Source organism: Brevibacillus sp. HB1.3, assembly GCF_013186635.1.
GTDB lineage: Bacteria > Bacillota > Bacilli > Brevibacillales > Brevibacillaceae > Brevibacillus > Brevibacillus brevis_D.
On sequence record NZ_JABMIT010000006.1, the window covers coordinates 346,029 to 403,699 of the forward strand.

General features: G+C 47.6%; 55 protein-coding genes (2 of these 55 cut by a window edge). 6 read left to right on the forward strand and 49 right to left on the reverse strand.

Translation table 11 applies throughout. The features are described from left to right. The 5 genes from HPY31_RS16760 to rbsK form a co-directional block, all read right to left on the reverse strand. Positions 1 to 1,505 carry the 5' portion of an ATP-dependent Clp protease ATP-binding subunit gene (locus HPY31_RS16760; RefSeq protein WP_172141622.1) on the reverse strand. The gene continues 634 nt to the left of window position 1, outside the view, so the window shows 1,505 of its 2,139 coding nt (coding positions 1-1,505); it begins with the start codon at positions 1,503 to 1,505; its stop codon lies beyond the left edge, outside the window. Positions 1,506 to 1,623: 118 nt separating this feature from the next. After that, entirely contained in the window at positions 1,624 to 2,763 is a 1,140-nt protein-coding gene (locus tag HPY31_RS16765; protein WP_172141623.1) for an MFS transporter, read from the reverse strand. A gap of 57 nt (positions 2,764 to 2,820) precedes the next feature. Beyond that, a complete protein-coding gene (locus HPY31_RS16770; RefSeq protein WP_172141624.1) occupies positions 2,821 to 3,417 on the reverse strand; it encodes a TetR/AcrR family transcriptional regulator in 597 nt (198 codons plus the stop codon). A 152-nt stretch (positions 3,418 to 3,569) separates the two neighbouring features. After that, complete coding sequence (locus HPY31_RS16775; protein ID WP_216675686.1) at positions 3,570 to 3,932, reverse strand: cupin domain-containing protein; 363 nt, start codon at positions 3,930 to 3,932, stop codon at positions 3,570 to 3,572. A 10-nt stretch (positions 3,933 to 3,942) separates the two neighbouring features. Further along, positions 3,943 to 4,845 (reverse strand): ribokinase, encoded by a 903-nt coding sequence (rbsK, locus tag HPY31_RS16780; RefSeq protein WP_172141690.1) that lies wholly within the window; start codon positions 4,843 to 4,845, stop codon positions 3,943 to 3,945. A gap of 167 nt (positions 4,846 to 5,012) precedes the next feature. On the opposite strand from rbsK, the gene nfi reads away from it, so the two are divergent. Next, positions 5,013 to 5,690 carry a deoxyribonuclease V gene (nfi, locus tag HPY31_RS16785; RefSeq protein ID WP_172141625.1) on the forward strand — a complete coding sequence of 226 codons (678 nt, stop codon included), beginning with the start codon at positions 5,013 to 5,015 and terminating at the stop codon, positions 5,688 to 5,690. A gap of 6 nt (positions 5,691 to 5,696) precedes the next feature. Here the strand turns inward: nfi and HPY31_RS16790 are convergent, their stop codons facing one another. The 7 genes from HPY31_RS16790 to HPY31_RS16820 form a co-directional block, all read right to left on the reverse strand. Continuing rightward, complete coding sequence (locus HPY31_RS16790; RefSeq protein WP_172141626.1) at positions 5,697 to 6,335, reverse strand: immunity protein Imm33 domain-containing protein; 639 nt, start codon at positions 6,333 to 6,335, stop codon at positions 5,697 to 5,699. A gap of 143 nt (positions 6,336 to 6,478) precedes the next feature. Beyond that, positions 6,479 to 6,754, reverse strand: a complete 276-nt coding sequence (locus tag HPY31_RS16795) for a hypothetical protein (RefSeq protein WP_172141627.1) — start codon at positions 6,752 to 6,754, stop codon at positions 6,479 to 6,481. A gap of 39 nt (positions 6,755 to 6,793) precedes the next feature. Further along, positions 6,794 to 7,075, reverse strand: coding sequence for a hypothetical protein (locus HPY31_RS16800; protein WP_041749579.1), 282 nt, complete (start codon positions 7,073 to 7,075; stop codon positions 6,794 to 6,796). A 26-nt stretch (positions 7,076 to 7,101) separates the two neighbouring features. Then, entirely contained in the window at positions 7,102 to 7,731 is a 630-nt protein-coding gene (locus HPY31_RS16805; protein ID WP_172141628.1) for a hypothetical protein, read from the reverse strand. Then, the gene (locus HPY31_RS16810) at positions 7,728 to 8,249 is read right to left on the reverse strand and encodes an imm11 family protein (RefSeq protein WP_172141629.1); all 522 of its coding nucleotides are present in this window, start codon (positions 8,247 to 8,249) and stop codon (positions 7,728 to 7,730) included. Before HPY31_RS16810 ends, HPY31_RS16805 begins: the two co-directional genes overlap by 4 nt. 15 nt (positions 8,250 to 8,264) lie before the next feature. After that, positions 8,265 to 9,368 (reverse strand): pentapeptide repeat-containing protein, encoded by a 1,104-nt coding sequence (locus HPY31_RS16815; protein WP_172141630.1) that lies wholly within the window; start codon positions 9,366 to 9,368, stop codon positions 8,265 to 8,267. Between the two features lie 17 nt (positions 9,369 to 9,385). Beyond that, entirely contained in the window at positions 9,386 to 10,861 is a 1,476-nt protein-coding gene (locus HPY31_RS16820; RefSeq protein ID WP_172141631.1) for a contractile injection system protein, VgrG/Pvc8 family, read from the reverse strand. A gap of 301 nt (positions 10,862 to 11,162) precedes the next feature. Here HPY31_RS16820 and HPY31_RS16825 point away from each other — a divergent pair, with 301 nt between their 5' ends. Then, entirely contained in the window at positions 11,163 to 11,384 is a 222-nt protein-coding gene (locus tag HPY31_RS16825) for a hypothetical protein (protein WP_253901831.1), read from the forward strand. 24 nt (positions 11,385 to 11,408) lie between these two features. On the opposite strand, the gene HPY31_RS16830 is transcribed toward HPY31_RS16825, so the two are convergent. From HPY31_RS16830 to HPY31_RS16960, 27 genes are all read right to left on the reverse strand, one after another. Next, positions 11,409 to 11,648, reverse strand: coding sequence for a DUF7660 family protein (locus HPY31_RS16830; RefSeq protein ID WP_015892686.1), 240 nt, complete (start codon positions 11,646 to 11,648; stop codon positions 11,409 to 11,411). Between the two features lie 184 nt (positions 11,649 to 11,832). Beyond that, positions 11,833 to 12,528 (reverse strand): hypothetical protein, encoded by a 696-nt coding sequence (locus tag HPY31_RS16835; protein ID WP_172141633.1) that lies wholly within the window; start codon positions 12,526 to 12,528, stop codon positions 11,833 to 11,835. Between the two features lie 266 nt (positions 12,529 to 12,794). Beyond that, positions 12,795 to 13,262 (reverse strand): hypothetical protein, encoded by a 468-nt coding sequence (locus tag HPY31_RS16840; protein ID WP_172141634.1) that lies wholly within the window; start codon positions 13,260 to 13,262, stop codon positions 12,795 to 12,797. A gap of 280 nt (positions 13,263 to 13,542) precedes the next feature. Continuing rightward, positions 13,543 to 14,046: an SMI1/KNR4 family protein gene (locus HPY31_RS16845; RefSeq protein WP_172141635.1), complete on the reverse strand. Its 504-nt coding sequence runs from the start codon at positions 14,044 to 14,046 to the stop codon at positions 13,543 to 13,545. A 238-nt stretch (positions 14,047 to 14,284) separates the two neighbouring features. Next, a complete protein-coding gene (locus tag HPY31_RS16850; protein ID WP_172141636.1) occupies positions 14,285 to 14,875 on the reverse strand; it encodes a CbrC family protein in 591 nt (196 codons plus the stop codon). A gap of 399 nt (positions 14,876 to 15,274) precedes the next feature. Next, complete coding sequence (locus HPY31_RS16855) at positions 15,275 to 15,808, reverse strand: hypothetical protein (RefSeq protein WP_172141637.1); 534 nt, start codon at positions 15,806 to 15,808, stop codon at positions 15,275 to 15,277. A gap of 48 nt (positions 15,809 to 15,856) precedes the next feature. Continuing rightward, positions 15,857 to 16,057, reverse strand: coding sequence for an HNH endonuclease (locus tag HPY31_RS29200; RefSeq protein WP_483297065.1), 201 nt, complete (start codon positions 16,055 to 16,057; stop codon positions 15,857 to 15,859). 49 nt (positions 16,058 to 16,106) lie between these two features. After that, positions 16,107 to 16,610, reverse strand: coding sequence for a HEAT repeat domain-containing protein (locus tag HPY31_RS16865; protein WP_172141639.1), 504 nt, complete (start codon positions 16,608 to 16,610; stop codon positions 16,107 to 16,109). A gap of 403 nt (positions 16,611 to 17,013) precedes the next feature. After that, on the reverse strand, positions 17,014 to 17,235 hold the full coding sequence (locus tag HPY31_RS16870; protein WP_172141640.1) for a hypothetical protein: 222 nt from the start codon (positions 17,233 to 17,235) through the stop codon (positions 17,014 to 17,016). Positions 17,236 to 17,443: 208 nt separating this feature from the next. Next, positions 17,444 to 17,953: a hypothetical protein gene (locus HPY31_RS16875; protein ID WP_216675665.1), complete on the reverse strand. Its 510-nt coding sequence runs from the start codon at positions 17,951 to 17,953 to the stop codon at positions 17,444 to 17,446. Between the two features lie 30 nt (positions 17,954 to 17,983). Further along, complete coding sequence (locus HPY31_RS16880) at positions 17,984 to 23,797, reverse strand: RHS repeat-associated core domain-containing protein (protein WP_253901832.1); 5,814 nt, start codon at positions 23,795 to 23,797, stop codon at positions 17,984 to 17,986. 13 nt (positions 23,798 to 23,810) lie between these two features. Beyond that, positions 23,811 to 24,233 (reverse strand): DUF4280 domain-containing protein, encoded by a 423-nt coding sequence (locus HPY31_RS16885; RefSeq protein ID WP_048034243.1) that lies wholly within the window; start codon positions 24,231 to 24,233, stop codon positions 23,811 to 23,813. Then, positions 24,220 to 24,771, reverse strand: a complete 552-nt coding sequence (locus HPY31_RS16890; protein ID WP_172141642.1) for an imm11 family protein — start codon at positions 24,769 to 24,771, stop codon at positions 24,220 to 24,222. Before HPY31_RS16890 ends, HPY31_RS16885 begins: the two co-directional genes overlap by 14 nt. Beyond that, entirely contained in the window at positions 24,768 to 25,913 is a 1,146-nt protein-coding gene (locus HPY31_RS16895; protein WP_172141643.1) for a pentapeptide repeat-containing protein, read from the reverse strand. The genes HPY31_RS16890 and HPY31_RS16895 overlap by 4 nt, the downstream gene beginning before the upstream one ends. Positions 25,914 to 25,985: 72 nt before the next feature. After that, on the reverse strand, positions 25,986 to 27,410 hold the full coding sequence (locus tag HPY31_RS16900; RefSeq protein WP_172141644.1) for a contractile injection system protein, VgrG/Pvc8 family: 1,425 nt from the start codon (positions 27,408 to 27,410) through the stop codon (positions 25,986 to 25,988). Next, positions 27,407 to 28,075 carry a hypothetical protein gene (locus tag HPY31_RS16905; RefSeq protein ID WP_172141645.1) on the reverse strand — a complete coding sequence of 223 codons (669 nt, stop codon included), beginning with the start codon at positions 28,073 to 28,075 and terminating at the stop codon, positions 27,407 to 27,409. The genes HPY31_RS16900 and HPY31_RS16905 overlap by 4 nt, the downstream gene beginning before the upstream one ends. 14 nt (positions 28,076 to 28,089) lie before the next feature. Continuing rightward, positions 28,090 to 28,869 (reverse strand): DNA and RNA helicase, encoded by a 780-nt coding sequence (locus HPY31_RS16910; protein WP_172141646.1) that lies wholly within the window; start codon positions 28,867 to 28,869, stop codon positions 28,090 to 28,092. 44 nt (positions 28,870 to 28,913) lie between these two features. Further along, positions 28,914 to 31,589 carry an acetate and sugar kinases/Hsc70/actin family protein gene (locus tag HPY31_RS16915; RefSeq protein WP_172141647.1) on the reverse strand — a complete coding sequence of 892 codons (2,676 nt, stop codon included), beginning with the start codon at positions 31,587 to 31,589 and terminating at the stop codon, positions 28,914 to 28,916. A gap of 52 nt (positions 31,590 to 31,641) precedes the next feature. Beyond that, positions 31,642 to 32,337 (reverse strand): hypothetical protein, encoded by a 696-nt coding sequence (locus HPY31_RS16920; RefSeq protein WP_015892713.1) that lies wholly within the window; start codon positions 32,335 to 32,337, stop codon positions 31,642 to 31,644. Further along, complete coding sequence (locus tag HPY31_RS16925) at positions 32,328 to 33,605, reverse strand: hypothetical protein (protein WP_016743186.1); 1,278 nt, start codon at positions 33,603 to 33,605, stop codon at positions 32,328 to 32,330. The genes HPY31_RS16920 and HPY31_RS16925 overlap by 10 nt, the downstream gene beginning before the upstream one ends. Beyond that, positions 33,602 to 35,542 carry a PP2C family protein-serine/threonine phosphatase gene (locus tag HPY31_RS16930; RefSeq protein ID WP_172141648.1) on the reverse strand — a complete coding sequence of 647 codons (1,941 nt, stop codon included), beginning with the start codon at positions 35,540 to 35,542 and terminating at the stop codon, positions 33,602 to 33,604. The genes HPY31_RS16925 and HPY31_RS16930 overlap by 4 nt, the downstream gene beginning before the upstream one ends. 20 nt (positions 35,543 to 35,562) lie before the next feature. Next, complete coding sequence (locus HPY31_RS16935; RefSeq protein WP_016743187.1) at positions 35,563 to 36,402, reverse strand: PP2C family protein-serine/threonine phosphatase; 840 nt, start codon at positions 36,400 to 36,402, stop codon at positions 35,563 to 35,565. 5 nt (positions 36,403 to 36,407) lie between these two features. Beyond that, a complete protein-coding gene (locus HPY31_RS16940; protein ID WP_015892717.1) occupies positions 36,408 to 36,938 on the reverse strand; it encodes an FHA domain-containing protein in 531 nt (176 codons plus the stop codon). 68 nt (positions 36,939 to 37,006) lie between these two features. Beyond that, a complete protein-coding gene (locus HPY31_RS16945; RefSeq protein ID WP_172141649.1) occupies positions 37,007 to 37,561 on the reverse strand; it encodes an FHA domain-containing protein in 555 nt (184 codons plus the stop codon). Between the two features lie 331 nt (positions 37,562 to 37,892). Beyond that, positions 37,893 to 38,345, reverse strand: coding sequence for a J domain-containing protein (locus tag HPY31_RS16950; RefSeq protein WP_172141650.1), 453 nt, complete (start codon positions 38,343 to 38,345; stop codon positions 37,893 to 37,895). Positions 38,346 to 38,447: 102 nt separating this feature from the next. Further along, positions 38,448 to 38,873 carry a hypothetical protein gene (locus HPY31_RS16955; RefSeq protein ID WP_015892720.1) on the reverse strand — a complete coding sequence of 142 codons (426 nt, stop codon included), beginning with the start codon at positions 38,871 to 38,873 and terminating at the stop codon, positions 38,448 to 38,450. Between the two features lie 150 nt (positions 38,874 to 39,023). Beyond that, positions 39,024 to 41,192: a hypothetical protein gene (locus HPY31_RS16960; protein WP_056493719.1), complete on the reverse strand. Its 2,169-nt coding sequence runs from the start codon at positions 41,190 to 41,192 to the stop codon at positions 39,024 to 39,026. Between the two features lie 549 nt (positions 41,193 to 41,741). Between HPY31_RS16960 and HPY31_RS16965 the strand changes: the two genes are divergently transcribed. Next, positions 41,742 to 43,775: a VWA domain-containing protein gene (locus HPY31_RS16965; RefSeq protein ID WP_172141651.1), complete on the forward strand. Its 2,034-nt coding sequence runs from the start codon at positions 41,742 to 41,744 to the stop codon at positions 43,773 to 43,775. Here HPY31_RS16965 and HPY31_RS16970 read toward each other — a convergent pair. Then, entirely contained in the window at positions 43,756 to 44,682 is a 927-nt protein-coding gene (locus HPY31_RS16970; RefSeq protein WP_172141652.1) for a serine/threonine protein kinase, read from the reverse strand. The two genes, HPY31_RS16965 and HPY31_RS16970, sit on opposite strands and share 20 nt — an antisense overlap. Before the next feature lie 97 nt (positions 44,683 to 44,779). Here HPY31_RS16970 and HPY31_RS16975 point away from each other — a divergent pair, with 97 nt between their 5' ends. Further along, positions 44,780 to 45,151, forward strand: coding sequence for a VOC family protein (locus tag HPY31_RS16975; RefSeq protein ID WP_172141653.1), 372 nt, complete (start codon positions 44,780 to 44,782; stop codon positions 45,149 to 45,151). Here HPY31_RS16975 and HPY31_RS16980 read toward each other — a convergent pair. Then, the gene (locus HPY31_RS16980) at positions 45,148 to 46,383 is read right to left on the reverse strand and encodes an MDR family MFS transporter (RefSeq protein ID WP_172141691.1); all 1,236 of its coding nucleotides are present in this window, start codon (positions 46,381 to 46,383) and stop codon (positions 45,148 to 45,150) included. The genes HPY31_RS16975 and HPY31_RS16980 overlap by 4 nt on opposite strands. Positions 46,384 to 46,538: 155 nt before the next feature. Here HPY31_RS16980 and HPY31_RS16985 point away from each other — a divergent pair, with 155 nt between their 5' ends. After that, the gene (locus HPY31_RS16985) at positions 46,539 to 48,401 is read left to right on the forward strand and encodes an SgrR family transcriptional regulator (RefSeq protein WP_172141654.1); all 1,863 of its coding nucleotides are present in this window, start codon (positions 46,539 to 46,541) and stop codon (positions 48,399 to 48,401) included. Between the two features lie 521 nt (positions 48,402 to 48,922). Here HPY31_RS16985 and nagA read toward each other — a convergent pair. The 8 genes from nagA to HPY31_RS17025 all read right to left on the reverse strand — a co-directional run bounded on the left by nagA (position 48,923) and on the right by HPY31_RS17025 (position 57,585). Continuing rightward, on the reverse strand, positions 48,923 to 50,092 hold the full coding sequence (gene nagA, locus HPY31_RS16990; RefSeq protein ID WP_172141655.1) for an N-acetylglucosamine-6-phosphate deacetylase: 1,170 nt from the start codon (positions 50,090 to 50,092) through the stop codon (positions 48,923 to 48,925). A 33-nt stretch (positions 50,093 to 50,125) separates the two neighbouring features. Beyond that, positions 50,126 to 51,199: an NAD(P)H-dependent flavin oxidoreductase gene (locus HPY31_RS16995; protein ID WP_172141656.1), complete on the reverse strand. Its 1,074-nt coding sequence runs from the start codon at positions 51,197 to 51,199 to the stop codon at positions 50,126 to 50,128. A gap of 35 nt (positions 51,200 to 51,234) precedes the next feature. Continuing rightward, a complete protein-coding gene (locus HPY31_RS17000) occupies positions 51,235 to 52,269 on the reverse strand; it encodes a VOC family protein (RefSeq protein WP_172141657.1) in 1,035 nt (344 codons plus the stop codon). 205 nt (positions 52,270 to 52,474) lie between these two features. Then, complete coding sequence (locus HPY31_RS17005) at positions 52,475 to 53,506, reverse strand: FecCD family ABC transporter permease (protein ID WP_172141692.1); 1,032 nt, start codon at positions 53,504 to 53,506, stop codon at positions 52,475 to 52,477. 2 nt (positions 53,507 to 53,508) lie between these two features. Beyond that, positions 53,509 to 54,564, reverse strand: coding sequence for a FecCD family ABC transporter permease (locus HPY31_RS17010; protein WP_172141658.1), 1,056 nt, complete (start codon positions 54,562 to 54,564; stop codon positions 53,509 to 53,511). A 128-nt stretch (positions 54,565 to 54,692) separates the two neighbouring features. Then, positions 54,693 to 56,285: an AraC family transcriptional regulator gene (locus tag HPY31_RS17015; protein ID WP_172141659.1), complete on the reverse strand. Its 1,593-nt coding sequence runs from the start codon at positions 56,283 to 56,285 to the stop codon at positions 54,693 to 54,695. Between the two features lie 128 nt (positions 56,286 to 56,413). Continuing rightward, the gene (locus tag HPY31_RS17020) at positions 56,414 to 57,388 is read right to left on the reverse strand and encodes an ABC transporter substrate-binding protein (protein ID WP_172141693.1); all 975 of its coding nucleotides are present in this window, start codon (positions 57,386 to 57,388) and stop codon (positions 56,414 to 56,416) included. A gap of 20 nt (positions 57,389 to 57,408) precedes the next feature. Next, on the reverse strand, positions 57,409 to 57,585 hold the full coding sequence (locus HPY31_RS17025) for a hypothetical protein (RefSeq protein WP_172141660.1): 177 nt from the start codon (positions 57,583 to 57,585) through the stop codon (positions 57,409 to 57,411). 77 nt (positions 57,586 to 57,662) lie between these two features. Between HPY31_RS17025 and HPY31_RS17030 the strand changes: the two genes are divergently transcribed. Continuing rightward, positions 57,663 to 57,671: the 5' end (the start) of an ABC transporter substrate-binding protein gene (locus HPY31_RS17030; protein ID WP_172141661.1), read on the forward strand. 951 nt of this gene lie beyond the right edge of the window; the window shows 9 of its 960 coding nt (coding positions 1-9); it begins with the start codon at positions 57,663 to 57,665; its stop codon lies off the right edge, out of view.

Below are 57,671 nucleotides of genomic sequence, written 5' to 3' on the forward strand. Positions count from 1 at the left end.
AATTTGGATACCGAGTGCTTCTCCATGTACTCGCTCATATCGAGACGGATCATGGAATCGCGGGTACCAAACAGCTCCTCTGCCAGCGCTTTGGACAGCTCTGTTTTCCCTACGCCAGTCGGACCAACGAACAGGAAGGAAGCAATCGGTCTGTTTTTCGGTTTCAGACCTGCTCGACTGCGGCGAATCGCCTTCGCTACTTGTGTGACCGCCTCGGACTGACCAATGACTTTTGCTTCCAAATGAGCTGCCAGGTTTTTCATTTTCATCTGCTCATCACTTTGCAGCTTGGTAACAGGAATCCCGGTCTTTTGCTCGATCAAGGCTTGGATGTCTGTGACGTCAACCTTGACGCGTTGTTCCTTGCCTTCGATTTGATCCAGCTTCTCTAAAATGCCCGCTTCCTCGTCGCGCAGATGGGCAGCTCGTTCGTAAGCTTCTTGCTCCGTCGCTTCCTTTTTCTCCTGATTGATTTGCGCCAGACGCTCATGCAACTCTGACGTATCCACCACGGAGGATCTCAGGTTCAAACGCGAGCCCACTTCATCCATGAGATCAATCGCCTTGTCAGGCAAGAATCGATCCTGGATATAACGATGGGAATATTCCACGGAGGCACGGATGACTTCATCCGAGTAAGCGACTTGGTGGAAGGCTTCGTATTTCGGGCGCAATCCTTTTAAAATCTCGATGGCTTGTTCTATAGTTGGTTCCTTGACCATGACTGGCTGCAGGCGGCGCTCCAGAGCAGCGTCTTTTTCAATCACGCGATACTCTTTTAACGTAGTTGCCCCAATCAGCTGCAACTCACCGCGAGCCAGAGCTGGCTTCAGGATGTTCCCTGCATCCATGGATCCTTCCGCCGAGCCTGCTCCAACCAGTAGATGAATCTCATCCACAAACAGGATGACGTTTTTGCGTTTTTGCAGCTCGGCAATTACTTGCTTCATTTTTTCCTCGAACTGTCCGCGAATTCCCGTCCCTGCAACCAGAGAGGCGACATCTAAAATGTACACCTGCTTGTTTTTCAGTTTGGTCGGTACTTGCCCTTCCGTAATGCGCAAAGCGAGGCCCTCCGCAATCGCCGTCTTCCCGACCCCTGGCTCCCCGATCAGAACCGGATTGTTTTTGTTGCGTCGGTTCAAAATCTCGATGACACGCTCAATTTCTTGTTCGCGTCCAATCACTGGGTCAATCAGCCCGGCACGTGCCGCATCGTTTAGATTACGGCCCAGGTCATCGAGGATGCCCCCACCGCGTTCTGGCGCTTGTCGCTGTGGTTGACCGGAAGCTTTGCCCGGATTCATCTGACCTTGAGCAAAGCCTTGCAGAAACTCATCCAGTCCAGAGAAGGAGGAGAAAGGACTAAAGCCCATGCCCACTCCCATTTTGTTTGTCAGCTTTGTTTTGCAATCCTGGCACAGATCGTATTTTTGTTGCTGATTTTGTACACGTATATGAACAGTCACAGTTGCTTCTCGTTGTTTGCAGATTTCACAATGCATATTCAATCCCCCCAAAAGCGTTGTTTTGGAATTCAGAAGACCTTTGACCTTTTCTGACCTTCGTTGACTTTATTATAGTTTGACCTTCTTTGACTTTCAAGAGGGATTGTATGGTTTTTTACACTTTGCTCTTTTGCAGGTAAGGAACGATTGAAAGTAACCCGATAACGGCGAAACAAGCACCTACCCACAATGGTGAAACAAGTCCATAGCCACTGCTGATCCCGATCCCGCCTAAGAAAGAACCAATGGCAACACCCAATGTAATAAAAGAAGTATGCACCGTGTTTACCATCGTCCCACTGCCTGCTGTATTCATGACGCGTGCAATCATGGCCGGATTCATCGCTACACCCGTCAACCCAATCAGAACAATGGACAGCACCGCGATCCATTTATTTTCGGCACCTACCGCAAACAGAACCAATGCCCCTAGGAGGATGCTTAATCCCGTTACAAGGATTCGCATGGTAAAACGATCAGCAAGTCTGCCAATCACGATATTTCCGATCACGGTCGCGATGCCGTAAAGGGCAAGCAAATACGGGATGCTCGTATCCGAAAATGCCGTTACATCTGTAAGAATCGGCGTAAAATAACTAAACGCTGCGAAGGTACCGCCAATGATTAGCATACTCGTTGCATACGCGGCCCAAAGGTGCGGATTTTGAAAACTGGCAAGCTCATCCTTTGCGTTCATCCGATCTTTTTGTGTGGAGGAAGGGAGCAGCCATAGAATCAAAATCCCTGATAGCAATACGACGATAGCAACAGCCCAAAAGCTCATTCTCCAGCCGAAATATTGTGCAATCACGGTTGTCAGGGGGAGTCCTGCGACAGTAGCAATCATTAAGCCTGCCAAAACAATCGAAGCGGCCTTTCCCCGTGAATGAGGGGGAACCAAGCCGGCTGAAATACTGACAGAGATGCCAAACGCGGCTGATGAGGCAATACCCGTTAGGATACGCGCAAGCATCATTGACTCGTAATTCCAAGCTATTGCTCCTAACGTTTGACCAATAAAGAAGACGGCAATCAATGATAGCAACGCTTGTTTTCGGCGAATGTGCAGAAGCGTTGCCGTTAGTATCGGGCCCCCTATTACCATTGCACCCGCATACGCCGTAATGAAATACCCGATGGATGAGATCGATACACCGAAATCATCCGCAAGGTCCTTCATCATCCCTGCCACCATAAATTCAGAAGTCGTCATTGCAAAAATCGCTACCGCTAACAAATAAATCATCGACGGCATGAGGAAGCCCTCCTTATTGTAACAATCGGTACAAAAATCATTCAAAAAAAGAGCGCATTACGCGCCGAAGATAGATTCCATGGTCCCCTTCATAATTTGTTCAGCCAATTTCCGGTTCTGTGTGGAAGTATTCAATACACGAAAGCCGTAGTAACTGCTTAAAAATAGGCTTGCCAAATCCACCGCAGAACGTTTTTGAGAGATTTCACCCGTTCGCAAGCCTTCCTCCATCACTTTTTCCATGGTATCCTTCAGAAGTTCAACATGCCGGGAGACAATTTCTTCAATCTTGGGATCGTCTTTTGCCCGTTCCAATCCCGCATTGATCAGCAAGCATCCCTTTGGATTCGTTGATTCAAAGTCTTCCACGAATGCCCACGCTAAAAAATTTTGCAACCGTTCTTTCACCGAATCCGGACCTTCCAATAACGCCCGCTGTTCACGAATCCCGGTATCGTGATAGTGTTCCACCACTGCGAGATACAGGTCCTGTTTGCTGCCAAACGTATTGTACAAGCTGCCTTTCCCCAGGCCAGTATCACTGCATAAATCATGCGTAGAACAACCATTGTAGCCTTTTGACCAAAATGTTTTCATGGCCACATCTACGATGGACGTGTAATCAAAATCACGTGGTCTGCCGCGTTTGCTCACCGGAATCCTCCTTTCGTTTCCAACTGTTATGGAAAATCTTATACATTATGTACCGTTTGGTCAACAAATAAAATAGCTGCAACTGTACAAAACCATGCCTATAGAAAAAGCCCATTTTGAAAACCATCTCTCAAAATAGGCTCGATCATTGATTATATCGTCTCTAAATCTGTTACTGTTTTTTCGTTTACTTGATCTCCAGTATTCAGCGTCGTCTTTGGTTCAAGCAATAATACATGAACTTCTTCCTCTGCAACTGGCATATGCTCTACACCTTTTGGAACAATGAGAAATTCCCCTTCGTTTAACCAAACATCTTTATCGCGAAACTTAATAAGCAGTTTCCCTTTCACGACGAAAAACATCTCATCCTCATTTTCATGCTGATGCCAGACGAACTCTCCTTTCAATTTCGCCAGCTTTACATAGGAGTCATTGATTTCGCCAGCAATTTTGGGATTCCAATACTCATGGAATAACGTAAACTTTTCAGCTACATTGACCTTCTCCATCATTTTCCCCCCATTAAAAAGAGTATGCTTGTACTTCATCGAAAGTAGGCAGGGATGGTTGAGCTCCGTTCCTAGTAACGACAATCGCTGCTACTTTGCTAGCGAATGTGGCCGCTTCGGTTTCTGTCATTCCTTGTGTGATCCCAACCGCAAAAGCTGCTGTAAAGGAATCGCCTGCCGCAGTTGTATCCACCGGCTCTACGCGGAAAGCCGGGATATGGGTCGCTCCATCAGCGGTTATTAAGAGAGCGCCCTTTTCTCCCAACGTCACGATGACGCGCTTTGGTCCACCTGACAAAAGCTTTTTGGCTGCGGCATACACTTCGTCTATCGTGGATACAGGCATTCCTGTGAGAATAGAAAGCTCTGTTTCATTCGGGGTTAACGTATGTACATGGGTTAATAGCTCACTGGATAGCTCGCGTGCAGGTGCCGGATTTAAAATGACCAGCTTGCCGAGTCGAGCTGCCTCTTTGACTGTATATTCCACGACAGGCATCGGGATTTCCAGTTGGAGCAATACGACGTCACTGTCCTTTAAAATAGACAGATTGTCAGCAATATGCTCAGTGCTGACGAGTGCATTCGCTCCTGGAACAAGCACGATGTTGTTTTCCCCATCATCACTTACATTGATAAAAGCCATGCCTGTCGTACCTGAGCATTTGATCCCCTCTATGTGAACCTGCGCATCTGTTAGTCCTCCCAGCATGACCCGGCCGTTCTCATCTTCTCCTACCATTCCAATCATGGATACATGCGCACCCAGGCGAGACGCTGCTACTGCCTGATTCGCTCCCTTTCCACCCGGGATCAGCTCGAAGTGATGGCTTGCGATCGTTTCTCCTGCTTTGGGCAAATGTTGTACATGGGTTACGAGATCCATATTGATGCTTCCTACTACTGCGATTTTCACGACGAGCCCTCCTCGTTCCATCTCGAACATGATCATTCTGTCGGTTACAAAATAGTGCTTTTCATCCGAGAAGTCAACGTATTTTCTCGGGATTGTTCCTAAGACTTGGAGCATAGCACATCCATTGGATATAATGAACAAATCTTCTATCATCCGGAGGTAACCAGATGGAGCCAATTATCCAGCATCCTTGGAACATAAATGAGCAAGAGGCAATCAACTTACAGCGACAGCTAGCCCAGCAAGTAAAAAAAGAAGATCAACTAACGGACGTATGCTATATCGCCGGGGTAGATGTGGCCTATCATGCCGAGTCTGATTTGTTAGTCGCTGGTGTCGTGATCCTCGACGCCAATTCCCTGCATGTCGTCGAGTCTGTCGTCATTCAAGACACCGTCGAATTCCCGTATATTCCTGGCTTGTTCTCTTTTCGAGAGCTGCCTCCGTTGGTACGTGCATTCAAGGAGCTCAAAACAACACCGCAGCTCGTCGTCTGCGATGGGCAAGGTATCGCTCACCCGCGAAGATTCGGACTAGCCAGTCATTTGGGCGTCCTGTTTGACATTCCGACTATTGGCTGTGGAAAGACGAGACTACTAGGTGAATACGAAGAACCAGCACACGAAAGAGGTACGTATTCCCCGTTGATCGATCAGGGTGAGATCATCGGTGGAGTCTTGCGCACACAACCGAATATCAAACCAATCTTCGTCTCGATCGGACACGGAATCTCTTTGCCAACTGCATGCACGTGGATCACCAAGCTCTCACCCAAATACCGTTTGCCCGAAACGACGCGGCAAGCGGATCAGCTCGTGAATAAAGTATCGGCAAAAGTTAACTAGTAGCCGCTAGTGATGTGTCGGCCATACATTTACATCGTGCTCGTCCAAGACTGCTTTAATCTGATCTCCTTGGAAAACGACAAGGTAGCCTCGTGGCAGAGCCATAGCCTGCAAAAGAGACGGACGTAGCTTTAGCAGTTGGTAAACGTAGTATGACTCTAGCTGGTCACTGTCTACTTCGCCTTCCACAGGCCCAAGATACCATCCGGAGTCTCCTTTTCGAACATCTTCTGCACGCTGCAAATAGACGTGTTCTTCTTCAAATGCACCTTTTGCCACCACCATTTTATCTTGGAACAAGGCAGCTTCTCCTTCTGCTCGCACGGTTTGCAAGCAGTTGTTTTGTGCCATTTGCACGACCAAGGACACAGACAGGTCAGAAGTTGTTTCGGAAAAAGGATTCGCGTCGTAGTCGGGTGCCACGATCTCCATACACCCATCCCGTTCGAAAACCAGTAGAATGGTCCAGCCTACCTGAATTTTCGCACCGTTCTTGATAGGACCCATCTCGTCTTCTACATCAGAGAATACGTCCAGCAGAAAGTCTGCTTGTTTCACCAAAAACTCTTGGCAGGTCACGACAAACGTGCGGTTATGAATCTGTTTGGAGCGTTGGCAGAGTCGGTTCTCTTTCTCAGCTGACATGGACCTCTTCCTTTCTGGCTGATCGATTGCAACTATCTTCAGGATAACATGAATAGGGGAAAAGCTCCGTGTAAAAAACAAAGCATATTCCTCCTCGGTGATTCGAGTTGGAATATGCCTTGTAGCCATCTTAGTATCGTTCCTTATTGCCCTTCCATGCCGATTAATATAAACGTGATAATTGCGGTTATCGTACCAAAGACGAAATATAAACCAAAAAAAATGGCCATTAACAACAAACCGGCTTTTGCCCAATTTTTACGATTCAGATTCCCATCTGAACCAAAAGCCCAGACAAACAACAAAACAAGATTCGCGATCGGAATCATCATGAACAACGAGACGACTATCCAATCTTTCATTGTCATGACTTTTTCGTTTTCCGCTACGCTTCCTTCCACATACGTTTGGTGATCCATTCTATACCCTCCACGTTTTTTGCCAATCCACCGTTCTCACTATTGTTCAACCGATGCTCCAATGAATGCCAAGATCAGAACAAAAAAGAATACGCATAAGTACAACCCGATGCAAACGCCCATAATCAGCAAGTTCGCTTTTGCCCAGTTCTTTCTGTTTAGATTGCCTTCACTGCCAAATGCCCAAACAAAATACATCACGAGATTGACCACGGGCACCATCATAATTAAAAAAGTAATCAACCACTCTTTGACCGACATGACCCGCTCATTTTCAGGCACGCTCACTTGCCATTGCTGTTGATGTTGCTGCTGTTCCAATTGGAAACCTCCTTGTTCTGTCTTGATCAAATGTTCTCTACCCGCAGCGTGCGAATCAACGAATGGGCCAAAGGTTGCCACACGAGCACTTCCTCAGACTCAAAATGAAAACTCCCGAGTAGTGCCCGCCCGTTTAGTGATGTCGCGAACAAGATTTGGTAGTAAGTTTTGTCCTCGACCGGGATGATGAATTCGCTACAGGCAATCCTGCACCCATCCAGCTCGATAAGCTCATGATGTACGACCTGCAAGCCTGCCTGCGCCTTTTTGACTTGTGCTGTCATTGCCTGCACAAACGGTTCTACGCCGCTCATCGGCAACGGATGTGCCATATGATTCATGCCGAGCATGACCGCGCTCTCTTCCTCTTTATAGGAAATCTGCTCGTGCTGAGAATTCCCTCCGCTATTTGACCCGCGTCCCCTCGGCATGAGCTGCATCGAACGGGGCAGCTGAATGCCAAGCTGCCCGTCAAAGAGGCTATTCTCCGCGAATTCGAACCTGCGCCCTTCATACTCCAGGTAGCCTTTTCGCACGCCATCCAGACACTCCGCAAGCGTCAATTGCACCCGTTGTTCTTCCATTTCAGCGAGTTGACGCCGTGTCTGGATGCTGTTCCATACATCTAAAATCTTTTCATCCCAGTAGATCGTCATAGCTCCCTCCGCAGTGCCTGCTCTACTTTTTGTAAAACAAATCCGTTCAAGCTTCTGCGAAGGAAGCTTTCCGCAGCATCCAGACTCACCACGATATACGGCTCCAAGATCCCTTGAACTTTAAAGAAATGATGCGCCTTTATCTTATCGGTATCTAATACAAGTCTTTTTACCGTTCCATTCAAATGAAACGCAGTCTCCATAGAAAGGCAATCTACAGCAGGTACTTGCATGGCCCAGTAAACGTTACGCAGGTTGTTTTCGCTGTCAATCAAATCGACGCGCTTCCATTGTATGCTCGGATTGTATTTGGCAGTAATCGTTTTCATCCGCTCCGAAATCATCGGCAGTGGCTTTTCCAACCAATCTGTGTAGGCTTGGGCCCCATCCGCGTTAACCTCAAGAACGGAGATCGGCGGGAGTTGCTCGAAGGTGTTTTCCTTTTGCAGCCCCAGCCCCGATGGCACGACCTTTTGAGCCATTCGACCGTCATCTGTTAGCAAATAATAATCGCGCATGTCATCCCGCCTCCTTTATTCCGTTCTCCACTCAATCTGCTGCATCTGCGCTTCGCTCAATGCAAAGCGTTCACGATCCTTCTCCAAAAAAACGGCATTCCGCATATTCGCTCCATGAAAATTCGCTTGATACAGACGAGAATGGCGAAAATCCGCTCCCTCCAAATCAGCATATGCAAATTGGACACCGAGTAAGCCCGGTACACGATGCAGCTCGTCCACACTGACTCCTTGTCCCTCGGCATATGAGAAGATGGCTCCGCTCAAGTCTGCATGACGAAAATCGGCATCACAAAGGAGCGAATGGCTGAAATTAGTGCGTGGAAGCTTGCTACTGACCCATCTTGTTCCGAATAGGATACACGCGCGGAACTGACTGTCTGCAAAATTACTGCCACTAAAATCGCAATAGCGCAAATCTAATGCGTCTACATTGCTTCGCGGCAAATCCATATGGGCGAATGTTTCATGGGTGCAAAACGTTCCTTTCGGTTGCCCAAGCAGGCTTCTGCTCTCCTTCTCCTCCTGCCTGATTCGCTCTTCTATGTACACCACTTCGCTGATGTCTTTGAATTCGCCCACTCGTATGTACAGACGATCCGCTTTCCTGATCTGTTGGTACTCGGGCAGCTTAATTGCCTCCGGAATCGCCACTCGGGCAAGCGCTGTGACAAACTGACCGAAAAGCTCCATTTCCTTTAGCACCATAAACTCCACATCAGTAGCTGCTATGATCCCTATGTACATTTTTCGGCGTTCGTCCAGTAGCGAAATGAGATTGGAAGCCTCTTGCAATGCCCATGCTGCATCGTACCGTGCATAGCATTCCACTGGCTCCCAGTACCATTGCTCCGTATAAGCCTCTATCAAAAATGTGTGCGTGCCATCCAATACGGTTGTCCGAAGCAATGAGAAGTGAATAAAACCGACAGGGGGAAGCTCCTGGTTGTTCTGCATGAACTCAATATGCTGGAGCATTTGCCGAAAAGACTCCACGAACTCCCGGACGAGCTGATCCTTGTTTTGCTGGAAATAGCGCTCGAGTGCCGCTACACTTTCAGCCAATGCTGGTAGAAAGGTGTTATCGTGCAGATGCTGGAGCGCTTCCTCTTTCTTCATCGATGTAAGTGCCCCCTCTAGTTCATCTTGATTTCCGAACCTTTCAGCTCGATCTTGTCTTCCAGCTTGATCGTATTTCCTTTTCCACTCAGCTCGATTTTATCCGCACTAATATGAAGAGAAGAAGCTGATAGCTTCATGTCCTTATCCGCTGTTATATTCACGTTCTGGCTACTCTTGATATCAATTCCACTCGTATCACTGATCGTGATCGACATGTCTCCTGTCGTGATCACAATTTTGTCAGGAGCCAGCACGATTTCCTTGCCATATTTGGTACGAAACGTCTTTACAGCAGGGTCCTTCATCCGGTCTCCCCCGCCACCTCCACCTCCACCTGCACTGCTTTTCGGTGTGGCTTTCTTTTTGGGAGCTGGCTTGTCGTCGTCTGGGATTTCCTTGAGAACAGAGCTGATCGCGATACCATCCTCTTCTTTTTTGCTCGGGAAATAAATCCGAATCTGGTCGTTCAGCTCTGGCATGACATACCACCCGGTTTGATCCTCGGAGGCATAAATGGTGGAGTAAGGGAACCAATATGCCGTGCTCTGATCCTGCTGATCATCCATGTCCAGCTTGGCCCGCACATTGTCCTTCTGGACTTGTAGCACCCTGCCCTGGATGGACGCCCCGATGATGGCATGGTTATACTGCTTCTTACGCGCCAGACCTAGGCGTGGATAAAGCTTGTATGTGTGCGTGACAATGCCTTCCTTCATCTCCGTGACCGCTTCTCCGACGACAAGTGGTCTGGACTTGAAATTCACCTCATTGCCGACCTCTAGCACTCGTTCGCTCTGCACTTCATAAACGGTATAGTCTTGGTCATCGATTCCTGGAACCTTGTTCTCTGCATCACTCTGATAATCCCCGACACGCTTATGCACCGTATAATGACTAACCGCAAGCTTTCCTTTATCTTGACCTTTTGGCAAACCGAAATAAAACTTGGGAATGTCAAAAGCCGTTGTCGGGATCAAACCTGTATAAAAGCGCGACGCCATCCTTTTCAGGAACTGCCAATCGGTTTCTTCATACTGCATAACAAACGTATTCAACGCCTTGCCGTTTGTAACAGAGTCAATAAAATCAGCTTTTCCGTACCCGGACAGCACCGTTTTCACGAGCCCCGCATAAGTCATCGCCGGGTTTTGAAACGAACGCTTTCTCGTTTTGACATCCAACAAATACGTATGAGAAATTGCCTCCAGCGACAAGTAATAAATACCGCGTACCGCTTTGACATGGACGCGCAAGACGATTCCCTGGAACCATGTTTTCGGCTTGCCCGATTCATCCGCCAGTGCCACGCTGATCAGTGTTTGCGCATTTGTCTGGTTCACGTAGCTATCTTTTCGCTCTTCAGAAATAATCCCCGTGAGTGTCAGTCGGGCATGCTCGTTCATCTTTTTCACGACTTTCATCGTTTGCAGATGAGTAAATTCATAGGGCGAAACTTGTATATCTCCATAAGTGAGTGTTCGATTGCTCATGGTATCCCCTCCCTGCCAGATGAACCCCCTCGCTCCGATGCTTCTAGGGAAATGGATTCACCCTTCCAAATAAGACCATTATTTTACACACAATCTTACAATCGGTATTTTTTGGGATTTTATGAATGGGTCATTAGTCCTGAATGAGATGATTTTGAGGCAAGGAGAGGGGCTTTTTCGCCTCGACTATTCCTACGATTTGCACTTCGGCCACCATTTATATGATGATAAGGGAATTAATAGAAATCAAACAAGGGAGAGAAGCTAGATGAACATAAAGAAAAATCAATTATATGTAGAATTGGAAATAGCGAATTGGGATAACACAGACCTTACATCCACGCTAGATGAAATGTGCTACTCTCATAAAGAGTATGAAAACGATGTAATCGAGGTACATCTAGTTGTCGATCTGGGAAAGCATAAAGACAAGTCTAGATACTTAATTATCATCAATATTACGCGGGATTTGGATAATCTCGGGGAAGAAATTGATAACCCTTATATCGTCAAAGACCCTTGAATTTGGTTCAAGGGCCTTTCCTATTTACTCATAACGGCTTCCTGCAATTAAAATGGTAGCAAACAAATTCCAGTCTACCCCTTCAAGATCAGCTAACATATTATCACAATCCTCAATCCATGACTCCATCCCACTTAGGAACTCTTCCAGGGACATATTCGCCCACTCTTTTTTATTTTGCTGATAATCCTTAATTAAATGAGAAATGAATTGAACCATATCCTCTCTACTCTCAACCGTACCCGCTCTCTCTAGAATATCCATGTGAAACTCCTCCTCCTATGTCTTTATCTTCCATTTTATTATAGATGCTTCAAAGCAGTTTGACGAATCGGGGAATGACAAAAAGCCCGCTGGCGTGCAACGAGCTTTTTGTCTCTTATGTGAGGGGGAACATCTGTCTCGTCAATAACAGGATTCGGGCTGTCATTATTTTCGTAGACGTTCCCTATTGAATAATCTCGGAAATTGCTTGCTTCTGCTCCAAAATCTCGCTTTGTACCTGGGTCAGTTCTTTCAACAGATCAGCGGCCTCTTGCAAGGATGTCGCTGCTTGCTCCTTGTCACCAGCCTTGAATACTTCTTTTGCTTCTTTCACTGTGTTTTTCTCATTTGCTTTCAGTTCTTTTGCTTGCTCTTTGTTCTCTTTCTTTTCTGTACGGATTGGCTTCAATTGTTGATTCATCTCTTTGAAGGACGCTTTTTTCTCTTTTACCTGAGTCAATTCTGTTTGGATTTGCGCCAGTTTTTCTTCGATGGCGGTATGATTTGCGGCGATTTCAGCCTTGATGCTCGCTACCTTTTCTTTATCTTTTGCTTTCTTCGCTTCTTTCAGTTCAGCAGACAGCGATTTGTTCTCTTCGCGCAGCGGTTTTGTCTCTGCCAGCGCAGTTTTTACCTTTTCACGTACTTCTTTCGTCACATCGCCCCAAAGAACATCCCATGCCTGTTGGTTGATTTCCGATTGTGCTTTCAGTTTATCTTGCAAAGCTTTTTGCTCCACTTGCAATGCTTTTAGCGCTTGAACTTCAGGCAGGCTGCTCCACCCTGTTCCTTTTCCTTCTTTCTCCGCCGCAAAAGCTCCTACCGCACTCGTTGCCAACAAGCACGCTGCGATTACAGATACGGAAAGCATTTTTTTCATGTGTGAACACTCCCTGTCTCCTATTGTTTCTTGCAAATAAATCGTACCGTATGGGCTCCGGGAATGTTCGGGATAACCTCGTGAAAAGTAAGGGGAAAGTGTGGGATTTGGGGAAAACGCAAAAAGCCCAGGGAAGGCCTAGGCGGGTCTGGATTGTCACTCAGAGAAAGCTATTTGATATAACCGTTCTTGGTGTAATCTAGTTTCACTTGCAGAATGACATCATGTTCCACTTTTATGATGAGTAAATTATACATGTTTTAGCTCTAATCATTCGATTTGAATTTCAAAACAACGATATTTCCAGCGTTTCCAAAACAAGAAGCATGGTACAACCCTTCCAAAATATGCTCTTTATGAAATTCCCCAACAAATATGTGGTCTTCATTCTTTTGTTCATGAGCGTATCGAACAAGGATTACTGTGGCATTCTGCACATGCTTGTTTTGCATGAACAGTTGAATATTGCGACTGAAACTTAAAATATCAGCTGGTACTTCCTCTCTTACCAACCACTCGTCAAACTCTCCAATGAATTCTTGATTCACCATTTCAAAAACGCTTGAAAGAAGATAATGTCTCAGATGCGTTAACTTCTTGTGCAAAATTTCATCTTTCGGTAACACTTTGAAATCATTGATAATTTCAAATTCTTTCAAAGATGCAGTCACATCAGCTTCATTATCGGAATCAAATGAAATGAACTGTGTACAATCAAACGTTACATATGACACAACCTCACCTCATACTGCTCGACTAAAATGATGGACAGTTTACGCTATTCTTCATGAATTTATCTAAAAGCTGATCAACCGAAGATACAATTTGTTCAACTTCTTCAAATTCAGGTTCATAACCGGATACTATTGAACCAAATTCACTCCCGAGATCAATTGCATAAAAGGTATAACCATTTCTTACAGATAAAGCTATGGGCAAATACTTGTCCTAAAATTTTAATCTCTTGTTTCCACGATTCATCGTCGCACGCCGATTCTAAACTTACTGTCATTATTAATCTAAATCGGTACCATCATAAGCATCTCCAAGAGACTCAAAATCCTCTTCATACCAATACCATGTTGTGCCTTCACCTTTTGTCTCTATAAGTCTATTCAGTAAGTCCGTAAATGAGTTGGCTATAACCGCACAACTACCTGCAATAGCATGACAATCCCAATGACTGTCATAACATTTACCTAATCTATCTTTATGAAGATCAATTGTTAGATAGTCTCCATTTCTATCATCGGCTATGATAAACCAATTAGAAGAGATATCATATTCACATAACTCTTTTACTATAACGGGATTTGCTAATTCGAATTTTTTTGGAGATACAATGTCTACACCAAAATCTTCATCTTTAAATAATTCAATTCCCCCGCAAAGTTCATAGAACTCTTTCACGTCATCTGGTAATATGTGCGGGTATTCAATCTTAGGTAAACCTAGAGATGGATGTATAATGCAATTATCAAAACCTTTTATTTCATCGATAATTTCTTTGATATTCATTCATTACTCCCTCCATTTTTAGTCTCAATCAATTATTTTCTAAGTTTATCTGAATAGTCTCCTTACAAAAGTTTTAAAGGAAAGTTCTTCTACAATATCTCCTATTACAAGATTGAACGGATCCTCTTAAGCACCCTTCTCATAATAACTAGTTTTGTCGTCTTACCATTCTAGGTCGGTGAGGTGTCCCCTATTCTACTTCATAGGTGTACATAGCTTGTAATAAATTTCCCACAAATTATGTGTGATCAATGTGAATTCTATGTTGTCCGCATTTCAGACACTGAAACAAATGTATTCCTGAATCCTCACTTACTTGGTCCAAGGTATCAATACCGTAATTTTCCTTTATTGCAAACAATTCTTCATCTCGTAAATCTATCTTCATTGCTGATAGCTCACTTTTATTCACATATCCAATATAAGCACAAAATTCATCGCAGTGGCTTAGCCATTGTGGTTCCTGCCATGAAATGTAACCAGGGGTACGAAAAAGTAACTCCTCTAGTTTATCATCTTGAAACTGTTCGACTTCATCGTCCCCCATAAAATACATATACTGATTGGATTCGTCATCATAAGTCACAGACAACAACTTATCCTTATATTCTACTGCTGCCTGTAGGACACCATTATGTTGCTTAGTAGCAGTTCCTTCATAAATGCACCAGGGACAAACATATTCGACATCGTCTATTGAATAAAATGGTCCCATGTAAATATAATCCGTTTCTTTATTACAAATACTGCAATTTTGTGCAGGTACCTTTTTGAAGACTCCAACATCGTACGCATTTGGTTGATACTTAAATATTGGTAGGTTATTCATATAAAATATTCCTCCGATGTAGAAAAAGGCTGATGGGTTTAAACAACACAACTCTGCCTTTTGAGTTATTCCCATTTAAATCCATGTTACGCTATATCTCGAACAGATTCCCCGAACTGCTATGTAATATCTTCAAACAAGTACATTTCTCTCAGCAAAACCTTCTACAAAGACTCAGCCCATTATTATTTGTTTAGCCAGGACACTATATTCCCCCACGGATCAAGAAAAATCCCTATTCACATAAGCAAACCGATTTTCCCGTCAAATGGAAAAGTAGAACTTGACGGTCTCCCTGCCTCGGCATAAAAAAGGCTTATCCATCCTCATCTTTTAAGATGGATAAGCCTTTGTAAGTTCATCAAATGAAAATAATTTTTGAGTTGTATTGAAAGGCTCTTACTGCGTTAACAAACCATTCTCTTCTAACACTTTATACCATTCATCCTCTTTTGAACCAACGGTATTTATACTCCCTCCAGATTCAACAAGCTTCAATCCAATTTCTCCATATTGTTCCCCTAGAAAATAGTTAAGTAAGAAGTTATTGAAGTCTCCATACGACTCCAAAACATAATTTTGATCTAATGGATCTCCAAATAAACACGTTACTTGACCATTTTCCTTATTAATAAACAGGGGGTACATTTCAATTTTTCCTATACAAATCCAGTCACCATCAAACCTTTGCATTTCCTCTACATAAAACTGAATATCGGCAATTTTCCGTTGACCAGAAATATTGATAACTCCTCCAATTAATATTTCATATCGATTTGTAATTAAATAATAATCTTTTAAATTACTATTCTCGGAATTTGTGAATTGTTCTTCATTGGTATTTTTTGTAATGTCCGCAAATGTCAAACTAAATGGGTCGTCACTTAATATTTCACTAATTTTATCTATTTTTTCGATTAATAATTCGATCATATTCCTCACCTTTCGGAACATTTTTTACCTGTACTCCCAATACTCCACCTAATCTTCTATGAGGAAACTCCCTATGAATACTTTTTCAACAAGAACCATTATTGTTCCATCTTCATGATGATGCCATATATAACCTTTAGGTGCTTTATAAGGCGTCGGTACTGGAAGATCCGAATCCTTATTCAATTTCGCTTCTGTATTTGCTCCCCTGTAATCTCTTGAACGTTTAGTAGGTGATGGAATTTTTATTGTAACTAAATCACCTGTCGCTTTTTCAAATTTGGTAAATTATTTTATCCTACCTTTTTATAGAGATTCTTTTTAATTGGTGTAATGCATTCTTTTCAATTTCTTTTTCCTTTGATTTACTTAAGAGTTCTAATTTCTCTTTAGACTCCTGCGTATTCATATCACCTAGAGCCCAGATACATTTTACGGCAAGGGCATTTGTGTAATGAAGATACTCAAATTTAGTTATTGCTGCTTTATAAAGACTTTCTACTGATGAATTTGATTGAAAATATTGAAGCAAGCCAGCAATATCCTCATGTGCCTTATGCCAAGCTTCAGTAATTAACTGGTTTAATATTTCCAAATGTCTTTCATTAAATAAATCAAATGTAAATCCTATATAAAATAGTAAACCTAGGTCATCTTTATTTTTTTCTCTACAAATAACTTCTAGCAGTTTGTCAAAGTAGCTAGTTATTTCTATATTTCCCTTGAACAAATCCAAAAATTCTATATCTGTTATTTCGCCACCAATAAGTTTTTTTATTAGTATTCTTAGTTCTTGATTCATTTTTATATCCTTTCAAAACTAGTAATATGATCATTAAAAATATCCTGCCGCTCGTATCCGTGTGATAGGACAAATAACTCGACCATTAGCAGTAGTAGCAATCCTTTGATTTATAGTGAGTGTTCGAGGCTTTCAATATAGACTCTGTTCGTATTCAAAAGATGTTAGTGCTATTTCTCCATACATTCAGTACCTTTAAGGAGCTTAAATATGTTCGACTAAATCCGTTTGTACAATAACGAACGAATCCAAATAGAATTAAGCGGCCCTAGTCCCATTGAAGTTAAGGACCAAAGCCGCTTACTCGAAATTTACTTTTTATACTGTATACTTGACGTTTTACAGTTCACTTTTGGGACAGCCCCTTTGTTATGACACTGCCACCCCATTATGATGAAGTGTACTATAAAATAATAGGCTTATGATTCGCCTTAGCTTTTTCCAGAATTTCTTCTGCGGTTAACTCATCGGTACTAGAAGTAATAATTCTATAAATCTCTTGATAGTAAGGCACACTGATGCTAAGTTGCTCTAGCCAGAGATCTTCCTCCTCGTCTGTCCCCTCTGCTAATAGTATTTTATCAATCGTACCAATGATCTCTTCTCTACTTAATTTCTTTATCATTATAGTTTCAACCTCCTGTAATTTACTTTTTATGATACATTCGTTTAATTATGCAGGTGACTTCATCAACCCCAACGGATGAATGAGCCCATTCGATTGGCTTTAACTCCATCACAGCCGTTATAACTGCTTGTCCTGCCCTCGTGCACACTTAAAAGGGAGGATAAAAAACCTTGAAAGACATAAAGTCAATCAAGGTTAGGACATACTAAAATGTAAACTTCTCAATTATTTTTAAACTACTGAAATCTGAATCATCATTTACCTTAGACGCATATATCAAAGGGCTTTCAAGTGCTGATAACTCAAATACTTTCCCTTCTGTACAAATGATAAATCTTTGTAAATCGGCAATAAGTTCTTGCATATTTACGTTGATAAAATCTGCGCTTGGTACTGAAACAATTACAAATGGATGATTGAAGCTTTGATTCATACAAATAAACGTATTATAATCAAATGCTGCCTGAGTAAATTCTTCTGGTAGGGAGTAAATAGATATCGTCTTTATATTCTCTCCATTCTCTAATGCTTTACTTAACTTTGCCTCTGTTCGTTTGATAGTGGTTAACTTTCCTGATTTAAAGCTATCCCCAATGATACCTAGATGTGTTGAAGGGTATCCTAGCTTCTCATTAAATTTCAAAAAATATTGATACCATTCCCATATCTCCTGTTCCTTGGCCTGGATTAAGCCATATAAAACAATGGATGTCATTAATCTACCGCTCAAACCTTCCACCTCTTTTTACTTTTTAATCGGCAGTAATTGTATACTTCCAGCTCTACTGCCAAGTTCTTTCTGGTTATCAATCATTCGTTCTATCAGTTTAGCTGGATCATCTGTCGTACTCGGAACTTCATACTGATTAATTTTACCATTAGATTTAACTACCATAACATCAGGCCTTCTCGGTCGAGCACTAGGTACTTCATTCTGGAGACCTTTGTTCAAATATACTTTAACTGTATCATCTTTCTTGGCTTCTTGAACAGCTTTCCGCATACTCGCAAACCAGTGACCAGGTGTTTTATTCGTATGTGGTTTACTCGGGAGTACAATTTTATCTTTCCAAGCCTTACACTTCATCAACCCCAACGGATCAATGAACCCAATAGGATCCCCATTCACATAAGCAAAACGGTTAAACGTTTGCCCGTCCGTCATGTCCCCTTGGAGCACATCTCGATTCAGGAACCGCTTCAATCCCGGATGGTAATACCGCGCCCGCATGTAATACAACCCATTCGGATCGGTCATGACCCCATCTCGGCCGTTATAGCAAAACGGCTGTTTCGTCCTGCCCTCGTGCTCTTCCAGTTCCCCGTACAATCCGTAGGTATAACGGTCTGTGACTCGACCATGCTCGTCGGTCAACAGGGTCGTGCTTCCGCGCGTATCTGCGTGATAGGACAAATAATCGCCTTGTGCATCCTCGCGACCAATGAGGCCCAGTCCATATACATAATACGCTCTGGCGGTTCCACTTTCCTCCAGCTCCATAAGAACCTGAGTCAAATCGGCGTTTTGGTCAACCACATAACGTGTCGTCTTACCATTCCATGTCATGGAGGTGCGCACGTATTCGGCATCATAGGTGTAGCGAGCTTGTCCGGCACGGACGAGACGATTGCGTGCATCATACGCATACGGTTCTGGCTGAAGCTTGCCCGGTAGTAACAGAAGGTTGCCGTCCTCGTCGTACTGAACAGGTTGACCATCTACCGTATCCAACCGATTGTCCTTGGCGTATGTCATCGCCGTAGCAAGACTCGAAGCTGAATCCCCAATAGCGGTAATATTCCCGCCCTGGTCATAGGTATAGAGAATCTTTCGCCCTGCCATGGCTCCGCTCGTCAGACGCCGCAGGGCATCATAGGTATACTGCTTTTCTTCCTCTTGGATGATCTGCCCGAGCTCGTTGTACACAAACCGATATTGCTGGAGCATGACGCCTTGCGCATTTTGATCCCAAAGACGCAGAAGCTGTCCGGCTGCGTCATAGTGACGCTGCTCTACCGTACCGTTTGGTCGGTCTGTACGGATGAGGCGGTAATTTTCATCGTACGTGTACCTTGTGACACGACCTGCCCAGTCTGTGACCTTGGTCAATTGACCTGCGAGATCGTAGGAATAGTGAACCTTCTTGCCATCTGGATAGACGAGCGTTGCCAGTCTGCCTCCCGCATCGTAGGTGTACTGTAGCGTATTCCCATACTGATCTGTACTAGAGACGATTCGTCCCAAAAGATCGTAGGTACGACGCTTGGTGTCTTTTCCATCTTCTTTGACACTTACCACGCGACCCTCGGCGTCGAAAGTCCTGCGAACAGTCCCCGCTTCGTCCTGCTGTTCAATGAGCTGTCCGGCTGCATCGTAGCGGTAGTGCGTTTCTTGACCGCGCGCATTGGTCTTGTCGGTCATCCACCCGCGCTTGTCATAGCGGTAGGTCGTTCCTTCTCCGGTAGCATTGCGTTCAGCTAAAAGCAAACCACTGGCATCGTAGGAAAGGGTGGTGGCATTGCCATTGGCATCCGTATAGCTCGTTAGGCGGCCTTCTCCGTCGTATTGCTGCTTGTAGGCAGCTGCTTCGTTTTCCAATACCTCTGTCAGACGTGCGGCTGCATCATAGGAGAACTTGGTTTTCTGTCCAGCCGCATTCGTCGTGGCAATAACTTGATGGAGCTTGTTGAACTGGTATTGGGTTGTTCTTCCGAGTCCGTCAATATGGGCAAGAATATTGCCTGCTCCATCATAGGTGAGCCCGCTCACCTTCTGTCCGGATGCATCATAGACAGCCGTTAAGCGCCCGGCAGCATCGTATTCATAGCGCTGGATGTTCCCCAAAGGATCGGTGACAGATGTCACTCTGCCCATGGCATCGCGTTCGAGACTGGTCTTCGCCCCGGTTGGATCTACCACCCCAACGATCTGCCATTCCTTGTCATACTCATAACGAGTGACTTCACCAAAGACGTTTGTGATGGATTCTACTTTTTCCGTAATCGTGTAGCCGATCTTCGTCGATGCTCCGCTAGCCGTAGTCTCCTCTACTCGACAATCCTGTGTATCGTACGTAAAGGATTGCATCCTTCCGAGAGGATCTATGACACCAACAAGATTATCATTGGCATCGAATACCTGACGCAGCGAACCCCCAAAAGCATCTGTAAAGGTTGTCATCCTGCCTGTAGGGTCGAAGCCAACACGGAAGATACGCCCTTCTAGGTCTTGAGCGGAAACGAGCATTCCCTGTCCATCGTAATGATAAGTAGTTTTTGCTCCCGTAAAATCAATATAAGTGCTTCTTTGCCCGTGCTCGTTATACCCGATGGAAGAGGTGCAGCCGTCTGGTCGTGTTATGCTGACCAGACGCTCGTGTTCATCATAGGCGTAGGTCGTGACTCCGCCTTCCGCGTCTTCTTCTGCTACCATGAGGTCATTTTCGTTGTACGTATAGGTCGTTGTATTGCCAAGAGGATCTGTCTCTTTTACCAGATTCCCGCGATGGTCATACGTGTAAGTGGTTGTTTCGCCCGCTCCGTTTGTTTCAGAAGTCGTTTGTCCCCACTCATTATAGGAGTATTTGGTGACCGTTCCATCCTTCTCGGTTTTCTCCAGCAATTGGCCATTGTCGTCATGGACCATAACCTCGACATGCCCATTTCCGTCTGTGAAGGTCGTGACCATCATGCCCGGGCGGCTCTCGGTATCATAGTGAATATAACCTGGGATGCCTGCTGCGTCTGTTTGGCAGATGATGCGTCCTTCCTCGTCAAACGTATTCGTATAGACGATGACGCCATCGGATGCCAGAGATTCCAGTTGGTCATTTCCTGTATAGGACAAGTCAGTGACAACACCATTGGGATTGGTGTAGCGAGTCATCCTGCGGTCGGCATCATACGAAAAGCGAAGGGAACGAGTCCCATCGGACAATGCTGACACCAAACCATCCGCCCCATACTCCAGTGAAAACGCTCGACGACTTCGCTCTTCTGTCAATCGATTCAGCCTGCCATGCTGGTCATAGCTGAAGAGCAGCGACATTCCGGCAACCACCGTATGGCGAAGTGCTTGTCCATTTCTGGCAAAATCGTACGTCTCTCTCGTTTCCTTGACCCACAGCGTATAGCCGTCTTGTCTTTCCCGCAGTTCGTCAAAAAAGACAGCCGCATCACTGGACCGGTATAAGCCGTCCTGAACGCGAGTAAAGGTATTGGCGCGACCAGCATTCCACCACACCGTAATTTCTTCGCGTGTCTCATCCAGGAATTCCAGGCGCATTTCGTAATTGTGCGTCCATGCTTTGCCCAGTGCGCCCTCTTGCAAAAGCAGGGAGTTGTAATGCAGCTCAAACGTCCACGTCTCGGCTCCATACAGCTTGAGGGCAGGATGAACGATAAACTGCGCTCCAGTACCGCCATGGACCGGGTCTTTGATGCAGCTTTTCGGTTTTACTTTTTTGACGTTCATCTTTCTTACCTTGCCTGGTTTCTTGTGCTTCCCTTTGATTCTTTTCCGACCCCCGGCAATTCCCGCTACGGTTGAGAAAACACCATCCGTCGCATAATCCAATGCCTCAGATCCGGCTTCCTTGAGCACTTCTTTCACAACTGGCTTCTGCATGAATTTGCCAAGCATGCTCTTCTTCAGCTTCTGCACAGCCGCAAGCTTGTCCATGCTCTCCTGAATGTTCCGCGCAGCAGTGACGACCTTCCCTTTCACTGCGCTTGCTGCATTGGCCGTCGCCTTGACCGCTTTCGATACACCCAGTGCTTTGTCTGCTGCCTTGACCGCTTTTGTTGCCTTGGTCATCGCTTTTGTTGCCTTCACTGCTTTCGTCGTCAGCTTGGCCGCAGTCACTGCCGTACCCGCACCTGGAATCGCGGCTGCAAGAGACATAGCTGCACCCGCATAATCGCCACGCGCGACAGATATCCCCGCATTGACGACGTCTGCTACTTCCCCGATGACAGGGATCATCCCCACGATATCGAGTCCAAGCTGTAAACTATCGAGGAAGCCCCATCCAGAATCCTCTTCCTCCTGCTCCTCTTCGACGACTTCTTCCTCTTCCTCCTCCTGCGGCAAATCCTCCACAACCACAGGCGCCTTTGTCAGCCCGACCATCTCAATCTTCGGCGCTTGAAGATCCACTTCCCCGTCTAAAATCATGCTGCTGGTGCTGCACATGAGGTAGATCGCTTCCTTGGCCTTGATCTCAACTTTCGTATCTGACGTAATCTCCATATCCTTTTCCGAAGAAAAAACAATGGGATGCATACTGTGAATCTCAATACCATCCTCTTCATGCAGCTTGATAAAAATATTGCCTTCCTTGCTCTCCTTCGCAGTAAGAACGAGCTCCTTGCCGCCCATCATCAGCTCTTTGCCAAAGTTGGTTCCCCAGTACTTGATGCCGGGATTGCCCGTCTTCGCCGTGCTGCCTCCACCTTTTCGCACGGAGCTGACTGCCATGGCGCCTTCTTCATCTGGTGTGGAGAAGTAGAGCTTGACGGAGTCACCCATTTGCGGCATGCAGTGAAAGCCGCTGTTGCCTTCTGCGGAGTAGACCGTGGAATACGGAAACCAGCTCGCCTCTGCCTTGGGCTGCTTCGGATCAATGTCGAGGTGGATTTTGACGGTGTCCTTCTGGATGTCGATGATCTTGCCTTCTAGGGCAGCGCCGCATATGTCATCGTTGCGGATAGGGTTTTGACGGATGCCTGCTTCGGGCATGAGCTGATAGGTGTGAATGAGAAGGGCATGGTCGATCCTCGTTGTTGACCCGGCGACGACCAGCTCTTTGCCTTGGTAGTTCACGCGGTCTCCGAGCTGGAGGACCTGTCCGCTTTCTACTTCATAGGCGAGAAAATCATTTTCTGACATACCTGCCGCGTAGCCGTTTTCTGTCGTTTCCATATAGGGAGATAGCCTTTTGCTGATGGTGTAGCTGGCGTCTGTCAGTTGAGCAGTACGTCCCTCGGGTAAGCCAAACCAGAACTTTGGCGTATCCGCAACAGCCTCGGCGACGAGAATAGAGCCGAAGCGGGAGGCCAGTCGCTTTAAAAACTCCCAATCTGTCTCCTGATACTGGATGGCAATGGTCCCAAGCGGCGCTCCGTTTGAAGCATGGTCCAAATAATCGGAGCCGGGATAGTCCTTTGTGATTTCATCCAGCAGACTGGCATACGTCATTTGTTTATGCTGAAAAGAGCGCATTTTGCGCTGTCCGTCCATTCGCTGCGTGTGCGAGACTGCCTCCAGCTCCAAATGGTACACGCCGTGAACAAAGTTGACACTGACGGAATCCACGAGGCCTTTGAACAGTGTCTTCGTAAGCGCACCGTTTTCCACCAAATTCAGCGCGACTGTATCCTCGCTCGTCGCCATCTCAATGTAACGGTCGCTTTTTTCCTCCGGGATGATACCGGTGACGAACAGTCTGGCGTGCTCATTGACTTTCTTCACGATTCTGACATCTTGTAGGCTTTGGATTTCAAAGGGTGAGACCAACTGAATATTCTCGTATCCAGCCAGCTTCTCTGTCGTATTCATACAATCCCCCTCACTATTGCTCCTGTCCGTCGTCTTCGATGCGAATGCAGCCTCCATAAATGCACATGTTCGTGCTGGTGTTTAACAGGGCGGGATGATTTTCCACGAGTACATCTGCCTTGCCATCGATCCAGGGCATGGTGACTACTGGAACGCATGGCATCGGCTTGAGTACGCCGTTGTTGGCAGCAGTTGCAGCTGCAACAGTTGGATTTTTCTCGCATTTGCATTTGCCGAACGGCATGATGTTCACTTGCGGCATATAGTCATTCACGTTCATCTGTGCCTGATTGCGAATGTACACGCCATGACTAAACGGCGTTTTCAGCTTGTTCTTCTGGCTCCCGTAGTCGCACGTGAGAATTGCTCCTGCCACGACGTAGCTTTTCTTCGGAGCGGAAGACGGCACAACATCGACATCTTCAATCATGGGCATGACTCATTCTCCTCCCTGCTTGCTCTACTTTTTTCAAGCGGATACCGAAAAAGTCCCTGCGCAGCAAAGCTTCCGCCAGCCGCAAATCGATGAGGATATACGGTTCGCGAATCCCTTCGATTTGAAAGATCGTATGGCGTCCAATCTTTTCTGGATCGAGAACCAACCTTTTGAGTGAGCCGTCCCTGTGAAACTCGCTTTTCTCGGACAGGCAGTTCACGCGCGGCAGGATCATCAGCCAGTACAAATCCTGCTTGATCCGCTCCCTGTCTACCAGCACGACAGATTTGACGAACAGCTTTGGCGCGAACTTATGGATGATTGTTTTTAAGCGGTTGGAATAGAGCGGGATCGGTCTGTCGAGAAAATCCAGATAGTCGTTTTCCTTCTTTTGCTTGATGTCGAACTGGCTGACGACCTCGTCCAACTCGTCCTGATATTCTGTGGTGAGCCACTCCTGCCGGATGACGTCAAAAACGCCCGTTGGCTCCACTGCACTCGCGATTCGCTCGTCCTGTGACAAGATGAAATAATTCATGCCTGACTCCCCTCTCGCCAAATGACATGTCGCTCCTGAAGCTCATCCAACAGAATAGAATCTCTGGCCTCCTCCGAGAATACGGCTCTCTCCAAAAGCGCGCCGCTAAAATTCGCTCCGGTCAAAATCGCATCTGTAAAGTCTGCGCCGCGCAGATCGGCTCCAGTAAAATCAGTCCCAGTCAAGTCAGCCCCGACGAACAAGACGCCATCAAAGCCGGGCGTCTCCCACGCATCTGGTTCCAACAAACCCCTTGGCCCGGATGCTTCACGAAAGCTCGCGCCTAGCAGATTCGCTCCGGTAAAATCCGCTCCATGAAGGAGACTGTCTCCGAAGTCAACCGCTTTTAGCTGGGCACGATGCCATCTCGTTCCGACCAAAACACTTTCGCGAAGGGTCGCTTTCGTTAGCTGACTGTCAGAGAGATCCGAATAACGGAGATCAAGACCATCGAATTGCCCTTGCCCCAGATCGAGACCAGCCAAAACCTTGTAGCCGTATTCCAGCTCTTGCTTTTCTTCCAGCCAGGCACGGATCATCCCGGAATCTTTGTGGCGAGTGTCCAGACAATACACGATTTCGCTTTGATCCAGATACTCTCCGACACGCACCTCCAGCTCCGGCTCCTTGTCCACCTGTTGAAAAACCTCCAGCTGAACAGCCTGCACCATGGCATAACGGATCAGGTGAACGACATATTGATGAAACTTCTCTGCCTCCACGAGCTTGATCCGTTCGATATCGGGAAGTCTTACGTGTCCGGCATACGCTCTGGCAGCCTCGTTCCATTCGTCTGAGAGCCGATCCAAAAAGCGGAAAGCCCAGCTCGCATCATAGCTGGTTTGACACTCTACCGGATCGAAAAACCAACTGCTGTCCGTAGCCTCCAACAAATACTGACTGCTTCCCTCCAGAAGCTCCGTCCGCAGCATAGAATAGGTCAAGTGCGCCAGTTTGCCCTTTGTCCCTTGCTCCTGCATGTCAACGACTCGTCGGCAAATCTCTTCAAATGAACGGAGAAATTCTTTTGCGAGCCTCTCTTTATTCACCTGATAGTAAGCATCCAAGGCATGCAGGCTGGCAATGGTTCTCTTCGGCACCTCGTGCTCCTTGAAATGCTGCAAGGCTTCCTCTCTCTCCATGCCAATCCCCCCTTCTTCTCACCGTTTTTGCATACACCAAACACACGGTTACCCGCGTGGCAACCATGTGTGTCAATTGGTTTTGAGCTCCTGCCCGACGATGCTTGTATTTCCGTCCATCTTGATGTTGCTCTCTTTGCAAGTGAGACTGATCTCCTCTTTCGCCGAGATAACTACCTTCGTGGCAGAGTCCATCAAAATGTCCTTTTCGGAGACAACCTTGATATTTTTTTTGCTAAAAATCTGGATGCCGTCCGCGTCGGTCATTCGAATGAGGATTTCCCCGTCCTTTGCGCTAAGCAATACCTCCGACGGGCTGAACATCAGTTCTTTTCCGTTGGCTGTGCGGAAGTATTTAATATCGGGATTCCCGAGCTTGTTCGTTTCGCCCTCGTCTGAATTTTTCCGGACAGAGCTGATGGCAATCCCGTCACTTTCCTTGTTGCTCGGAAAATAGACGCGGACGTAGTCATCGAGCTCCGGCATGCAATACCAACCGCTGTTTCCTTCAGCTGTATAAACCGAGGAATACGGGAACCAGTGCGCCTCGCTCTTGCTCTGGCTCTTATCGATATCGAGGTGGATTTTGACGTTGTCTTTTGAGACCTCAATGACTTTCCCCTGCACCGATGCCCCTACGATGAGCGAATTGTGGAGCGGCTTTTGGCTCATTCCTTTTTTGGACGCGAGCAAATACTTGTGCTTGAGCAAGCCTTTCTTCATCTCGGTATGGGCCTCATACACATACAGGCTCTTCCCTTTAAAATCCACACCGTTGCCCAAATCGAGCACGCGATCTGTCTCTACCTCGTAAAAGATGTAGTCATTTTCATCCACGCCCTTGACCCCGTTTTCCGAGGAATGGCGGAATTCATTCAAATTTTTACGCACCCGATAGTGAAAATCGTCCAGCTTACCTTTTGATGCACCCTCTGGCACACCGAAGCTGAACTTCGGCTTTTCAAAAACGGATGCTGGCATTAGTCCCGTCTGAAAACGCGAAGCCAGCCGCTTGAGAAATTGCCAATCCGTCTCCTGATACTGCATGGTAAAGGAGCCCAGCTTCCCGCCATTGGAGGCCATGTCCATAATGTCCATGCCTGGGTATTCTCCTGCGATTGTTTTCAAAAGGGAACCGTAGGTCATGGCCTTGTTTTGAAACGAACGGCTCTTGCGCTTCACGTCGAGATTGTACGTAGGCGAGACAGCTTCAACGTACAAATAATAGACGTCTCGTACAGCCTTGATGCCTATCTCCAGAACGATTCCCGCAAAAAGCGGCGTGGCGTTGCCGTCGTTATCCACCTGACTGATTTCGATCGGGGTCTGTGCTTCTGTCATTTCTACATAGCTGTCCTTCAATTCTTCTGGTACGATCCCCGTAAATGTCAGGCGAGCGTGCTCATTAATCTTTTTCGTAATCGTCAGTTCTACCAGATGCGTCAATTGATAAGGAGAGATTTGCAAATTGTTGTAGGCAATGACAGGAAGACTCATATTTTCCCTTCTCCCTTCCCATTTTCATCCGAATTGGTGGATACGAGCGACAAGGAATCCATGATTCCCCAGCCTACTGGCTTCCAATCTGACAGCTCCTGCTCCGTGCAATTGAACGTGCAGAGAAGAGCGCGTCCCTGTAGGGAGACAAAGCTGATCAGGTTGTAAATGTCTGTATCCAATGCTGGTGCAACAAATTCAAAAAATCCGACGCTTGTGCCGGCAATCTCACGTATTCCTTCCTCCTGCCAACGAGCGAGCGGCTGTGTTCTCCGCAAAACCTGCTTCATGACATCCATGAAGGCTTTTAGCTGCGCAGGAGAATCCGCCAGCTTGCTCTCGGTATAGGTAAAAGCCAGGTTAATTGACGCTGTTTCGTTCGTAAAAATCAGGGAAGGCCTACGTTCCGATGGATACTTGAGAACTGCTACTTCTGGACTCATGATGGAAAATGTCTTCGGGAGCCGAATCTGTACGAGATCGTCGAGGACGCGTTTGTCCTCCATGGGAATTCTCTCTTCACCGACTGTAATCAATGATTTGTTCACCACATCCAGTCGGTTTTTGCCCTTGGGACCAAAACGTATTGCTGCTGGCTGTGCATCCTCACCGGAAAGCTCATTCAACATGCCGATAATGCTTTCATCCATGCGCGCCATTTCCATTCACCATCCTCTCGTTAATCAACAATAACCCGCTGACGCCCGCCTGTTTTCCACTCTGTTTTTGAGGATCTTCCGCCGCTCTTGGCGTCATCCAAGATGCGTGCGAGGTATTTGAGAATCTGCAGGTTCGTGTACTCGCGGTAACCCGTCCCCATTCTGTTGCCTATATAATGAAGAACGAGCCCCCGCTCTACTCTGTCCGCATTCAAGCACTGCATGGCAAAGGCGAGATCATACGGGTGATTGGTGACCGTTTTTAGCATTTCATTCGCAAAATACCGCAGGATGTAGGGAGCAAGCGTTGGCTCGTTTCTCCCGGCATGTTCGACATGAACGATATTCCACGTGTTGAATTCGGTCGCCATATCGGCTAAATCCTGATAATCACCGCGAAGCCTTGCCCCTTGCTTGAGCTTGAAGCGCCCCAACTCCCTTTCATCAGGGTGTGACTCTAACTCCGTATCGAGAACATACGACGTCTCGTAAACGTAATAGTCGGTCAGCGAAGTCTCCTCCTGAAAGCGAATCTTGAGCACGGTCTCCATACCTGTGGCCTCATAAGGGATGCGCTCTTCGTGTTCAAACAAGTAAATCCGTCCTTGATGCTTGACGATCCCTCTACCGACAGTGAGGTGCCCTTCGCCAATCGTTACATCCATCCCGGAAATAATGCCGTCTGTATAATCTTGAAAGTATAAACCGACAAAATGTCGCGGGTAATCACGTAGATTCTCAAGCATCTCCCGCTTGAGAATTCGCCCTTTATGAAAATTGGGATAGAGATGGGAAAACACCGCTGTTCCCCCTTCCTGTTCATTTAAGCTGCCTGGTTATTTTCTCATTTCATCCCGTCAAAGAAATCCAGCTCGGACAAGTCACTCTCAAAAGCAAAGAAAACCTTTTTCCCCAAAGCAAGCTGTTCATTCAGGCGAGCTACTGGCACGACATGGAATCCCCACTCACTGCCGCTCGCAAAAACGAAGTATTTCGACTCCCCATTTTGAATCGAGTCAGTCTCATCCTGCGGGATATGCGTACCGTACTTACTCGCGATGTCCTCATACAATACGGTTTTGTATTGAGCGGGTTCATCTATGTACAAGTACCGCTGACGTAGCTGGCCGTCATTTTCCTTGAGATAAAACTCAACCTCGCTCACGCCGTAGGGACGCGAGATAGAGCCATGCACGAGACTCAGCTTTTCCTGACTGTGAATGAGTACTCTCTCTTGCTTGTTATGCGTGAAGGCGGTCACGGAATACGGGACGATCGGCGCATGATTCGTAATTTGCGCTTCAATGAAGCCTGCCTTTTTGGCACTTTGATAGCGCAGCGCTCCACGCAAGCAAGACAGCTTCAGGTCTGGCACCTTGCCCGCATCCTCCGACTTTTGCCGGAACTCGATGCTGCGTCCAGGGACAAACTCTTTGAGCGCTTCACGGAAAACATCAATCCGGCACGACTGCCCAGTCAGCTTGATGATCGAGAAGTCAGCCAGCCTTCCCTGTTGGTAAAAATCGTCCAAGAAGACGCGCAAAATCTCGTAAATATCGGCCTTGATCAGGTGATTGATCTCTTTGGCGTTGAAAACGACATCAGGAAAATCAAACACGTCCCGGAAGCGACCATCCTCCCGTATCGACAGCACCCATCGCTCGACTGCCGTCAGCTTTAGATCGGGCTCTTGACGATTTTCTGTATCGGATGTGAAGCGATTGCGCAAAATGCCGGTCTGACGGAAAAACTCTTTTTTCATATGGTCAGCGAGGTCCCACAAAAAGTGAAAATTATTGCGGACACGCTGATACTCGTCCCGGCTCTTGTTCTCGTACTTCTTGTAGCGAGTCGGCAAAATCGCCTCGGCTTCCCGATATCTCGCCTCGAAGCGTTCATAGATGGAGTCGACGCCGTATTCATCCACGTACCGGAATATTTCCGATCCAGGGATGTCGATGATCTGGTCGATGTCGGTCACTTGCCGCCCTTTTCCGTAATAGTCCGCGAAGACGATTTTCATAAATTGCATGATGCGATACGTAATGTTGTTGCCGCCAAAATTGGTGTCGCCGTTTTCATAGGTCGTATCGATATCGATGCGATAAGAGATATGTCCGTCCTCAATCCGGAAATGACAAGATGACAGATCCGTCGTGCCTCCGCCGCAATCGATGACAAGCGCTTGATAGGTCTCCCCATCCAGAAAGCTGTTTTTGTCAATTTGATCGGCAATCGTGTTAAACAGGACGGCCATTCCTTCATCGAGAGCGTGCTCTGATTCAATCCGATACTCAGGCAAAATCTCGGTGAACATCTCAAGAAACTGCGTTTTCAGCTTGACCGGACTTGTGATATGCAGATGACGAAAGCGGCATTTGAATTGATGCTCGGCCATTTGAATGACGTGAAGAAGGTATTGGCGCAGGATGTCGCTTCGTTTCACAGTCGCGGTATTTCCTTGGCTGTCCATGACCTCTTCGATCTTGTGATAGCTATTCACCCAGCGCTTGATACCTTGAAACACGGTCGCGTTCGTGCTGTATCCGTTCTTTTTCATGTGCCGAAGTGCTTCATAGCCGATGTGAAAGCGAACGTCATGCGGGGAAGAGCAATCCGCCACGCTGACAGCCGTCGGCAGCACCTCGATCCATTCCTCGTTTTTTTGCGTCGTATCGGGGAAGGAGACGTAATTGATCGCATTCAAGCGTATACGTCCATTCAACAAGTCGTTGCTGGAAGGGGAGCTGACATATTGATGGTCGAGAAAAGCTCCCGCTGTCGTCGAGGAGGTACCAAAATCAATCGCGAGAACGGCGTCTGTTTCTTCCAATTCCCTGATCTCGAGGTCAGTCACAGGTACTTTGTAGTAGTGGAGATTGACAGGCGGCAACGGATGGTCCTGATGATACGCCTTGTACAAATACTCCGAATCCTGCTTGCGAAAAAAGAGCAGGCTGTAGTTTTGATTGACCGTTTTTCTCAGTTGAGCATCTTGGCAAGCGTGCAGCGTAAAATGCCCGGTTCTCCTATCTTCTTTGTCCTTGCGCAGATGCAGAATACCGCATAGCTCCATATGGTCATTCACCAAAAGCACATTGGATTCGGACAAGCCTTTGGAGGACTCGACGTGATAGTTGTCCAGCCTGCCAATGGCAAGACCCATGTACAAGCACATCTTCGCTGGAATTTTGATCACATCTACACCTGGCATCGGTGTGTTTAAATATTTGTGGAGTACGGCTTCGAGGCGTTCAACACCACCTGGAACAGCACTTTCAATCAGGAGGTTTTCTTCTGCGCCGCGGAAACGCAGAATCGTATGCAGCAGTCCCTCCCGATCGAGATTGTTCACAACAGAGCCGACCAGCTTCTCCTTGTAACAAATATTGCGGAGCTGAAAGGTCGTCATCTCCATCAGCTCGTCCCGTGTATAGGTCGCTTCGCCTCGATGATTGCGTTGATTTCCATCCCCGCTGCTGCCCTTTTGGAGATGAAGCTTATATGAATAGGTAGACATCCCAACTCTCCTCTCTCCCGACCTTTTGTTGGGGTCAATCGGTCAAAAACCTCTAGTACAGTGCAACACTGTCGATTTGCATCGTTTCCTCGACATCCAAAATACCGAAATGGTTTCGCCAATAAATCTCTGTATGGAACCGAACCGGTAGAAAAATATCCTTGATTAAAGCGAGCTTGGCCTGTGCGGTTTCACTCTCCGACTGCCCGACGTAAATCAGCAGCTCATCTTTTTCTTCGCAATTGGCGTAAATGGTAGAGTGAGAGAATATTTTTCGCATCGTATCCTTAAGCAGGTACACCGCTTCACCGGTCTCATACAAGCGCAAAATATTGCCCGCGATAATCTCTCGCTCCTCTTTGGTAAAAAGTCGAATGTTTTCCTGTACCCGACTGCCGAACAGCCCCGCTTCCAAGTCGCGCAATACAAAGCGGATGTGGTATTCACGCTTGTTCATCCCTTGCGACAGATCGATCTCGGCCAGCAGATGGATGATGATATCAAACAAGGTATGCCGAAGCTCTGCATCGTCGGAGTAATTGGCGTCAAAAAGGTCACGAAAAATATCGTCGAAGCGATAGTACGGATTCACCTCTACCGTTTTTTCCACCGCTTTGGCGTTGATTGCCTCATGACTCAGCTCCATGTAGGGCGAATACACTTTGGCCGCTTTGAACTGGATGTCTTTATTGGCGATCCCGGCGCGTTTTGCACGAATAACCAAATCCCAGATGTAATTCAAGCCCATTCTCCTTCACACTTGTATTCCGGAAAATACATCTGCACCTCAGAAACGAGGAAGCTCATCATGTCTTGGAGAATAAAGCTGTTCGCCCCGCGTCTCCGAAAGCCGAGAGCCATGATCTTCTTGTCATTTTCTACGCGGACATTATCGCTAATGAACGGATTCAAACCGTATGTGGCGGGAGGCCGATTGTTTTTATCCCGAATTTCGACATTCACTAGCTCCAGCTGTTCAGCGGCTTCAAAGGAATGGACGATCCGGATAATCTCTCCTTTGGCCCGTACGGTCATCGCCTGCTTCCGCGCATAGCTCCCAATGAAGCTGTTTTTGCGACGATTGGACACCAATTCGTAATCCAGCCTTCCGATGCGGGTCGTGACAGGCTGCGTAATTTTGCATACATTCCAAACACCCGACTTCTCTTGAGGCGAGACGATCGTCAGCTCTTCCGGTGACCGCTTGATATAGCGAATCAGCTCTTCATCTCCATCCACCAAATACCCGTGCTCGCTACCCGTCTTACGTAACGACAGGACATGCTCGAAGTTCACCCGGTCAATGGCAGGTACGGGAAAGCCGATGTTTTTTAGTGCTAAGCGCTCGATGTTCCACAACGGGATGACATCCAGCTTTTTGTAAGGCTCCCACTCATCGAGGGTAATCGACATTTCCAGTATCTCTTCGTCTTCTGTAAACGTGCCCTCACAGGCAACCAGAATGACATCGAAAAACTTGCTCGCGTAAGGATGATTCACCGTTTTCCACGGCATCCCGTTCTTTTGAAACATGTTGTACAGCTTTTCCAGCTCATCCATATACACGCGACTTTGTTGGAGACGCACCTCGATTGGATAGTGATTGCCTGCCGTGTTCAGACGACCCTTGAAGGTTCGCTTGCTCATCATCAGCTCCTGAACCTTGTCGTACTCACACTCCAAAAAGATCGTCATCATGACCGCTTCTTCCTGGTTGCTGAGCTTGACCGCCAACTCTTTGCGATCACATACCTTCTTTTCCTCATCGCCAGGAATCATCGGGTATAAATACTCATGGATTGGGTCAAAGTCATCGCGGTGGCAGAGAGTCACGTAGATGTCATGCTTATCTTCCTTGTCCTCGATCTCGGAAAAAACACGCTCCTCCAGCTTCTTCTGCATCTCCTCCTGATACTCGACCAGATTGAGGAAGACACCGTTCATGATCTGCTTGAGCAATCTGCGCTGCTCCAGCTCCTCCATTTTGTTTAAACGATCCAGTACAATCTCTTTCATGGCGTTTTGGCTGCCTCCTCCTGTGTCGGGTTGGCTGTAGCTGGTGGATTAGCTTGCGGTGGCTGAACTGGCTGAGTCGCCGGAGCTGTCGCGGCTGGCGGAGCTGCTTGATTGGTCGGCACTACTGGGGGCACCGGAACTAGCTGGTACGTTGGTGCCACCGGATTGACTGGGACTGCCTGATTGATTGGAGCTGTTTGGTTCGTCGGTGCCGTCTGATTCACCGGAGCTGTTTGATTTACCGGTGCGGCCTGGTTTGCAGGAGCTGTCTGATTTGCAGGAGCTGTCTGATTAACTGGTGCCCCTTGATTCACCTGAACTGCCGGAGGTTGACTCACAGCACCCGCCCCTTGCACCGGAGGCTGACCTGCTGGCGCACCTGCCGAAGGCGGAGCAGCAGGAGGATTCAGCTTCTCCTCTGCCTTTGTCACCTTGCGTTCCATCGCCAAAACCTTCTCCAGCACACCAATCTCCTGATAAATTTCCTGCGCCATCGTATACGATTGGATCGCTCCCTCGAAGTCTTGCGCTGCATAGCTCTCGTCGCCTTGCTTCTCCAGCTTGTCGCCGTCGAGCGTCTTCTTTTCCTTATCGATACCGGTCTTTTTGGAAGCTACCTCGTCCAGCTTGGTACGCAGCTCCTTTTCTCCTGTTACAAAGGAAGTTTCCAACGCCAGCTTGCGCGCCTTTTGGTAATAGGCTTCTGCACCAGCGTAATCCTGCCCCTCAAACAAGAGATCGCCTTCCTTTTTCCACTGCATGACGAGCACATACGATTGCGTCTTTTCTTTTTTCTCCAAAATCTCCGATTCGTTAAAATCATCGCGCCCTTTCATTTCCTTGAGCGCCTTATCGTACTTATCCAATGCTTTGGTATACTGCTCATCCTTTACAGCCGTATCACCATCCACGATCAACTGTGTGATGCGGATCTTTTTGGCCAAGAGAGTAGCCTGAATTTTGTTTTTCACGATATTTGCAGCATTTCGGGCATCGCTGTACGCCTTGAGTGCCTTCGGATAATCGCCCTCCGCGATGAAAGCGTCTCCGGCTGTTTCATGCTCGAACATCCCTGTCGCAGCATCCGCAATGCGCTCCGCTTCCTTCATCTTGAACAGCAGAGCACCGCCTCCAGCCAAGGCAAGCACGAGAAGGATGAGTGCCACCCTTTTGATGATCCGCCACTTTTTTTGCGGGTCTGTCTTGAAAATTTTGTTCGCGAAAATAGCAGCTGCCGTGTAGTTTTGAACGACATGCTCCTGCTTGCTCAAAAGCACGTCCTCCAGTGTATCGATCCAGGCTTCAGGATCTTTCGCCTCTTGTAGTCCGTCCTGCATTTCGGCCGAATTCACCTTTTCCCACAGACCAGGGGTAGCAAGCAGAAAAACATCACCGTCATAGAGCGGGAGCTTCTTGGAGACAAACGGACGAAATTCATTGGGTGTCCCCAAATAGCTCAAGAGATTATGGCGCTCCTCGTGCTGATCAAGCGCGTCCTCTGCAATTTCCTCCCCATCCACCATCTGTTGGGCAAGACTCTGATCCTTGCTCTGCCATTGCAGTCGGCCATTGCGAAACTGATACATCCGGGTGTTACCAGCAACCCCGTACCTCACTCTGGCATAGTCCGTTACGATTACGGTCAGGCTCGCTTTTAGTCTGACACGATGGCTCTCAGCTTGCAGGACACGATGGGCCTCCTGCAAATAGCGGCGAATGCGATAACGCGAAATGGACGGCTTCTGCAAAAAGTAGCCCAGAACGCTTTTGGCCGCCAACTCTGCACTCTCTACTTCCTGATCGTTATCCAATCCACGGGCGATTACCCAGCACGCGATATCATCCAGCTGTGCGTAGGCAAAGTAATCCTTGTTGCGAACGAAGCTGCCTGATTCGGATAGAAACCCGGTAATGAATTCACTGTTGTCCTTTCTCATTCGTACTACCCGCTCCCCCGTTACCAGCCTTTTTCCAGGATGAGAATGGTTGCGTTGTCCTGATTGGCTTTTTGCTTGCTTTCCACCGCTTCAATGATTTGGTCAGCCGCGTCATGGGCAGCGATATTTTGGAACAAAATCTGCTCCAGCTCCATCTCGGTTAACGTATCGTAAACGCCGTCACTACAGAGAATGACCTTGTCTCCCTTTTCAAGCGGAAACGGCTCACGACCAATTTCGATATTTTGAAAGTTATCGTAGCCCAAGTAGTTGATTAGCTGTTTTTTCTGCGGATGCTCCAACGCCTCGTCCTTCGTAATCTCACCGGACAGAAAACGCGCCTCCAGCACCGACTCATAAATGTCTTTTTGATTGATCGGAATGAATTCTCCATTCCGGAAAACGGTAATGATACTGTCTCCAACCGCTCCCCAATACAGCTTGTCCTCAACGATTACGCCAGCGACCAGTGTTGTCCCACCCCGACTTCCTCTTAAGGCCTGCAAAATCTCCGAATTGGCAAGAAAAGCAGCCCGGGAAAAGAAGAGGGAGATATGCTTCGGGTTGTCCAGCTTAGTAAATTCACGGATAAATGTAGTCACGGCAAGGGTTGAAGCAAGTCTGCCGTTAGCCAGTCCACTGATTCCATCAGCTAAGACCGCAATCGTCCCATGAGACGATGTTGCTGTCGAAAAGTAATCATCCTGTTCTTCTCGTCTGCCGATCGTCTGTCCATTTCCGATCTGGATGACGGGATTCATTTCTTGCCGGATCAAAGCTGCACGCAGACGAAACAAAAGAGTAATGGCAATGATAACGGCAAGGACGACCAGATACGGGATTGCGCCCTGTTGAAACATGCTCATCATTCCTTGCCTTTGTTGGAGTTGTCCCACTCGAAGTGAACACCGCACAGCGGGATGAAAATAAAGGTACTCTTTCCGAGCTGGAGCACATCGTACGCAGTAAGCTCAACTGGTGTGTACACCGCTTCATTGTTATGATAGGCAAGCCCAGATGCATCACCTGGGAGCAAGTAAAAATTGCGTTTTTTCGGATCGTAGACAATTACCGCATGATTGCGGCGAGAGATCGCGTTGTCTCCGACGATTCGGATATGCATATCCTCTGCGCGACCAATGAAGTTCTTTTCCGCCATAATGCGGTAATCTTGACCTTGTTGCGGCCCCTCAATACATACCAGCCATCCGGTAACAGGTTCGATCCCTTCTGTTTCCCCCAGATATGGCATCGTCTTATCGTCGTCCGCCACTCTCGCCAGTGCTTTGTTGTCCGGTTTCGCCCCAGGCTCGACGACCATACTGCAATAAGGGCAGGTGCTTCCGTGTTTTCTGGTGCTAAACATGTGACCATTCGCGCATCTTGTCAAACTCATTCTTCTGCTCCCCCGTTTCGTTCCGTGCAAGGACGATATGTATGTGTAAAAGCGATGTTTCCCCGTTGTTATTTCAGCAACAAGCGGGTATTGGCTATGTAAATGATGTCGCCAGCCTTCACTTTATGCGGCTGTTCAATCTCTAGCTTGCTCTTGTCGCGTTTGTTCGGCTGCTTGATGCCCGTGCCGTTTTTCGAATGAATATCCTCGATGAACCAGTCCCCGGACGCTTGATTCAGAACCGCATGCTGCTTGCTGATCAAGGCTGCGTATTCCGCGTCCGCCAAGTCGATGTCAACCTCGTTTTGCGCGGAGCTTTTGCCGATCACAAGGGATGTCTCCCCTTGGATCAACCACTCCTTCACGCTCTCTCCCTCTTCATCTAATAGAACCAGTTTGGTGACGCCATCCTCTTTCTTTGGCTCCGGTTCGTCGGGGCTTCCGAATCTGACGATAATGACCCCGAACAAAAAGAGTCCGAAGGCGATTCCTGTAAAAATTTTCAGAGCGTTGCTGTCCGTATAACCAAAGACATAAATGAGTGCACTAATCACAAGAATGGAAATCAACAGCTCTATGAGCTTCACTCTGATGGACTTTTGGTACCCTTTTTTCTTCGCCACGTCTTAACCCCCAATCAACTACCTAAAATGCTCTTGTTCAAAAATTTGTCTTTTCAGCACCGAGAAAGTTACGTGAACCTGAAGAAGGAGGAGCGCAGTGTAGGGGACCTACATGAGCACCGGACTTCAAAGGTGAACGTAAATTTCGATGCCGAATGAACTTCGAGAATGACTTCGTGATCAAAAGACGAATTTTTGAACTTCCTTTTAAGAAAAATGCTCCGAGCTTTGGGCGAATGGTGTATGTATGGACATCCATCCAAAAACAGGAGCAGGTTGCTACTACCTCTATGTCATGAAAGAGCTTTCATCCAAGCCCGATTTTTCCCTCTTATTTTTTCTTCATGCGAAAAAACTGTTCAAACATATCTGTCGTATCCAGTGGATTTTTCTTTTCGGATTTCATGGTGTTTGGGTTAACCTCACCTGTCTTCGGATGAAAACCAAAAAATCGTTCAAAGGTGCTCCCCAAATCTTCGAAGTTCACACTTGGTGCAGACTGCGCTTGCTGTTTGCTTTGTCCTTGTTTTGTGCTGCTGGTATGACTGGTCTGCTGTTGCTTCTTCTGCTGAAAAGCTTCGTAACGCGCATCGTACGCCTCGCGCAAGGCCGGGTCCTGCAATGTCTGATAGGCCTCGGTAATTTCTTTAAAGATTCGCTCTGACTCCATGCTCCCGGCATTGACATCCGGATGATGCTGCTTTGCCAGTTGACGGTATGCTTTTTTGATGTCATTCGTGGAAGCCTGTTTGGTTAGCCCCAGAATCTCGTAATAATTTTTCATGTGCGCACCCTCTGTCTGGCAATGATTTTCGTTATTTTGTAGAGCCGTACCTCGAACACGGCTTTCGAGGTACGGCTCTTCCTACCTTACTTCTCTCAAAACCTAAACAGCGTAGCCGCCTTCGATTTTGGTGAATTCGGTTTTGTCTTTCTTTTGCTTGATGAAGATGCTGAATGTTCCTACACCCTCGGTATCGCCGAAGCTCTCGTTGTAATCTACTACGAATGCGTTCGGGAAGTAGATTTTGCGGATCACTTGATCAGCAGCGATTACTTCCAGTGTTACTTTGCGGTAGCAATCCGCTTTTTCTGCTGGTACCAAAGACCAGAGAGCCAGCTTCATGGTGTCATCCGCACTGTCACCATCTGTTGCAGTGATGATTTTGCCAGTCAGTCTCAATGTTGCACCCACATCTGTGGAGCGCGCGTTGGAATCGTCTGGCGTGTCAGTGTCGTACTTTACTGTCTGAATGTTGTCCATGCCCAGCTCAATTGTTTCAGAACCTTCTACTTTGAGTCGAAAACCCATGGATAAAACCTCCTTGAAATGAGATCTTGCTCTCGAAATACCTGATTGGCTTCGAGGCTTATGTGTAAGGGTGCGTTTTGGGAAACACACCTCTAACCACCTGCGTAATGTGTCAAAAAGTTTCATAAACAGCTCTCCAGGGGATCAATGCTATGCTTTGACCGGAGTCGTTCCTTTGGTGATGGTGACCTCCAGGTTTTTCACATTGCCGTTGAACACCAGATCGATATGGCACAGATTGCTCTTGTCATCGATGATGTAGCTCATGTCATCGCCGTCGTGAATAATGGAGTTCACGAAGCCGCGTGTGCCCAGCCATTTGCTTTTTTGGCTGCTCGGATTGTTACTGAAGAACTTCACGATGTTGTCGTGTTTGAAATCACCTGTCTGGAAGCGGAGAATCCGCTCGATATAGGTGCTGACAAGTGTCTTGTAGATGGAATCAAAGCCGTCCTCTGCCATAGCGAGGCTGCGTGCCTTGTACACTGTAATGCGCTTGATATCTTTGCCTTGGATTTGTGCATTTTCCGAAGAGAAGACGAATCCAAAGTTTTTGCGGTTGATGGAATCTTTGATGTTGTTGGTGAAGCCGGAGATTTCTTTTGCCATTGTGGTAACGGCACGCAATCCATTTTCACCTGCTTCGATGTCAAAGCGTACACCCGGATATTCCCGGCTAACCACTTTGAAGGTTTCGCGCAAGTATTCTGGACACTGGTACGCTGCCACGATACCAGCAGCTACATAGCTGGCACCGACATAAACACCCTCGATCCACAGCTTCAGGATGTCTTCTTTTTCCTGGGACAGCTTCACGCCGTCTTCGGTTTGCAGCATTCTGCTGTCGATGACAACTCCTGATTTATCTTTGGGAATAATCGTGAAGTTCGGAATGCACGGGATTGCGAATTCACTGAATTCCTTGCGCACCAGAATTCCGCACTTGTCGATGTATTTATCAATGCCCGCTGTCGCCATGCTGTTGAAGGTGGTCTCTTCACCTGTACTGAAGCTGAAGAACACTTGTACTTTGAAGTCCTTCACGACCTGGAGCAGCATGGTGAGCGATTCCATTGTATTGCCGTCCTGCTTGACGACTTTTTCGTTGCCACGGAAACGCTCGCGAGTCACTTGTGCTTTTCCGGCGGAATCCATATCAACGGATGGAACGATTCCGAACCAGATCGTATCTGTGAAGTCGTTTTTCGCGTTGACCGTGTTCAGATAAGTCTCCAGACGTGGAATGTTGCTGCTTTTCACGAGCATGTCGAGCTTCGTATTCGTGATCAGCATAGCTGGCTGCATGCCTTTGTTCTTGGTCACGTACTGATCGAAGAACATCTTCACGCCCAAAATTTTCTCCACCAAAGGCTTCACTGTTTTTACGAAGTCGTCCTTGGCGTTTTTGTAGAACTCGAGATACGTATTGTAGTTCTGTACCTCTGTCTCAATGTTGACTTCGGTATGTACCGTCGGCAGTGGGCAGAAGGTGCGCACCACGAGATCTTTTACATAGGAGGATGGCGTCTCAGTGATCGACTCGTAATCCTCTTCGAAAACGTTCATCAGTCCGTTTCCGCTGTTTTCATCGAGAACCATCAGCTCGCGGCTGTCACTCTTTGGCGCCTCGATGATCTTCAGTTCTCCGTCTTCCCCAATCGTCAGCATCCCGATCTGAATCGCTTCGGATTGGTTCTCCTCTTGAGCGCCGCCCAAGAGCAGTCGTGTCTTGATATCTTCAATCGCCAGCGGCAGCATCGCCATGACGTTGTTGTAGTTTTTGCTGGCATCCTCGAACATCGTGTTCAGCTTGTCACCGAGATCGAGCTTCTTCGGATCGCCATCATCGAGCTTTTCGTAATGACCGTACAAGTAGTGGATCTCTTTGCGCACCTGACGGATGTCATCCATCACTTTTTTCGGGGAAATCATATCGAGCAAATTCTCGAATTTGAAATCCACGTTGGTGATCCCTTGACTGCGCTTCGTATCAATCAGGGTAAACAGCATTTTCAAGAAGTCATTGCTCTGGTCGATCTTGATTTCGGAAATCGCATCCTCTGCAATTCCGTCAGGCTTTTTCAAGGTGTACATCACTTTTTGGTTTGCTGCATTGTAGAACGAATACACGCTCGGGGAGAACTTGTCCAAAAACTCATCGAAGCTGCGCACGAGAAGATGCTCGTTGATTTCCTTGATCTTGTCGTCGCTGAGACTATCAATGCCTTTTACATCTCCAACAATGGTGATCAGGTCCAATTTTTCCGGGTTGATCTCTTCGAACAGCATGGTTCGGTTGGTCTGGTTAATAATATCCATAAATGGCCCCTTTCTGTTGTCTGCATAACCACTTAGTCCTACTTGATAAATGATGAGTCCTACTTCACGAACAAGAATACAAATCGTGACATTTATACCAAAAACAAACAAAAATCTTGCCTCTAAATTAAACTTTGCCCGCATTATTTGTCAACATTTCGTGGATTGTGACAAATTTCCTATACCAATACGACCATTCTCAGTATTTAGACCCATTTTATTCCACGAATCTTCCTTTTCTTGGATTCCCGTTTTATGCTGAAGACACAGAGTCTCCTTTCCTAGGTCTTCGAAAAAATAGGGATAAGCCTCGCCTTGTCCCCTCTCTTACTAGGAAAGTAGCACAAGGACTGATAGATAATTCTCCCTAGTTGCCGCTGGGGAGCATTATACATTCACCTCATATTTACAAAAATGGGTGCAATTAACTTTTATATACATCGGCAATAGGAAACCGATTTTTTATACGAACAACCATTTATAGGTAAATCGTCCCATTTTAGTAAGTCATGAACTTTTTAAAATTTTTTTCAGAAAAAAGGTGAATGTATGTACAAAAATCGTCAGTCAACCCTCTCTCTGCCGCCACTTTTTCGAATGGTGGTCATCGGACTGCTCCTCCCCATGCTCTTCTTGTCCGCCCCTCTAACTGCTGGGGCAAATGGAACAGCAGAGGCGGGAGTAGACGCGGTCTTTGTCGTTGATACGAGTAATTCCATGAACAAAACGGACCCTAGCAAAACAGCCGCAGAGGTCATGAGTATGTTCATTGATATGAGCGAAGCCACCCGTACCCGCATTGGCTTTGTCGCCTATAATGATCGAATTGTACAAGCTCAGTCTCCGGCGAGCATGGCCGAAGCAAGAAATCGGGAACAGCTCAAGCGAACCATTCAAGGGTTGCGTTACTCTGGGTATTCGGATTTGGGACTCGGTTTGCGCAGAGGGGCAGAGATGATTGAGAAAGCAAAGGACCCGGCTCGCAAGCCATTTTTGATCCTTCTGTCAGACGGGGGAACAGATTTGCGGCAAAATGCGGGTGGCAGGAGTGTGGCAGCATCCAACAAGGACGTGGAGACAGTTATCTCGAAGGCAAAAGCGCAAGGCTATCCGATCTATACGATTGGTCTCAATAACGATGGCTCCGTCCAGAAGGAACAATTAAAAAAAATCGCAGATACAACAGGCGGAACTTCCTTTGTCACACAAAGTACAGATGATCTGCCTGAAATCTTCAATCAGATTTTTGCCAAGCATATTCAATCGCAGCTCGTATCAGTGGCAGCCATGACAGCTACCGGGGGCTTGCAGGAAGTGACCGTGGCCATCCCTAATTCCAGCATGCAGGAAGCGAACATCATCCTGTTGTCCAACAATCCCTTGCTAGAATCGCAAGTGTACTATCAATCGCAGAATGTCCATTTTATGAAATCCCAAAAATACTCGCTGATGAAAATAGAAAAGCCGAAGAAGGGTAACTATCTCGTTAAATTTAGGGGGAAACCCGGGGATTTGGTGAAGATCAATTTACTGGGGAATTACAGCTTGATGGCTGGTGTAGAGGTCAAGCCTGAACCGGTTATCAAAGGGAATCCGGCCACGTTTACTACCTATCTCCAGCATCAGGAGGAACGACTGGATGACAAGGATGTGTACGCATCCATGCAAGCAGAACTAATCGTAAAAGATCTCGTCGGGAAAAAAGAAGAGAAAGTTCCGATGAAGAATCTTGGCGATAGCTTTACAGTCGACTACGTCTTCCCTCACACGGGCAAGTACGAGTGGAAAATCTTCATGAACGGCCCGGACTTTTATCGCGAAACGGCGACGAGCGTTTATGACATTACGAATATCGCGCCAGTTGCTGCCTCGGTCAATACCTTGACAATTGAGAAGGAAAACGGCGAGCAGGCTATCGATTTGGGTTCGTTCTTCATAGATGCCAATAACGACAAGCTGACCTATACCATCGTCACCGCTGATCCGGAAGAACGATTTGTCGCTACGATTCAAGACACGGCTCTGAAGCTGTCACCAGAGAAAAGCGGTACATCAGAAATCACCATCACCGCCACGGATGCAGAAGGAGCAAGCGTCACAGGCCCGCTCGTCATTATCGTGCACTCGGTATGGGATCGCTACATCACCATCGGCATGATTGTGTTGCTCGTAGCTGCGATCGGCTACGGTGTTTACCTGCTTACACGTCCCAAGCCAGCGTTTGTAGGTCGGCTAGAGGGGTATTTCCTGCACACAGCAAGCGGCAACGACATCCCTGTCAAGTTTTGGCCTCTCGCCTCCTTTGGCAAGAAGCAGCGGATCACCTTGCAGGAGCTATTCACCAGTTTGGATGTGAATGAGCATTTGCCCGAAGCGCAAAAGATTTACCTCCAGCCGGGAAAAAATCAGACGCTGCTCTTGGTCAATCATAGTCACTGCACAGTTGAGCGGGGCAAGGAAACCATGCCCCGACATAAAAAGCTCGTCCTCCAATACAACGACAAGGTGTATGTGACCTTCGAGGATCGGATGACCGAGATCGAAATTCGCTTTAAGAAATCGTCTAGTGAGGAAGCTTCTTAAGAGAGAAGCGTGCCTTTCCCTTCCAAATCAGATGCTCTGCACGAATCGCTGTCGCAAACAGCTTGAGTGTGGGGCATCTTTTTTTCGAGTCGACGGCCAATCCCCACATAATGACATTCGCCAGCAGCAGCGGAACATCAGGGTTCCGTGTTCGAATCGCTGGCAAGGTATCCTCAATGACTCTTGCCGCCACATCAACGGGACGCTCTTTGGTCAGACAGTAATACAGCGTGGCAGCCAGGCTGTAAATATCCGAGACTACGCCTTGCTTGGATTGACCCGAGTAAAACTCAAGCGGTGAATATCCTTCAGTCGTCACGATCGGCTTGGGTTCATCACTCACGAAGTAGATCGCGGAGCCAAAATCAATCAGCATAGGTTGTCCTGCTTCTGTGACCAAGATATTTTTCGGCTTGATATCGCGATGTATGATGCCTTTTTTGTGCAAATAGTCTAATCCGTCAAAGATCGGAAGTACCGTCTGATGCAAAAATGCTCCCAGATCAAGCTCGGTTTGGGCCAATACATACGCATCCAGCGTCTTCCCTTTGCAATAGTCCACGACAAGATAACCTGTGCCATTTTCGGCAAAATGGTCGATGTATCCGATGATAACGGGATGGTTCAGTTCCTTGTGCAGGGACGCCTCTTGCCAAAAGCTGTCTAGCAGCCTGTCGAATTTGGTTTTTAACGATGGTCTGCGACAAATGACCTTCACGTGATCCAAATCTCGCATCGCCAATGCTTGAGGGAAAAACTCTTTGAGAGTGAGTGTCCGCTTGCTTTTCAAATGGTAGACCACATACACATTCGACAGCTCACTTGTGGAAATGATCTTTTTGATCCGATACGTTTTTTGCAGGATCGTGCCTTTTTTCAGACCTCTTTCCCGTTCTACCTGTCCCATGTCATGGCCTCCCCTATCTTTCCTCTCAAAAAATGATAACGAAAGATGGGGGATTATGGCAATATAAAGAAAAGTATGGAGAGGGGAATGATTGATCATGGCACATTTGGAATCGTTGCTTCACGTACAAATTCCTGTGAAAAATTTGGAAGAGGGCATTGTCTGGTACTGCAATCACCTTGGTTTTTCCTTGCAAGCGCGGTATCGTACTTCCGCTTTTCTCGCCCTGTCAGCGGGACCCATCTTGATGATATGGGAAACGGATGAGCAGACGTCCACAACCTTTACCGTTGATCAGCAACCCATGCCCGTCTTTTTGTACACTACTTCCGATGTGCATGCACTCCATGATTATTTGCAGGCACAGGAAGTCTCGATTACCCACTACCAAAACGATGGCTTCGGATGGGTGCTCAAATTTTTTGACCCGAGCGGAAACATGTGGGGAGTCATTCAGAAAAACAACTAGTCAGTTGGAGATGGCAAAATAACTTGTGAGGATTTTTCACAGCTATTTCTTTGCTGTTGCCGCTGCTCCCATAAGTACTGGCCGCGTTGATAAAACGGAAGCGCGATAAAGGTCAACAGCATAAGGATCGCGAAAATGAGAGGCCCTTGTCCAAACCCGAGTACTTGGAGCAACACGCCACCAATCCACGCACAAACACTTTGTCCAAGAAAGGCAAAGCCGCTGGCGCCGTAATATGCTCCACGCAAATGCTGGGGAGCGATCTCCCCGATCAGGATATCTCCAACGACAAAGCACAAAATTTCGCCAATCGTAAACACCACCATCGACACAGACAGCCAAAACAAATTCGTAAATAGCCCGAAACCGAACAACCCTAATCCAAACAATAGACAGCCCAGCTTCAATGCAGTCATGGATGAGTAGCGCTTCATAAACTTGGCGAGCGGATATTGAAGCGCTAAAACGGAGATGGTATTCACTACAAATAAAAAGGAATACGCCTCTATCCGATCATGCCCAATGTACAAGGAAAGCGTGGTGTCCAAATGAGAGTAGGCACCCGCAACGAACAAATTCCCAAGCAACAAGTAAAGAAATACTTTATCTGTAAAAACAATGCGTGCCATCTGATTCATGGTGACCGGATCAGCAGCCACGTCCTTCTTCAGTTGTTCCTTGAACATGACCATAAATACTACCAACACAGCTGCATACACGGCAAAAATGATGGCGGTAACGAGGAACGGTAACAAGGATGTGCTTCCTGCTCCCAATTGCAAGCCGATGAACGGACCGATTGCTCCACCCAGATTGATCGCGAAATACCTGGCGTTAAAAACAGCCGCACGCTGATCATCCGACGTGACATCCGCCAGCAGGGCACGGGCTGTCGGCTCAAATACATTTCGAAAAAGGCCGTTGCAAGCACTTAAAACAAAGAACATCCACGTCTCCGTCGCAAAAACGTATCCAATCAATACGATGCTCCAAGCTCCCATCGCAGTGATCATCACTGGATATCTCCCTAATCGGTCTGACAGGGCTCCCCCAGCAAAGCTGCTAATCGTTCCCACCAATAGGCTGAGCGCGAGGATCGAACCAACGATCGCCGGATCAATTCCTTTTACCTTTCCTAAATAAATCCCTAAGAACGGAAGTGTCATAAAAAAGCCTGTTCGTGACAAAAATGTTCCGATAATGACACCCCATGCCACCGGATGAAATCTCATTCTCCCCATCTCTCTTTCCCATTCCCGTTTGTTATCTCTCGTGTTATCTTCAGTATAGGGAACTAGAAAAAGGGGAAAAAGGGTTCGGTTTGCCTGAATCCGATCACCTTTTTTGAGCATGCATTTTTATTTTCATCAGAGAAATGGGGGCCAGCATGGTTACCGTTCTGCATTTTTTAGAGCTTCGTTCGTTTTTTCATCAAGAAGAAATCGGGAAACCGTTCCCTGTTACCATCGAAAAGCTGGCTGGGATTTGGCACTGTACACCTCGCCACGCCAAGCTGATTGTCCGTAAGCTAGTCGAGCTGGATTGGATCGAATGGAAGGCTGGACGTGGGCGCGGGAATGTCTCGGTCATGACGCTTCATGCTGATTCCGATGAGATCCTCCTCGCCGAGGTCAAGCTGCAAATAAACAAGGGCGACGTCCAAGAAGCGATGGAGCTCATGAATCGCTACGGCAAAGCTGCCGCCAAAGATCAGATCATGGATTGGCTCTCGGAAGGAATGGGATTCTCCAGCCAACTTGCAAGCCAATCAGTATCGCCCCAAGATATCTTGCGCTTTCCGGTGTACCGCAGGATTGTGACGCTGGACCCTGGTCTGGTTTACTACCACTTCGATGCACATCTGGTGGGACAAATTTTCAATACACTCGTCCAATATGATCTGAATAGTCGTTCGATTTTACCTTCCATCGCCCATTCATGGGAAAGCAGTCCAGATGCAAAAGAATGGACCTTTTATTTGAAAAAGAACGTGCTGTTTCATCACGGACGGGAACTGACTGCTCATGATGTTGTTTTTTCCCTGAATCGGCTTCGCTTGTATCCAGACACATATGAAGCAAGCTGGATGTTTCGTGACATAGATCAGCTCATCGCCATTGACGACAGAACCGTGCGCATCCTGCTTAAAGAACCGAATTACTTGCTTCTGAGGCTGTTGGCGATGATACCTGCAAGCATTGTTCCAGAAGAAATCGTTTGCCAGGATGAAAAAGGCTTTGGAGAAAAGCCAATCGGAACAGGCCCCTTTCAACTCGCCCGCCTTACCGAGGGAATCTGTATTCTCGAGGCATTTCCTGCTCATTTTTTGGGGAGACCGCAGTTGGATCGTGTGGAAATTTTGATCTTCCCCGAGTTGGACACGGGTCGCCTAAAAGAAGAACCAAATTGGGCGTCTGTGATGGTGTCGCACGGGGTCCAGTCGAAAGCACTCGCATTGAAAGAAGCGGTCATTCAGGACGGACAGGACTGGTGCGATACGGAGGCGTTTTTTTCCTGCTGTAATTTGCTCGTTTTTAACCAGTGGAAGAGCGGCCCGCATAATCACCTCAAATTCCGTCAGGCACTCGATCAGCTGATCGATCGGGATCAAATGATAGCCGATTTGGGCGGTGATCGCATCTACCCGGCAAAAGGCTTCCGCACATATCATCCTGTATTAAGGGAGGTAAGAGTGAGAGAGAACGAGCAGCCCTGCCATGCCCAAATCATGTCCCTGCTACAGGAAAGCGGCTATCAGGGAGAAACATTGCGTCTCGTGACCACAGCCTACCATGAAGAAGATGCGCTATGGATTCAACAGCGCTGTGGCGATTATGGCATTCATCTGGTAGTCGATGTGAGAGAACCATGGGAATTTTCGAATCACGATTGTTTGCCCGAACATGACTGCCAGCTGTACGGCAATGTATTTAGCAGCGATCAAATCAGCGAGCTGGAGATGTATTTGCAAAGAAATTACTTTCTCCCCGCATTTGATGAATCATTGGCTTTGGCCATCAACAAGGAGATTGGTTTGACGTTTCAGGAGCCAGACCGGCTTGCTCGTGAGCACCATCTCGCCAGAATCGAAGCCATGATCAAGGAAAACTATGCCGTCTTGTATCTGGTTCAGAAAAAGACACTTACGTCGTTCCATAAATCTTTACGAGGCGTGTCGATCAATTCGTCGGGGTGGCTGGACTTTCATAAGATCTGGTTTCAACCGGATGCGTTGCAGCAGCAGTTTTAAAAAGGGGGTGTAGTGAGGGAAGAAGTGCATTTCCAGTCTACGCTTCGGCCTCCGCCCCGCAAGGGGGAGAAGACTGTCCGCTCCGAAATGAATGGCGGGAGCGCTTCAAACGTAGAAGTTTCGAGGAAGTATCTCATAAGTGAAGCTGAAATTCCCCGCCATTCATTTCGGAGCTAGGTCGGGCTCCAGAGGCGCTTGGACTGGAAATGCACTTCTTCCCACGCAGCTTTTGTTCACAACATTTTGAAAGGTCATCCGGGAAGGGAATCGTTAAGGGATTGTTATGAAAGCCACCCTGAGTTGATCTTTAAATCGGGGTAATACTCGAAGAAGACAAAAGCTGTACGAAAGCCCTGTTACATGTTTGGAAGGAGACCGCCCGAACGAAGTGAGGATATAGGCGACTGGAAAACATGTGGCAGGGCTTCGCCCCGACCACAACCGTCCGGGGACATCTCTATTCTTTCATACTAAAAAAGCAATCCAAGATCGACCCTCGGACTGCTTTTTTCTATAAGAAACTATTTTGACTGGTGATAAACTTCTTTACCCGCAACAAAAGTCATGGTCACGTCAAATTGTGTATTCAATACCGTAATATCCGCATCATACCCTGCCGCCAATCGTCCTTTTCGCTCGCCATAGCCAAGGATGCTTGCTGGTGTCAAGGAAGCCATTTCTACTGCATCTGGCAAAGAGACACCGCTCAGCGTCACCATATTGCCGACCGCCCGATTCAGCGTCAGGATGCTTCCTGCAAGGGTTCCATCTACGAGCTTTGCCTGATTGTCATGGACGTGAACCTCTTGTCCACCAAGGTCGTAAGTCCCCTCGCCCATCGCGGCTGCCCGCATGGAATCGCTGACGAGCGCGAGCCGTTCTGCCGTTTTGACCCGATACAAAATCTTCATGACTGCTGGATGCACATGGATGCCATCTGCGATCAGCTCTGTACTCAACTGCTCATGATACATCGCGGCGCCCACTACGCCCGGCTCCCGATGATGTAGCCCTGTCATAGCATTGAAGCAATGGGTAAAATGGCGCACGCCCGCATCTACCGCTTCCGTCGCCTGGGCGAACGTAGCGCCTGTATGTCCAGCAGACACGATGACATCGCGCTCTTTTAACCAGGCAATCGCTTCAAGTGCTTCCGGTTGTTCTGGCGCAATCGTCACGACCTTGATCAAGCCTTCTGACAGCCTGTAAAGCTTTTGCACGGCATCGAGCTTTGGTATCGCGATGTTTTCTTCTTTTTGCGCCCCCTTGTAGCGAGGATTGATCCACGGGCCTTCCAGATGGATGCCGATCGCTTGTGCCCCCAAAAGCCCTTCCTTGCTGTTCTGCGCGATGTTTACCAGCACCTGCTCTAACTGAGCATAAGGAGCCGTCATCGTCGTCGCCAAAAAAGACGTCACCCCATGCCGCGCAAGTGCAGTCGAGATGGCCTGAAGGGATTCCGGCGTCCCGTCCATCGTGTCGTATCCATCAATCCCATGCATGTGCATATCGACGAATCCTGGGCAAATCCAGCCATCCTCTACTGTCACCACATGATCTGGCAAAGCTTTTCCATACTCATCAGCCTTGCCAGCATAGGTGATCGTTCCATTTCCCACGACTACGAGACCATTATGCAATTCCTGTCCATCTGCGACAAGTTTCCCCTTGAGAGCGTATTCCTGGTTCACTTTGATTTCCTCCGTTTGTAGCGTGGCGTGGCTTTATTGCCCCAGATTGCTGCAAATTCTCGTCGTCTCCGCTGCCAGCTTTTCAACGAGCTCACTCGCGCTGATTTCCTGGCTGAGTGGAGCTGCCTGCCCCGCCCACATCGACATGTACGCACGTTGCTGCTGCTTGCCCGCTGCTGCTCGAATGTCTTTCGTCAGGGCATTTTGTACCGGATAGGTCGGGAGCTCGTGATCAAGGGGGGCGAGCGTTGTCATAAACTCATTTTGAATGCCTCTTGCCCATTTTCCTGAGAAAGCACGTGTCATCACGATGGACTCTTCTCTCGTCTCTAGAATGGCTTTCTTGTGTAGAGCATGTGCTCCGCTCTCCTTGCACGTCAGAAAAGCCGTTCCAAGCTGTGCCGCCTGTGCCCCGAGCGCAAGTGCTGCTGCGATCCCTCGCCCATCCATCATCCCTCCAGCTGCGATTACGGGTATCTTGACTCGGTCTACGATTTGCGGGACGAGCGCCATTGTTCCAATCATATTGCTTGGTGAATCCGGCAAAAAGGACCCACGGTGCCCGCCTGCTTCGCTGCCTTGCGCGGCAATCATATCGACACCGCTCGCTTCCAATGCAATTGCTTCACGAACGGTTGTCGCTGTTCCGATGACAGTGATTCCCCGCTGCTTCAATTCTGCCATCAAGCGATGATCCAAAACACCAAAGGTAAAGCTGAAAACGGCAGGCTGTTCCTCTAAGACGACAGCCATCTGCTCAGCAAACGGCTCTGTAAATTGCGTCACCTGCGGATTATGCGGGATGCCCAATCGATCGCGCACCTCATTCATTGCCTGGGCAACGCCTTCTGCGATCGGCTGTTCAGCATCGAAATCTTCTGGGATAAACAGATTTACGCCAAACGGTTTATCTGTTAACGCCCGAATGGACTTGATCGCCTCACGAATCTGCTCAGGAGACATATAGGCTGCACCAAGCGTTCCGAGTCCCCCTGCTTCTGAGACAGAGGCTACCAGAGCAGGTGTGGTCGCTCCCCCTGCCATTGGCGCCTGAATAATCGGCCATTTCAAATGGAAACGCGAAGTGATCGAATTGTTTGTCCACATGGCTTTCCACTCCTCAACTTTTTGAACAAGCGCTTTTATTGTTTATCAGTTGATTGGTCATCGATGTGAATCCATTCAAGAAACTGAGCCAATACCCGGGCCGTTAACCCCCAGATGACACGCCCGTCCACCTCGTAAAACAAATGCTCGATTGTCCCTATTTTCCACGGATATCGCTTGCCACCCGGGATCAGATGATAAGGAAAATCCTCTTCGGGCTCGGTCATGACAGAAGAAAGATACTTCGCTGGCTGTGTTGCCAACAGACGATCAAGTGGAAGGATAAAGACCTCTCCGACCTCGTCTGGATTCGGCTTCATCTCTGGAATTCCTTCCACGTAGCCAATAAAGGGCGTAATAATAGAGGAGCCTGGCCCAATCACCTGATCGAGCTCGCCTAGATAATGAATTTGATCAAGTGGAATCCCCAGCTCCTCACTTGTTTCCCGAGCTGCCGTCGCCCAGCGGGATTCGTCGCTCTCCTCAGCTCGCCCTCCCGGAAAACAAACCTCATTAGCCTGTCGCCGCATCGTACTGGCTCTTTTTTCAAATAAAATGCCTAGCTGGTTGTCAGCCATTTTGACGAGCGGAAGCAAGACACTGTATGCGCCGCTCGTCTCACGTTCACGTTCTTGCAGTCTCCTGGAAATCTCCTTGATGGCAGGAGCAAGGGAATCCTCCCCTGATTCCTGTGGCAAGTACTGCGAGACCTCGATTAAATTTTGATCCGGATCACGAAAATACACCGAACGAATTGGCCCGATGGCCCCTGTTTTTTCAACAGGACCTTCCACCAAATGGATACCACATGTACGAATATGCTGAATGACTTGTTCCAGTGGTAGCGATGTGATAAGACACAAATCAGTGGAACCTGCGACTGGATGCAGCGCTTTTGGCTCCCATCCTTGTCCGATTTGATGCAAATTGATTTTTTGCTGGCCGAAGTGCAGAGCCCTCCTGCCGTTGCCAAAGGTAACTGCCTTCATACCCAGGACCTTTTCGTAAAAGTGACAGGTTGCCTCGATGTCTTTTACCGTCAAAACCAAGTGGTCTAATCGATCGATCATATGCCTTTACTCCTTTTTGTCCCGATACATGCTCATGTTGTTATTATAACAAACACAAGGCGGTTGCTTCTTATCCCCCATTGTCCTCCAACCTTTCCCTCTTTTCAATTCCCAAATTGCCTCATCCCCACTTCGCTATATAAAAAACGAGCGTCTCCCCCGTAACTCGTCGGGAAAACGCTCGCTATATCCACCATTTGCGAAACTATGCTTTTGAACGTGCTAGTAAGTACAAGAAATACGGGGCACCGATAACGGCTACAACGATCCCAGTCGGAATCTCTGACGGCTGCATGATCCAGCGTCCGATCGTATCTGCCACGATGACCAGTAGAGCACCCGCCAGCGCAGATGTAGGCAAAAGCATCTCATGCTTTGGCCCCACTAGTCTTCGAGCCAAATGCGGTCCGATCAGCCCGACAAAACCGATACCTCCACTCACTGCCACGCAGGAAGCAGCAAGCCCGACAGCAGCAGCCAGCAGCTTCAATTGCTCTTTGGCAACGGGTGCACCCAAGCCTTTCGCCAACTCTTCTCCCAAATTGAGCACATTCATGACGCGTGCTTTGTAAAAAACATAGGGGATCAAAATGGCGATCCAAGGCAAGAGCGAAAGAACGAACTTCCAGTTGGTCCCCCAGATGCTACCTGCGAGCCAAGTCGCCACGAACTGGTACTTGTCCGGGCTCAGCTTCAGCGTCAAGACGATCATCGCGGCACTCATCCCAGCCGCCACGGCAATCCCCGTCAATATGATACGGGTCGGAGACAATCCCTTGTGTCTTTTATAAGACAATACGAAGATCAGCGCTGCTGTCACGCTGGCCCCAAGCAACGCCAACACCGGCAACAAAAAAACAGGTGCCGCAGACGTTGAAGGATAAAACGAAATGAACAGCATCACCATCAAGCCAGCACCAGCGTTGATCCCTAAAATACCAGGTTCAGCCAACGCGTTGCGGGAAATTCCTTGAATAATACACCCGGATACGGCAAGTCCTGCCCCAATCAGGAGGGAAATCACAATCCGAGGCAAGCGGAATTCAAACAAGATCAGGCTTTGTTTGTCTGTTCCAGAACCGATTAGCGTCATCAGTAGATCGCTCGGTGACAACCGTATGTAGCCTGTGTTCATACTGATAATAAACGCGATAAAAATGAGGATAGCGAGTATCGTCATAACCGCAAAGGCTCTATTCCTTTTACGGGTTTGGTAATGGGAAACCATCTGCTGCATCATTACATCTCCCTTCTTTCTTTACGCGCCAAGTAAAGGAAGAACGGTACACCGATTAGCGCAATAAGTGCCCCTAACGGCGTCTCATACGGGGGATTTACCATTCTTGCGGCCAAATCGGCGAATACGACGAGCAAGCTGCCCAAAATGGCTGAGCAAGGAATGATCCATCGGTAATCGACCCCAACCAAAAAGCGGGTCATATGTGGAACGATCAATCCAACAAAGCCTACAGCCCCAACAACGGCGACCGCAGATCCTGCCAAAATCAGGACGATGATCATGCCTGCCAGTTTGACTAACGCCGTGCGCTGCCCCAAGCCTTTTGCCACATCTTCTCCAAGACTGAGCATCGTGATGGAACGCGACAACATCATCGCCCCAAACAGAGCTGCGACAATCCACGGAAACATGACTTCAAGCTGAAACCATTTGGTTCCCGCCACACCGCCTGCATACCAGAAGGCCAAATCCTGTCCGATTTTAAAGTAAAGCGCAATCCCTTCGCTTAACGCAGACAATAGGGCGGTCAATGCGGCACCCGCCAAAACGAGGCGCACCGGAGTCAAGCCGCCTTTTGCCAATGAACCGATCCCGTAGACCATACCTGCCCCTACACCAGCACCCAAAAAGCTGTAGAGAATCAGGTACATGAACGGCAGACCTGGGAAAAAAGCGAAGCAGAGTGCCAAAACAAATCCGGCACCAGCGTTCAGACCGAGTAATCCCGAATCCGCCAACGGATTGCGTGTCATCCCTTGCATAATGGCACCTGCAACAGCGAGGCTAGCCCCGACCATTGCACCGCCGAGCAAGCGCGGCAAACGAATCTCCTGAATAATTTGGTGTTGCGTAATAGCAGGATTAAATTGAAAAATAGCTTCCCATACGACAGCAAAATGGATGTCGGCTGCTCCAAATGACACAGACAAAAACATCCCCAGTATTAAAGCGAAAACCCCACCAGTCAAAATAAGCGTCGCTGCCCAAGGGCGTGAGCGAAACGCGACCGGCTTTTCGTTATTCCCCTCATTCAGGGAATGTGCGTGTTGACTCATACGTGCCACCTTTTTTCGTTAGTTTGGAGCTGAGTTGTTGGTGATATTGATTCTTATTATCATATATGAATTTTAGGCGAAGCATGAAAAAAGTGTCAATGGACAATTGCGTGCTTTTCTTTGTAGATTTACGCTAATACTTTTAGGACATCGTCGACCTTTTTTCCGTTGGCGATTACACCGTGATTCATCCAGGTCATGAAATCCACCTGGTACGCCCGCTTGCTTTGGACAGCAGGAAGCTCCTGCCACACGGGATGGTTGAGCTGTAGCTGTTCGGCACCTGTTTTACCCTGATGCCATCTGTCAAAGGCGAAAAAAATATGATCGGCATCCAGCTTAGAAAGTTCTTCCCACGATACCCCTTCTCTCACCTGCTTGGCGAATTGTTTTTTTACCAGCAGGGCCGGCTCCATTTCCAAATCTTGAAACAACACCTGCGATGTGTAATTTTTCTCCACGAGGATTTGATCGGCCGAGATGCGCAAGAAGGCTACCTTCTGCCCTTTGAGACTGTGTGCCATTACATTTTTGGCAGCTCTTATTTTTTGTTCATACTGCTCGATTGACCGCTCTGCCAATTCACTTCGGCCCAGCCGATCACCGAGGGTGCGCAGTGTTTTTCGCCACTCCGGTCCGAACTGCCGAATCACGCATGTCAGGGCAATCCGGGTACATTGGGCATACACATCCGCCTTCCAGCCTGTACACTCCCGTAGCATAATGACATCGGGGGCTCGACTGGACAAGAGCTGCACGTCATCTGTCAGCACATCGTACGTCGGTACATCATGCAGGCCCAAGTAGTCCTGTTTTCCCCAATATGTATGCGCCCATTGAACAACGGGTCGGATGCCAAGAGCCAGCAAATAATCCTCCATATAAAGAGAGACAACTCGTAAATCATCCCGATGAATGTTGCGATATTTTCCTGGCGCGAGCCCTACACGCTGTTTAAAACGACGACTGAAATAATACTCGCTGTTGAATCCGACGTTTTGGGCAATCTCGTTGATCCGATCACCTGTCATGAGCAGAAGTTGCTTCGCCCGATTGATCCGCAGCTGATTCATGTAATCGAGTGGTATTTCTCCCGTCATTTCCTTGAAGAGCTGCGTATATCGCCAACGTGGCACATTCGCTTCCTGTGCTAGCTGGTCTACGGTCAGCGGCTCTTGAAAGTGTTTCTCTACATATGCAATCGAACGTTCAACTGCTCTCTTCGGGTCCAACGTTGTTTTGCCTGGCATATTTTGCTGGGCCAAAACACATAGCAATTCCTCAAACCGCACGTGATTATAAAATCGTTGCAGCGCCTCCGTGGCATCGCGATGCTTGTAAATCTCCACAATCAATTCAACGACACGTGAAAAAGGCGTGCAGGTCAACTCCCCCAGACAGAAAAATGCCTCGGAAGCTTGTTCCTTTGTCGGAGCTTCTGTGTGGACGACACGAAAAGTAAGAGAATAATAGTCGAGAACGTGACCCGTGCAACTGATCTGAACGTTCTGACGCGGTGCTGCAATCCAGCACCGCTCCCGAGTGAACCGATAGGTCGACGATTCAATTTCCATGAGCCCTTCTCCTTCTGTTGCTACAATCATCGTGTAGTCTTCCGGCTCTTGATAGTCCTGCCATCTTTCCACATTGACCTTTTGGATGGCCGTCATGGCAAAGAATGATGGTGGAGATAGTTTGGCTCCGGATGCTTCGTTATTCATCTCCCTCACCCTTTTCGTGAGAATGATTATCATTTTTATTATAATGATTTAACATCCCGACGACAAGCTCCACCAATGAAAAAAGAAAGCGCATCACCGATATGACGCGCTTTCTCCCCTGAACTCGATTATTTTACAAACGCTTTGACCAAGTCGTCTGCCTTCTTCATATTGGCCAGAATGGCACCAGATTGCCAATGTGTCCGCTCCATTGGGTAGACATGACCTTTTTTCACAGCAGGAACGGATTTCCAGATGGGGCTCTCCAAAATCTTGAGCGCATCCTTGTTTTCTTCGGAAGTCCACGTACCGTTCGACGGGAACACAATGATATGATCTGCATCGATAGCCGGGATGGCTTCTTCTGATAATACCACGTGGGTTTCCTGATTTTTGGCAGGCGCATACGGCGTAAGGCCCAACTCCTTATAGAGCATGCCTGTGTAAACATTGCCATCTCCGAAGAGGGCCAAATTCGGCTTATTTCCCACGTTCAAACGAATGACAGCCACTGTTTCATTGCCAATTGCCTTTTCCAGCTTTGCCTTCGTATCCGCAATTTTCTCATTGTACTTTTGGATCGCTTCGTCTGCTTTTTCTGGAACGCCTAACACCTCGGCGATTTTCTTGAGTCTGCCAATCGTATCGTTACGGAGCTCATCCGGCAGCTTGTACGTCGGGGCTACCTTGCTGAATTCCTCGTATTTCTTGGGATCAGCGTAGCCATCCACAATGATGATATCCGGATTGGCTGCAAGTAACGCTTCCATACTTCCTGTAATATCAAAAAGCGGCACGTCCAAACCGAGGTAATCCTGTTTGCCCCACGCCGGGTGATACCACTGGATAACCGGGGTCACACCCAGTGCTGTCAAAAAGTCCTCCTGATAAATCGCCGCTACCCGCTCTGGCTTTACCGGAATTTCCACATCACCATAGGCGTCCTTCACCACTTTGGTTTTCGCAGCGGTGTTCTCTGTCGATGCTTTCTGCTCAGCGGATGTTGGCTCCGCTGCTTTTTCTGCACACGCAGTTAATACGAGCATCATGATCAATAATAATGCCATCCATGCTAATCCTGCTTTCCTAACCGTTTTGACCATCTTTCTACCCTCTCTCACAACTATTGATGATTATCCAATTGATTCTCATTCTCACCTTTTTGCATCCTGATCATATGTGTTTCCTCTCCATCTGACAATGCATTTTCTCCATTATTTTTTGTCCAAACTCCACAACTGTCCGTGTGAAATCCTTCCCTTTGTACAAAATCAATGATGGGTATCTGACGTTTGTCCATTGAGCTGGTAAGATATATCTGATAATGATTATCATTGATAGCAAACAGACTCAAACGCCTACTGGAGGAAAATGAAAATGAAACAC

Excerpts from the sequence above, each read along its gene's own strand:
- HPY31_RS16925 (WP_016743186.1), bottom strand. The coding sequence starts at position 33,605 with ATGAAAGAGATTGTACTGGATCGTTTAAACAAAATGGAGGAGCTGGAG.
- HPY31_RS16865 (WP_172141639.1), bottom strand. The coding sequence starts at position 16,610 with ATGAATCAAGAACTAAGAATACTAATAAAAAAACTTATTGGTGGCGAA.
- HPY31_RS16830 (WP_015892686.1), bottom strand. The coding sequence starts at position 11,648 with ATGGATATTCTAGAGAGAGCGGGTACGGTTGAGAGTAGAGAGGATATG.
- HPY31_RS16930 (WP_172141648.1), bottom strand. The coding sequence starts at position 35,542 with ATGAGAAAGGACAACAGTGAATTCATTACCGGGTTTCTATCCGAATCA.
- HPY31_RS16850 (WP_172141636.1), bottom strand. The coding sequence starts at position 14,875 with ATGAATAACCTACCAATATTTAAGTATCAACCAAATGCGTACGATGTT.
- HPY31_RS16815 (WP_172141630.1), bottom strand. The coding sequence starts at position 9,368 with ATGAAGAAAGAGGAAGCGCTCCAGCATCTGCACGATAACACCTTTCTA.
- HPY31_RS16935 (WP_016743187.1), bottom strand. The coding sequence starts at position 36,402 with ATGTTTCAACAGGGCGCAATCCCGTATCTGGTCGTCCTTGCCGTTATC.
- HPY31_RS16805 (WP_172141628.1), bottom strand. The coding sequence starts at position 7,731 with ATGACGATCTACTGGGATGAAAAGATTTTAGATGTATGGAACAGCATC.
- HPY31_RS16890 (WP_172141642.1), bottom strand. The coding sequence starts at position 24,771 with ATGAATTATTTCATCTTGTCACAGGACGAGCGAATCGCGAGTGCAGTG.
- HPY31_RS16995 (WP_172141656.1), bottom strand. The coding sequence starts at position 51,199 with ATGTGGACAAACAATTCGATCACTTCGCGTTTCCATTTGAAATGGCCG.
- HPY31_RS16975 (WP_172141653.1), top strand. The coding sequence starts at position 44,780 with ATGGCACATTTGGAATCGTTGCTTCACGTACAAATTCCTGTGAAAAAT.
- HPY31_RS16960 (WP_056493719.1), bottom strand. The coding sequence starts at position 41,192 with ATGGATATTATTAACCAGACCAACCGAACCATGCTGTTCGAAGAGATC.
- HPY31_RS16905 (WP_172141645.1), bottom strand. The coding sequence starts at position 28,075 with ATGGAAATGGCGCGCATGGATGAAAGCATTATCGGCATGTTGAATGAG.
- nfi (WP_172141625.1), top strand. The coding sequence starts at position 5,013 with ATGGAGCCAATTATCCAGCATCCTTGGAACATAAATGAGCAAGAGGCA.
- HPY31_RS16970 (WP_172141652.1), bottom strand. The coding sequence starts at position 44,682 with ATGGGACAGGTAGAACGGGAAAGAGGTCTGAAAAAAGGCACGATCCTG.
- HPY31_RS16950 (WP_172141650.1), bottom strand. The coding sequence starts at position 38,345 with ATGAAAAATTATTACGAGATTCTGGGGCTAACCAAACAGGCTTCCACG.
- HPY31_RS16820 (WP_172141631.1), bottom strand. The coding sequence starts at position 10,861 with ATGAGCAATCGAACACTCACTTATGGAGATATACAAGTTTCGCCCTAT.
- HPY31_RS16855 (WP_172141637.1), bottom strand. The coding sequence starts at position 15,808 with ATGATCGAATTATTAATCGAAAAAATAGATAAAATTAGTGAAATATTA.
- HPY31_RS17000 (WP_172141657.1), bottom strand. The coding sequence starts at position 52,269 with ATGATCGATCGATTAGACCACTTGGTTTTGACGGTAAAAGACATCGAG.
- HPY31_RS16880 (WP_253901832.1), bottom strand. The coding sequence starts at position 23,797 with ATGAATACGACAGAGAAGCTGGCTGGATACGAGAATATTCAGTTGGTC.
- HPY31_RS17020 (WP_172141693.1), bottom strand. The coding sequence starts at position 57,388 with ATGGTCAAAACGGTTAGGAAAGCAGGATTAGCATGGATGGCATTATTA.
- HPY31_RS16775 (WP_216675686.1), bottom strand. The coding sequence starts at position 3,932 with ATGATGGAGAAGGTCAATGTAGCTGAAAAGTTTACGTTATTCCATGAG.
- HPY31_RS16985 (WP_172141654.1), top strand. The coding sequence starts at position 46,539 with ATGGTTACCGTTCTGCATTTTTTAGAGCTTCGTTCGTTTTTTCATCAA.
- HPY31_RS16920 (WP_015892713.1), bottom strand. The coding sequence starts at position 32,337 with ATGGGCTTGAATTACATCTGGGATTTGGTTATTCGTGCAAAACGCGCC.
- HPY31_RS17025 (WP_172141660.1), bottom strand. The coding sequence starts at position 57,585 with ATGGACAAACGTCAGATACCCATCATTGATTTTGTACAAAGGGAAGGA.
- HPY31_RS16955 (WP_015892720.1), bottom strand. The coding sequence starts at position 38,873 with ATGGGTTTTCGACTCAAAGTAGAAGGTTCTGAAACAATTGAGCTGGGC.
- HPY31_RS16940 (WP_015892717.1), bottom strand. The coding sequence starts at position 36,938 with ATGAGTTTGACAAGATGCGCGAATGGTCACATGTTTAGCACCAGAAAA.
- HPY31_RS16795 (WP_172141627.1), bottom strand. The coding sequence starts at position 6,754 with ATGGATCACCAAACGTATGTGGAAGGAAGCGTAGCGGAAAACGAAAAA.
- HPY31_RS16835 (WP_172141633.1), bottom strand. The coding sequence starts at position 12,528 with ATGAAAAAAATGCTTTCCGTATCTGTAATCGCAGCGTGCTTGTTGGCA.
- HPY31_RS16965 (WP_172141651.1), top strand. The coding sequence starts at position 41,742 with ATGTACAAAAATCGTCAGTCAACCCTCTCTCTGCCGCCACTTTTTCGA.
- HPY31_RS16870 (WP_172141640.1), bottom strand. The coding sequence starts at position 17,235 with ATGATAAAGAAATTAAGTAGAGAAGAGATCATTGGTACGATTGATAAA.
- HPY31_RS16875 (WP_216675665.1), bottom strand. The coding sequence starts at position 17,953 with ATGACATCCATTGTTTTATATGGCTTAATCCAGGCCAAGGAACAGGAG.
- HPY31_RS16900 (WP_172141644.1), bottom strand. The coding sequence starts at position 27,410 with ATGAGTCTTCCTGTCATTGCCTACAACAATTTGCAAATCTCTCCTTAT.
- HPY31_RS16915 (WP_172141647.1), bottom strand. The coding sequence starts at position 31,589 with ATGTCTACCTATTCATATAAGCTTCATCTCCAAAAGGGCAGCAGCGGG.
- HPY31_RS16980 (WP_172141691.1), bottom strand. The coding sequence starts at position 46,383 with ATGAGATTTCATCCGGTGGCATGGGGTGTCATTATCGGAACATTTTTG.
- HPY31_RS16895 (WP_172141643.1), bottom strand. The coding sequence starts at position 25,913 with ATGGAGAGAGAGGAAGCCTTGCAGCATTTCAAGGAGCACGAGGTGCCG.
- HPY31_RS16885 (WP_048034243.1), bottom strand. The coding sequence starts at position 24,233 with ATGCCCATGATTGAAGATGTCGATGTTGTGCCGTCTTCCGCTCCGAAG.
- HPY31_RS17005 (WP_172141692.1), bottom strand. The coding sequence starts at position 53,506 with ATGCAGCAGATGGTTTCCCATTACCAAACCCGTAAAAGGAATAGAGCC.
- HPY31_RS17015 (WP_172141659.1), bottom strand. The coding sequence starts at position 56,285 with ATGAATAACGAAGCATCCGGAGCCAAACTATCTCCACCATCATTCTTT.
- HPY31_RS16845 (WP_172141635.1), bottom strand. The coding sequence starts at position 14,046 with ATGAATATCAAAGAAATTATCGATGAAATAAAAGGTTTTGATAATTGC.
- HPY31_RS16790 (WP_172141626.1), bottom strand. The coding sequence starts at position 6,335 with ATGTCAGCTGAGAAAGAGAACCGACTCTGCCAACGCTCCAAACAGATT.
- HPY31_RS17010 (WP_172141658.1), bottom strand. The coding sequence starts at position 54,564 with ATGAGTCAACACGCACATTCCCTGAATGAGGGGAATAACGAAAAGCCG.
- HPY31_RS16810 (WP_172141629.1), bottom strand. The coding sequence starts at position 8,249 with ATGCGCGATTATTATTTGCTAACAGATGACGGTCGAATGGCTCAAAAG.
- HPY31_RS16765 (WP_172141623.1), bottom strand. The coding sequence starts at position 2,763 with ATGCCGTCGATGATTTATTTGTTAGCGGTAGCGATTTTTGCAATGACG.